The sequence below is a fragment of the uncultured Thioclava sp. genome (genome assembly GCF_913064665.1).
GTDB classification, from domain to species: Bacteria; Pseudomonadota; Alphaproteobacteria; order Rhodobacterales; family Rhodobacteraceae; genus Thioclava; species Thioclava arctica.
The window spans coordinates 1-54,174 of sequence record NZ_CAJYBT010000022.1 but is presented as its reverse complement, the minus strand read 5'-3'; the positions used below and the strand labels follow the sequence as shown (position 1 = coordinate 54,174).

Here is a 54,174-nt window from a genome sequence, read left to right as displayed (position 1 = left end):
ACCAACCATCGTGCATACAGCTAAGGGAGGCACCCGACGGCACTAGGCAGCGCAAAACATTGAAGGAGCGCGACATAAGGTACGGCGCGAGGGCTTGAGAGGAAGGGGGGGGGGTGGGCGCGGTGAAGCCGTGCTGCCCATACGAGTAGTAGGCGAAACGCACAAGGACCACCTTGGCTGTCGGTTGGACATGGATAGACTGGCGGCGAAGGCGCCGTGGTCATTGCGAAAGACCCACCATTGGCTCGTTTAGCTGCCGTTCGGGATCGTCGGGAAGCCACTGAATTTCGCGGGATCACCGCCCTTGCGAATGTGCTCCACCACCGAAGCGGATAGAACCGTTTGCCGTCGAACTCGCCCAGGTCGAGCATGATCTGTCCGAGCCGGCCAAATTCGCGCAGGCTCGCCAAGATGCCAACCTGCACGAAGGACACACCTTGGCGTCAATCGTCTGATAGGCGTCCTGTTCCGCGCCCATGAGCTGCCAGAGCCATTCCGAGGCAGGCTCCTCCGTAGCCGACGTGTTCAGCAGTTCATCGCAACCTCAATTCTGAGCTCGCATCAAAGACAAAAGCGTCTGCAGGATTGAACTCCACGATCACCTGTTCGCCCGCTGGCTTGATATCCAGACCATCCGTTTCAACAACAATACGTTCACCCGTCGACGTGTGCAGATAGTCGTATGCGACACCACCGAGCTGCTCGGAAATATCGACAGTAATCGGCGAAGACGCGCTACGCAGGGATAAGTGTTCAGGCCTCAACCCAACGATGACCTCGGCACCAGAAGGAGGAAGTGCGAAATTGCAGGGGATCGTTGCATCCCCGAGACCAGGAATCCGAACCTCTGCCCCCTCCGTGATACCTTTCATGAAATTCATCGCAGGCGAGCCGATGAAACCCGCTACGAAAACGTTGTCGGGGTCGCGGTAGAGCTCCATCGGGCTACCAACCTGTTCGACCTGGCCAGCCCTAAAGACAACGATACGGTCTGCTAATGTCATGGCCTCCACTTGATCGTGCGTTACATAAATCATTGTGACGTCCTGCAAACTTTTATGCAGGCGCGCAATTTCAAGGCGCATTTGGACACGCAGCGCAGCGTCCAAGTTCGACAAGGGTTCATCGAACAAGAATACCCGCGGATTTCGAATGATTGAGCGCCCGATCGCGACACGCTGGCGTTGACCACCCGACAACTGCCGAGGCGTTCGATCGAGCAAGCTCTCAAGTTGAAGCGTCGCTGCGACCTCGGAGACACGCCGCTGAATCTCGCCTTTCGGGGTTTTCGCGAGCTTCAAGCCAAAGCCGATGTTCTCGGCTACCGTCAGATGCGGAAACAGAGCATAGGATTGGAATACCATGGCGAGGTCGCGCTTCGACGGTGCAAGATGGGTGACATCGCGGCCTCCAATCGAAATCGTACCGTCGGTAACGTCTTCCAGCCCGGAAATCATGCGGAGCATCGTCGATTTTCCGCAGCCAGAAGGACCAACGAAGACAACGAACTCGCCCTTGTCGATCTCGAGATCCACGCCTTGGATAACGTCTACCGCGCCAAACGATTTGCGGATTTCTTTTAGGTGTACTTGTGCCATGTGTTAGCCCTTTACCGCGCCCATAGTCATGCCTTTGATGAAATAGCGCTGGAAAAACAGAAAGATGAGGATGGTCGGAAGGCTGGCCACGAGCGACAACGCCCCTTGAACGCCCCATGCGACGGTGTATTGCCCACGCAAGTTCACGATGCCGAGCATGATCGTGCGCATCTCGTCCGACTGCGTGAAAATCAGTGGCCAGAGGAAATCATTCCAGATCCAGGTGAATTGTAGCGTCGCCAGAACGGCAAGCGCTGGAAGGCTGAGTGGCAGAGCCACGCGAGTCAGCACCTTCCACTCATTCGCCCCTTCGAGGATCGCAGCTTCACGTAGAGCATTCGGTACCGTCGCAAAGAAATTGCGCATTAGCAGGGTGCAAATCGGAATACCCAGTGCGGTATGGACGAAGAAGATCGGCCAAAGCGTATCAATCATGCCCAGCGCATTAAACAGCCGGAAGAGTGGCACGAGGATGACCTGCGGCGGGAAGAACATGCCCGCAATCACGACAAGGAACAGAAGGTTGCTTCCCCGGAACGGAAGTTTAGCGAATACGTAGCCTGCCAGCACGCCCAGCCCGGTCGAAGCGATGGTCGCGGGGACTGTCACGATCAACGTATTGAGGAAGTAACGATGCACCGATGGATTGCTGAGAACCTCGATATAATTGCCCAGATACAGGCTATCGGGCAGCGACCACAGATCACCCAAGGCGATTGAGCGCGTCGTCTTTATCGAAGAGAGCAGGACGCCAAGTGTCGGCGTCAGAAAAAGCGCGGCGAGGATGACCAGCACCACGAAGATCGTGACCGGCCAGGGGTTGAACCGTTTGGTATGAATGGTCGCGACATCAGCCATAGATCTCATCCACCTTCTTGAGTTGCCGGAAGTAGACACCGATGATGGTGAGTGCGATCAGAAACAGCACAACGGAAATGGCACTGCCATATCCCATCAGGTATTTCTTAAAGCTCTCATTATACATGAACATCGCGAGGGTATCGGATGAGTTGAATGGCCCACCACCCGTCATGATGTAGAGAATATCAAACCCTTTCAGAGAATTAATCATCGACAGCGCGATAACGACCACGGTTGACGGGGTAAGAAGCGGCAAGATCACGCGCCGGATCCGCTGCCAGGTCGAGGCGCCCTCAATAGCGCAAACCTCAAGCAAGTCACTCGGAACGGACGTAAGCCCAGCGAGGTAGACGACCATGGCAAGGCCTGTTTGCTGCCAGGACCATGCGATGATTACCGAGTAGAGTGCGGAGTTGGGCCGCGCGAGCCATGCGAAATTGAACTTCTCGCCGCTTACACTCTCGATCATGGTATTCAGCAATCCCCAGTCGGGCTGGTAGATCCAGATCCAAATCTGCCCCACAACGATCGAGGATAGGCATATCGGTAGATAGAAGATCGTCTTGAATATCTTTGCGCCACGGATGTTCGTGTCGAGCAGCAACGCTAGCGTCAAGCCAAGCACCGTCGGGCCGAAGATGGCCGCAACCATCCAGATCGCCGTATTCACGATGGCGCCGTAGAAGAGGTGATCTGTCCATATTTTTCGGAAATTATCGAAACCTACATAGTCGTAGCTCTCGTTGAAACCGTTCCAGTTCGTGAAACTATAGTAGAACGATGTAAAGAGTGGCCAGACCACCAATACGCCGAACACCGTCAACGGTAACGCCAATAACACGATGCGCCAGAAGCGGTTCGTGCGGTCCATGTCTTTCTCCTAAGTAACGAGGGCGAGCTGCCCGTTATGCAGAGGCGGCTCGCCAATTCAGGTTATTGAGCGAATGCAGCTTTCGCGTCGCTCGCAACCTGCGGCAGGATCGTCTCGACCTGCGAAGGGTCGTCCATAAACCTGGCGAACATCGACAACCCAACTTCGGCGACCGGCGGCGCGGTTGCGAGATCGTAGTTGAAGGCGAAGGCCTGTGAATCCGCGACCGTTTGGAAGGCTTTGTACATCACGGGACTATAATTCGAGGGGTCAACATTCACGTTGGCCGACAGTGCGCCCTGAGCCTTGCTCCAGTCCGCTTGCACCTCGACGTTCGAGACCATGAATTCAAGGAATGCTTCCGCACCCGGGACATTCTTCGCGTTCGCGGAGATCACAAGCCCGTCGACTGGACCGACCGACGTGTTCGGAACATTGGCATCAATGGTCGGGAAAGCGAAGAAGTCGTAGTCCCCGCCCGGCTCGAGGCCGAGTCCATCCCAGTAGCCGGTGATCCAAGTCCCCATAAGGGTCATCGCAGCATCGCCACGTGCGACCTTATCAGCCGCATCAGTCCAAGTATCGGCATTCGCGTTTTCAACGAAATAGCCGGCATCGATCAGGCTCTTCCACATCTCGATGGCCTTGCGGACCTCTGGGTCGTCATAGGAGGCGTCCCCGGCCATGAGACGTGCGCGATAATCCGGGCCCGCCGTCCGAAGAAGCAGATAGTCGAACCAGAACTGCGCCGGCCAGCGGTTCTTGGACCCCAGCGCGATCGGCGTCACTCCCTTGTCCTTAAGGGTCTTGCATAGCGCCAAGAAGCCATCCCAATCGGTAGGCATTTCTGTCACGCCAGCATCCGCCAATACGCTCGTGTTATAGAACACCCCCGCATAGTGATAGTTCAGCGGAACAAGGTAGCGTTTATCATTGTAGATCGTTGCGCTCTCGGCAATTGAGCGCGCAATGGTCTTGTCGAGACCAGCAGCCTTCCAGACGTCGTCGATCGGGCGAAGACTGTTCGAGTCGACGATGAACTGGACCCTTGCGCCAGCCCAGTAGCTGAATACATCCGGCAGACTGTTGCCGGCGGCACGCACCAGAATGTCTGTCTTGTAGTCCTCATGGCCGACAGGACTGTCCTTCATAGAATAGCCGGTAGCTGCCTCGAAGCGCGCGATCTGCGCATCGAACGCCTTGAGCCCGAGCTCGCCGGTGAAATAGTGACTGATCGTCACCTCCCCACCAGCAGCGAACGCTGATGAAAAGACGCTAGCCGCCGGGACACAGACAGCTGACGCCAAAAGTCCGCGCCGAGTAAGGTTTGCCATTTCTTTCTCCTCCCATGTTTAACATTGTTAAACTTATTTAATTCCTACTGATCCCTTCCATCATAATATTATTCATAGGTCAACAAAACTCATTGCATTTTGTCAGTCACCCCCCTATTCCCGGAAATGAACCTAAAAACGGGTGCAAATGTTTTCTTATGCTGTACTGATTGTTTAATATATGCAAACATTCGAAGTCAAACTGATGCATCCGTGGAGAATAATGTATGCGCCTTCTTCAATCTCTCAGCCGCGGCCTGATCGCTCTGGACATCCTTCGAGACGCGCAAGGACCGATGCGCTTGACCGAAATCGCGGCGCAGCTTGGCGTGGAAAAACCCAATGCCTCGCACATAATGAAGACACTCGTGGCGGCCGGCTACGCGAGCCAAGACGAGTCCCGCCGATATCTACTGACACCCAGAGAGAATCCCGCCCCTTCAGGGCATAGCCTTTCGGAAATCATCAGTTGCAAGGAAAAGGTGCGCCCTGCCCTTGAAGCGCTTGTAAGGACCACCGGAGAATGCGCCCATCTGGCCGTTCTGGTGGAAGACCGCGTCTGGTATATTGATAAGGTCAATTCGGAACTTCCGCTCAAAGTCGACCATCCCGTCGGCTCACTCTCCCCACTGCACTGCACGGCACTCGGGAAGGCGTTTCTCGCCTTCGGCGATGCCGTGGTGCCGAATGAGATGCCGCCATATACCAGCAAAACGATTACCGACCGCGCGCAACTGGACGCCGAGATCTCGGCAACCCGCGAGCGCGGCTACGCAATCGACGATGAGGAATTCTCACAGGGGATCCGTTGCGCCGCGTGTCCGGTCTTCGATCAGAACGGACGAATGATCGCGGCGCTCGGCGTGTCCGGCCCCTCTGTTCGCGTCGACGAGGCACGCCTCAAAGAAATCGGGGATCAGGTCCTTGCGACCGTCTCCCCACCAATCAAGGACAGGACTGAAATATGACATCCAAGCCCATCCGAGTTGGCATCGTCGGGACGGGACGCATCTCCGATCTTCACGCCATCGAATACCTGAACAATCCTGCCGCACAAATCACGGCACTGTGCGACCGGGATGCAAGCATTGCTCAAGGCCGCGCGCAGGCATGGGGCTGCACCGATGCCGCAATCGAGACAGATCTCGACGCGCTTCTTGCCCGCGACGACGTGGATCTGGTGGAACTTCTGCTACCGCACCACCTGCACCTCGAAGCCGCTTTGAAGGCGATGGACGCGGGCAAGATCGTGTCCCTGCAAAAGCCGATGTGCATGAACATGGATGAGGCAAATCAGCTGGTCGAGGCCTCAGAGGCCTATTCTCGCCCGTTCAAGATCTTCGAGAACTTCATCTTTCACCCCCCCGTCATGAAAGCGAAGGCGCTGATTGAAGACGGCGCGATCGGCACACCGCTTTCGATCCGCCTCAAGTCGAACCCCGGCACCAGCAAGACAGCCTGGGAAGTCCCCGGCGCCGCCGATGCCTGGCGCCAGTCGATTGAAGCCGCCGGCGGCGGGCCGCTTGTCTTTGACGACGGGCACCACAAATTCGCGCTCGCATGGCACTTCATGGGCAACCCCGAAGAGGTCCATTCCTTCATTCACCAGACCGAACGCCCCACCGGCGGTTTCTTCGACGCGCCTTCGATCGTGTCTTTCCGCTTCCCCGGCCAGCGGATCGGCAATCTCGAGGTCGTCTACTCCCCCGATCTGGAAATCGCTTCGCAGTATTACGCGCAAGACGACCGGGTCGAGATCACCGGCACGTCGGGCATCTTGTGGATCAACTGCGGCCACGGCCAGATCGGTGACCCGGCCCCGCTGGTCCTGTATCGCGACGGTGACGTCACCGAATATCGCGACATTGCCAAGGGTTGGGAACAAAGCTTTGTTCAATCGACCCGGCATTTCCTCGCCGTTCTGCGGCATGGCGGCGACCCCAAACTGACCGCACGCGAAGGGCGTGATGTGCTGCGCTTTGCACTGGCTGCGGAGCAATCGGCGCGCGAAGGGCGCGCCATCGAAATCGTGGAGGCCAAGTGATGCCCAGCACGATTGCTCAAGCGACCACGCGCGAAGACCGCGCCGCATGGATCGCTGCGGCGGGCGGGCTCAAGGCGGCAATCGCCGCCGGGGCCTTCTCCAAGCCAGTTGACCTGCCGCTGACCGAGGCACTTGTTCTCGGGCTAATGCGCCAAGGCGTCCGCAAATACCTGATGATCCTCGGCCATGGCTCGACCGAGCTGGGCGAGACGCTGCGCATCTATGAGGAAGCGGGCCTGATCCGCGGCTACCAGTTCCGAAATGAGGTCGAGATGGCCCATGCCGGGACCGCGCTGCGCTGGATCTATGATGAGCCCTGCGCTGTCGTGACCTCGATCGGCCCCGGTGCGTTGCAGGCCCTGGCTGGATCTTTGGCCGCGGCCTCCAACGGTGTGGGTCTTTACCATATCTACGGTGACGAGACGACCTACGGCGAAGGCTACAACATGCAGCAGGTCCCCAAGCCGCAGCAGGGCCTGTTCGCTCAGATGACATCGACGATAGGCGAGAGCTATACGCTGCACACGCCCCAGGCGCTGCGCGACGCTCTCCGTCGAGGGGCAGCGACGGTCTTCCATCCTTGGAAGTCGGGCCCGTTCTTCTTGAACCTGCCGCTGAACACTCAGCCGGAATCCTGCCGGATCAGGATCGACGCGCTGCCGACGCGCCCGAATTGGCCCGCGGTGAACACCACAGACGACGCAACGCTGCAGGCAGCTGCTGACGAGATCCGCTCTAACGCCAAGATTGCGATCAAGGCAGGAGGAGGCTCGCGTTCGGCTTCGGCCGCGCTGACCCGCTTTGCCGAAACAGCAGGTGCCGCCGTTGTGCTTAGCCCCGGCTCGACCGGCGTCTTGCCTGATGCCCATCTGCAGAACATGCATGTTGGCGGCTCCAAGGGGTCGATCTCCGGAAATTTCGCGATGGAAAACGCAGAGCTCGCGATCTTTATCGGTAGCCGCGCGGTCTGTCAGAGCGATTGCTCGGGCATTGGCTGGCCGAACGCGCGCAAGGTGATCAACATCAATCCCGATCCGCGTGACGTTCAGCACTACAACAACACGATTGCCTTGTGCGGTGATGCGACAGTGATCCTCGAACGACTGACCGGCCTCCTCAAGGACACCGAGAGCGTCGACAAGTCCGACTGGCTGGCCCAGTGCGCCGCGCAGAAGGCAGACTGGGTGCGGTTCAAGGCAGAACGTTTCGCGACGCCGGTGATCGACGATCCAATGTGGCGGCGCCCGGCGCTGACGCAGCCTTTCGTTCTGCATGCGGCAGATCAGTTCGCGCGGAAAGTCGGCGCGGTGAAGCTGTTCGACGCGGGCGATGTTCAGGCGAACGGCTTCCAGATCGTCGAAGACAACGCGCCCGGCGAAACCTTCACCGAGACCGGGGCGTCGTATATGGGCTTTGCTGCGTCAGGCCTGATCGCGGGCGGGCTTGCCGACGAGGGCCGCTACGGGATCGCCTTCACTGGCGACGGCTCTTTCATGATGAACCCGCAGGTTCTGATCGACGGGGTCGAGCATGGCGTTCACGGAACGATCCTGCTGCTCGACAACCGTCGCATGGCCGCGATCAGCCAGCTTCAAAACGCGCAATATCAGATCGACTACCGCACCAATGACGGCGTCGCAGTCGATTACCTCTCGATGGCCGCGTCGGTATCCGGCGTTCTGGCCCTGTCGGGTGGCGACACAGCCGAAAGCCTTAACGACGCTCTCACCAAGGCCCATGCCTATCCCGGTCTCAGTCTGGTCTACGTGCCCGTCTACTACGGTCACGATCCGCTTGGAGGCATGGGTACCTACGGAAGCTGGAATGTCGGCAATTGGTGCGCGGAAGTTCAGGAAAAATACGCCCAGTCCGAAATCTGAGCGACAGGAGGAACAGAAATGTACGAGAATTACGGTCTTCTTCTCGAAGGCGAGTGGCGCCCGGGAGCATCTGGTGAGACGATCGAGGTGCGCAGCCCGGCCACCGAAAAGGTCATCGGAACAATTCCCGCCGCCGGTCAGGTGGAGATCGAGGCTGCGCTCGCGGCTGCATCCGAGGGCTTCATCGCTTGGTCGCAGGTGCCCGCCTGGTCGCGTGCCACGATCCTGCGGCGCACCGCAGAGCTCTTGCGCGAGCGCAACGAAGCCTATGCCCGCCTGATGTCAACCGAAACTGGCAAACCTCTCGCCGAAGCACGCGCCGAGGTAAATGCGAGCGCTGATCAATTCGAATGGTATGGCGAAGAGGCCAAGCGCATCTACGGTCAGACCATCCCGGGACGGAACCCAGATGAACGGCTAATGGTCAACTATCAGCCTATTGGCCCCTGTCTCGCGCTGTCTGCATGGAACTTTCCGATGCTTCTACCAGCGCGGAAGATCGCCGCGGCGCTGGCAGCAGGCTGCTCGGTCATCTCCCGGCCGGCCTCCGAAGCGCCCGGTTCGGCATTTGCAGTCGGACAGGCACTGCTCGATGCGGGTCTTCCCGCAGGCGTGCTCTCGATCCTGACCGGAAAGCCGGCACCGATGGTCGCTCAGCTCATCGCTTCACCCGTGATCCGCAAGGTTTCGCTGACCGGGTCTGTCCCCGTCGGCAAGGAAATCCTGCGCCAATGTGCAGGTTCTGTGAAGAAGGTGACGATGGAGCTTGGCGGTCACGCACCGGTCATCGTCTATCCCGATGCCGATCCGGTCGCCACGGCGCAAAAGCTCGCCGCGACCAAATTCCGCAACTGCGGCCAGGTCTGCATTTCGCCCTCGCGCTTTTATGTCCACGAAGAGATCCTGGAGCCGTTCAGCAAGGCGTTTGCCGAATATGCGGCTGGGCTGAAGGTCGGGGACGGTCTCGACGAGACGGTGACCACGGGACCGATGATCCGTGGGCGCGCGATGGAAGGAGCGATCGACCTGATCGAAGACGCGAAGGAAAGAGGAGCCGATATTCTCACGGGTGGCAAACGCTCCGCCGAGCATGAGAACGGACACTTCCTAGAACCAACCGTTCTGGGGAATGTTCCCGCAACGGCGCGGATCATGAGCGAAGAACCCTTCGCCCCAGTGGCGCCGATTGCGTCATTCAAGACCTTCGACGAGGTCATCGCACTCGCGAACTCGACCCAGTTTGGCCTTGCCGCTTATGTCTTCACCAATGACAGCGATCTCGCGGCGCGCACGTCCGACGCCCTCGAAGCTGGCATGGTCGGGATTAACGAAACCCTCTTGGCAACAGCCGAAGCGCCGTTTGGCGGCATCAAGGAGAGCGGCTTCGGGCGAGAAGGGGGGAGCCTCGGAATCATGGACTACCTCGTACCGAAATATGTTCGCCATCGCCTCGTGAAAGGAGCGCTCAATGTCTGAACACGCCAAGGGCCTCATGGGTGGCCTCACCAATTACGGCGACCCTGAATTCGCGCGCTACCTGCGTCGTTCCTTCGCAAAATCGATGGGTTACACGGGTGAGTCACTGGACAAGCCAATCGTCGGCATCTGCACAACAGAAAGCGGGTTCAACAATTGCCACCGTCACTTCCCGGAGCTTATCGAGGCGGTCAAGCGTGGCGTTCTCGCGGCAGGAGCACTGCCCGTCACCTTCCCGGTCATCTCGCTGGGTGAAGTTTTCCTAAGTCCAACTTCGCTGGTCTATCGCAATCTGATGGCCATGGCGGTCGAAGAGATGATTAGAGCTCAGCCGATGGATTCTGTCGTCCTTCTCGGCGGTTGCGACAAGACAGTGCCGGGCCTTTTGATGGGTGCTCTGTCGGCTGGCAAGCCCGCTTCACTGGTTGCTGCCGGCCCGATGATGACCGGACGCCACAAGGGAGAACGTCTCGGTGCGTGTACCGATTGCCGTCGCTTCTGGGGGCAATTCCGAGCAGGTAGCGTCGATCAAGAAGAAATTGATCGAATTGAAGGGCGTCTTGCGACGACCGCGGGCACCTGTGCCGTTATGGGCACCGCCTCTACCATGGCGCTGGTCGCCGAAACTTTGGGCATGATGTTGCCCGGGACCTCTGCCATTCCTGCCGTCCATGCCGACCGGCTTCGCGCGGCTGAGGAAACGGGCGCACTGGCCGCAAAAATGGCCGTCACCGGGGGCCCAACCCCAGACAAATTGGTCACACGCGAGTCCGTCGAAAATGCGCTGCGCGTTCTGATGGCGGTATCTGGCTCTACAAATGCGGTGATCCATCTGGCGGCTGTTGCCGGACGCCTCGGGATCGACATTGAACTAGATCGATTGAACGAGATTTCTGACGAAACGCCTGTTCTCGTGGATCTGAAACCGGTCGGGAATGGATATATGGAAGATTTCCATCATGCGGGCGGACTGGATGGAGTCTTGCAGGGCATCAAAGACCGACTTGTTCGTGACTGTCAGGATTTGACCGGGCTGACGATGGGCGAGCGATTGGATCGCGAGCTGATTGATCCAATAGATCCGACCTTCATCCGTCCGGCGTCGGATCCGATCGATGCACAAGGTGGCCTCATTGCACTGAAGGGTTCGCTCGCCCCTGGCGGCGCGATCTTGAAGCGGGCCGCGGCCACTCCCGAGTTACTTGAACATGAAGGGCGCGCGGTCGTGTTCACCTCGCTTGATGATCTGTCGGCACGTATTGACGACCCGGATCTGGATGTCACAGCTGACGATGTTCTCGTGCTTCAGAACGCTGGCCCTCGAAGCCCTTCAGGTATGCCGGAGGCAGGGTATCTACCGATCCCGAAGAAACTTGGGCGCGCGGGCGTTAAAGATATGGTGCGGATCTCAGATGCACGCATGTCGGGAACGGCATTTGGCACGATTGTGCTGCATGTGACGCCAGAGGCAGACCTTGGCGGGCCGCTTGCGTTGGTCCGCGATGGAGACCGTATCCGGCTTTCGGCAACGCACAAATCAATCGATCTGCTTGTTTCCGAAGAAGAGCTTGAGCGCCGCCGAGCGGAACTTGTTGAACCCAAGGGTGAATGGGATAGAGGCTATCGCATGCTCTATCGTGATCATGTCCTGCCAGCCACCGAAGGGTGTGACTTTGATTTCCTCCGCAAGCAGGGATAAAGGCAGCCCAAATAACCGCTTCGACCGATGAAATCTCGTAGCAGATTTCGGCAGCCCGACAGAGATCGGGCTGCCGTTACGCAGAACCTCAGGCAATAGACATTCAGATCCTGTAGATAATTTGAGCTCAGTTCAGGCCGGTCATCGCGTGGCGTCGCGAACAATTACTTTGCGGCGCAGCAGTCTACGGTCACACGGTTTCCCCTCCGCCCGCAACAATCATCCGTCGCTTTCTTGACTTGGTCACCAACATCTCAGCCTCTGCCCGCTCCACGCGATCCGAGTTGAGAAATACTTAGGATATGCGTTCGTTTTTCTTTCCCTCAAAACGGAAAAAAGCTAAGCTCAACCCAGAAAGTCATTATCCAATATAACACTGATAAGACACGCAAAGATTCAGGAAAACTTCGCAAAGTTATGCGCAAATGCTCCGCAACTCTCTGAGTCAAATCAGGCAGATTTTTTCAACGTTTTCAAAGCCCAGTCTGCAACATTATGCGCCGCCCTACACTACGAAGATCGTGATTTTGAAAGCGCACGCGCAGTAAACCGAGAATGGCTGAATTGGCGTTAGAACGCCTTGGAACGATGCCAAAACCCAGCTGCTGACAAGGCGCCAGACAGAGCAAGAATACGAGAGCATAGCTCGTTTCAGCCAAGCGACTCTTCGAAAAAGCTCAGCAGACGTTTCCAGTGTCGCTCAGATCCCTCGGGGTCGTAAACGCCATGATCCGACACTGCCCAGCCATGCGCCATACCGATGTAATTCTCGATAATATGGTCCACTTCGGCTTCGCGCAGGGCTTGTGCCAGCCGGGCGGATTGCTCGGGCGGGAAACTTTTATCGACCCCGGCAGACCCCACATAGACCCGCGCCCGGATATCGGCGGCGCGGCGATGCGGGCTGTCGGGGGCGTCGCTGGCCAGCCCGCCGCCATGAAAGCTCGCGGCGGCTCCCACCCGCTCGGGATAGGCGGCCGCAGCGTTCAACGCGCGCGCGCCGCCCATGCAATAGCCGACCGTGCCCACCGGGCCCGTCACCCCTTCGGCTGCCAGCGCATCGAGAAATCCCGCACTGTCGCGGATCGTCATGTCTTGCGTGGTATTGCCCAACATTTCCATAAGCACGTCGCGGGACTCCGCGTTTGAAAAGGCAGTGGCCGTGTCAAAGGGCCCATAGGCGCCGTAGCGATAAAACAGATCCGGCAAAAGCACGGTGTAGCCAGCCGCGGCCAACCGCTCGGCCATCCCATCCAATGCAGGGCGCGGGCCAAACGCATCCATGTAAAGAATGACGCCGGGGCGCGACTGAGCGCCTGCGTGCCCCTCAGCCGTAAAGATTGCCGCGGGCGCCGTCCCATCCAGCGTCTCGATCTTGATTGCGCGTTTTGTCATGCCTGTCTCCATTTCCGACGTGCCTGTTTCCTGAGAATTAGGCTGGCACACACGCTCGTCCAACATCACTTTTTGCAGACCTTAGCGTGAGCTTGTCGCGGCAACGGCCCCAAACCGTGTTCCCGAGCGCCAGCACATGAAACGAGTGGCGAAGCCGTATACAACATTTTGCGCGATCTCGGCGCGGATATTCCCGGAATATGCAGCTAAGGCTTGCTCTTGCCAGCCTGTCCCTTATCTCAGGAATGAGGCAAGGAGTGAGTATGAGTGAAAGCGACGATATCGAGGCGGCCATGACGCGAGCCGAGATTTCTGGGTTGGGACATGCGCCCGACCCAAGGGATATGCGGCGGCTGCGCGATGCGCTGGGGCAATTTGCGACTGGCGTGACGGTCGTCACCGCCTGTGAATGCACCGATGCAGCCACCCCGGTGGGCATGACGGTGAACAGCTTTGCCTCGGTCTCGCTTTCGCCTGCGTTGATCTTGTGGTCAGCCGCGCGCAGTTCGATGCGCCATGCCCATTTCACGCAAGCCCCCGCCTTTGCCGTGCATGTGCTGCGCGACGATCAAGAGGCAATCGCGCGCCGTTTCACCCAGCGTGGCGATGGGTTTGACGGGCTGAGCTATGCGCCCAATGCCGATGGCGTGCCGTTACTGGCGGGCGCGCTGGCGCGGTTCGAATGCGTCACAGAGGCGCGCCATGACGGTGGCGATCACACCATCATCATTGGCCGCGTCACGCGCTTCACCCAGTCAGACGTTGGCGCACCCCTCGTTTTCGCCAAGGGCGAATTCGGCCGCTTCGTCAGCACGTCTTAATTCAGCGCTGCGATCCGTTTCGCTAGCTCTGACACCGCGGCCCCTTGTGCTGCCACGATGGCGCTGGGTTCGCCCGTTGCGATGGGCACGCTAAAGTCAAAGCGGCGCACCACATCTCCCCCGCCATTCAACCCGGCAGGCGAGACGAAATACACACCCGAAACATGCAAGGCCCCATCGGCGCCCGGCAGGATTTGTTCGATGCGCACCTCTATGCGGCGGCGCGGCGGGTCTGAGAGCGGCCAGGGATCAGACAACACGGTCGCCCCCGAGATCGCCGAGATTTGGCGCGCTAGGGCCAACGTAATGGAGCGCGCCGGGTCATCTGCCCACAGATTGTCGGGGTTCGAGCGCAGCGCCCCATCGGGCGTCTGATAGGCGATCTCTTGCGCGGTGGCATATTGCGGCAAGGACACCTCGCGCAGTTCAGCGGTGCCAATCCGGTTTGGCAGGCTCTTTTTTACCGCAGGCGGTTCGATGGGATAGCGTGCGACCTTTTCAGGGTTGGAACACGCGGCGAGGGCCAGCAAGCATAGCGGAATGAGGCGCAGCATCGTCATCGGCATCTCCAATCAGCGGCCAAGAATAAAGGCGCGCGGGTTGCGTTCGATCATCCGCGCCACCGCGCCAATATTGGCAATCGAGCGGCGCAGTTCGCGCAGCATATTACTCGTCTCGTTCGAGAAGTTCGAACCCTGTCCATACGTCGCCACCAATGCGCGCGCTTGGCCGACAAGATCCTGCAACTGTTGCGTCAACTCGGGCAAGCGATCTGCCGCCTTCGAGATGGACCCCGCCGCCTGTTGCGTCGCATCCAACGTCTCGTTCAACTTCTCCGCCGCGCCAGCCTTGCGCAGCTGTTCCAGAATCGCCGCCGTCTGTTCGAGCGTGTTGTTGAGCGATTGCGGCAGATCCTGCGTGCCCGGCTTGTTCAACAGGCCGTTGATATCGGCAAGGATCGTATCAAGCTTATTGCCAATATCGCCCAGCGGCATATCCGCGATCGCCGTCGCGGCCTTATCCGCAGAGGCAAGCGTTTTATCGAGGCCAGAAATCTCCTCGAGCACCGAGGACGCCGCCTCGGTCACACGATCCAACGCCGCCACCGTCTTATCCGCCGCGCCCTGTTTGTTCAGATCGGCGGTGAAGGTGCGCAATTGTTCCAGCAGACCCGACAATTCCCCGGGCACTTTGCGCGTGTTCTCATTCTCGGCAACTGCCGAGATCGAATCCATCGTGCGAATGGCCGAGTTCATCAAATCTTCGATCGGCAGACCCTCAATGCGCTTGAACACCCCTTTGGCAGATTTCGTAATATCGTTCTCTGATGTCGGCGCAGTCGGGATGGTTGGATAGGGTTTCGCATCAAGATTCATCGTCTCTTTGGGTTGATCGGCGACATCGGTCAACTCGACCACCATCGTCCCGCCCAACAATCCGGTTGAGGCAATGCGCGCGCGCAGGCCATTTTCAATCTGACCTTCGAGGAATTGCGACACCTGTTCGGCATCAGTGTCACGCGCCAGCCCCAAACGATCAGGCGAAAGCGCAATCGTCACCTGTTGCTGGGCAAACCGCTGGCCCGCCGAGTCCTCATGCACCTTGATGGCAAGGCCAGTCACTTCGCCCGCCTCAACACCGCGGAATTGCACCTTGGAGCCAACCGAAAGCCCCTGCACCGGGTCGTCAAACAACAAGGAATAGCGCGGCGGATCAATCTGATCGGATTGGAAGATCGAGTTCTCAGCCGAGCCTTTACTATCAAACAGACGGAAAGATTGCCCGTTATCGACAATGCCCCCGCCGCTGGTAAAGGTATCAAATTCAACCCCGCCCTGCACCAAGGTCGCAAGCGAGCGCACATCAAGGCTCAGCCCTGACGTGTCAAATTTCACCGAAAACCCTGACGTGTTCCAAAACCGCGTCTGCGTTGATAGCAGATCGCTATAGGGCTTTTCGATAAAAGCATCGACGATCACGCCCGAGCCATCTTTATCAAGGCGCAGGTTTTGCAAATGCCCCACCGTGATCCCACGATACAAGATCGGCGCTCCATCAACGATCCCACCCGCATCCTTTGAGCTAAGCTCAATGCTGATGCCCTTGCTTGGATCGGGGGAAATCGGCGGTGCCTCCAGCCCCTTGAACTGATCTTGATAGCCGTTCGGCGTGTTATTCCAGAACCCCTCGATATAGGTGCCTGACAGCACGGTCCCGAGATTCGAGATCCCGCGAGCCGACACTTCGGGGCGCACCAGCCAGAACTTTGTCTGATTGTCGATGAAGGGCGAAACATCCTTATCGACGCGCACCCCAAGACGCACCTGCGTCAAATCAGAGGTAAACCCAACGGATTCTACCTTGCCCACCTCGACTTCGCGGAACTTCAAGGGTGTGCCGATCTCGACCCCGGTGGCATCCTTGAAGTCGATATGTATCAGCGCGCCACGATCGGAATAGCTTTTCCACGCGACCCCAAGTGTAATGGCCAGCGCCAGCAGGGGCACGATCCAAACCACCGAAAGCCGGGTCCAGATCGGACGCGGGGCTTTGGAGATATCAAGCTTGGCCGGGCCGGGTTCGGGCGTGTCGGTCATTTTCTCTCTCTGTCAGGGCCGCGCCAAATCAGACGCGGGTCGAAGCTTTGGGCGGAAAGCATTGTGAATGCAACAGACAGCGCAAAAGACGCGGCCGCCGGGCCGGGATGAATTGAGGCGACAAAGCCAAGCTGCACCAGTGCCGAGAGGATCGCCACGACGAACACGTCGATCATCGACCAGCGCCCGATGAATTCCACCACTTCAAGCATATGCAAATGGGGTTTCCCGCCCTGCCGGCTTTCATTGCCAACCGAAACCGCGAGATAGGCCACCGCAATGAACTTACCAACCGGGATCATGATCGACGCGCCAAAGATGATCATCGCAACGCCGTAATTATGGTGTTTCCATAGCTCGATCGCGCCCCCCACAATCGTATTCTTCTGCGCATTTCCCAGCGTCGTCGTGACCAGCATCGGCAAAAGATTGGCCGGGATGTAGAAAATCATTCCCGCGATCCACCACGCCCACACGGCCTGCAGCCTGTGTCGGTCCACTGCCTGCAAATGCGCCCCGCAGCGCGCGCAATGCCCCTCGTCCTTGGGCCAGACACGACCGCAACGGGTGCAGCCCACCAACCCGGCATCGGTTGCCGTCAATGCGTTCATTTGCGTCCTATCGCGTTCCATATCGTCCAATCGCTGACAAAACTGTTCTTCAGCGCGATCACGATGATCAAAACGCAAAACGCCCAAAAAGCCGGACCCAAAGACACGGTTGCAAGCCCGCCGATCTTTACCAGAGCCACCGCCGTTCCAATAATAAAGATCTCGGCCATCGCCCAGGGCTGGAGCTCCTGGACCAACCTGAAAGTCGTCGCGGCATGGCGATAAGCAGGGCGACCGTTGGCCAGTGGCCACAAGGTATAGATCAAGGCGACAAAACGAAAGATCGGCAAGGCCACGATCATCGTCAGAACGGCAAAGGCCAGCGGCGCAAGAAACCCATCCGAAAACGCCATCGCCACTCCGAAAATCGAACTTTCATGCGACAAGCCGCGCGTCGATATTTCCAGAAACGGGAAAAAGATCGCCCCAATCATCAGGATCATCCCGGTGAACGACAGCGAAACGACGTGGAGGAATGCGTTTTTACGCGGCCACATCAGCACGGTGCCACAGCGCGTGCATTTCGCCCTTTGGCCATCGGCCAGTTCCTCACTGCGATGCAAGACATCACAGCGCGGACAGGCAATCAGCCCGCTCAGGTCATGGTCATGTGGATAAAAGGGTGCCGTCATGTGCTAAATCTAACGATTGCCCACGCCACGACAAGGGCTCGCCAAGATAGCGCGCATTTTATCTGTAAACCGAGCGTTAAACCCGCTCTGCTAAATCTTCCCTCGGGTGAATATGAGGTGGTGTGATGGGCGCGCGCGATACAGCGGCTCCAGTCATCATCAAACGCAAGAAGGTCGTTAGCGGCGGTGGGCACCACGGTGGGGCGTGGAAAGTGGCCTATGCTGATTTCGTGACCGCCATGATGGCCTTCTTTCTGTTGATGTGGCTTTTGAACGCAACGACTGAAAAACAACGCAAAGGGATTGCGGATTACTTTAATCCAACGATTCCAATCAACCGGATTTCCGGTGGTGGCGACGGTGCCTTTGGCGGCGAGTCGGTCTTTTCCGAGGATCAGATCGCGCAAACCGGCAGTGGAGCGATGCAACAAAAACCAACGGCGGAGCATCAGGCCAAAGGTCAGAACTCTGCCGAAGACAAAGCTGACGCCGATAAGGCAAAGTTCGATCAGGCTGCTAAAAACATCGAAAAGGCCCTAATGGGCGTTGGCGGTGAATCGATGGTTTCTGAACAACTCGCGCGCCATATCGTCACCAAGGTGACCGATGAGGGCCTGATTGTAGAATTCTTCGACCTGCCCGGTGAGCCGCTCTTTATCGGCGATAGCGCCACGCCCGAACCACTGACACGTGACCTCGCCAAGATGATAACGCGTGTCTTTGGGCTGGTGAAAAACCACATTGCGATAAACGGGTATACGCGGTCCTATCCGCAAATGCTCAAGCTTGACCCCGTCTGGGAGCTGTCATCTGCGCGCGCTCAATCGATGCGCGAACTGCTGGAAGCGGCGGATTTCGACAAAACACGTATTCAACGCGTCACCGGATATGCTGATCGCAAGCCAAGCGTCAAAAAACCGATGGATCTACGCAATAACCGGCTTGAGATCATCTTGCTCCGCAACCGACTCTGAGGAGAAAAGAGAAAAATTTGAGATGTTAGGACGATCTTAAACCAAAGCGCGCCAATCTAGCTGCAATTCGGACACCGCAGCAGAAAGGCGCCCTAAATGTCCATTTCCTCTTCGTTGAACGCTGGCGTAGCCGGGCTGGCAGCCAATGCCACCCGGCTTGCTACCATCTCAGACAACATCGCGAACTCTGGCACGTACGGATACAAGCGGGCCGTCGCAGAGTTTGAAAGCATGGTGATAAACGAATCGCGTGGCGCAGGATCCTATTCTGCGGGCGGCGTTCGCGCGTCCACCAATCGCCTGATCGAAGAGCATGGCGCCCTCGTGGGCACTTCGAACGCGCTAGATATCGCGGTTTCGGGGCGCGGCATGTTGCCGGTTGCAACCTCGGTCGCGATCGAAGCCTTCTCTGGTGAGCCGCCACTGCTTTTGACGACAACCGGGGCGTTTCGCACCGATGCCGAAGGCACGCTCAAGACGGAATCTGGCCTTGTTCTCCTGGGCTGGCCCGCCAATGCGGATGGCACCATTCCAGTCCTGCCACGCGATACCACCTCAGGTCTGGAACCTGTCGTCGTCAATGCCAACCAGACCGCAGGCGACCCGACCACCAAGATGAATCTGGGTGTGAACCTGCCAGCCGTCGATACCGAGGCTGGCGCTGCGGGCGAAACCTTGCCCCTCTCGGTTGAGTATTTCGGCAACCTCGGCACATCAGAGACGCTTGATATCAGCTTCACACCAAGCATCCCCGCAACCGGCGTTTCAAATGAATGGACGATGGTGATCCGAGATTCGGCAACGGTCGATGATATCGCGACTGCCATCGATGAAAGCATTATCGGCGAATATACCCTGACCTTCGATGACAGCCGCGGGTCGGGCGGCACGCTGGCCACGGTCACACCCGTGTCCGGGGGGGCGTATGACGCCGCAACGGGTAAACTTGCCCTTACAGTCGCGGGCGGCCCGATGGAAATGACCATTGGCAAGATCGGGGACACCAACGGGCTGACCCAACTCTCCGACAGCTTCGCACCGACCGCGATCAACAAAGACGGCTCACCCGTGGGCAATCTGACCGCCGTTGAGATCGACGAGAATGGCTATCTCAAGGCGACCTATGACACAGGCTTCATTCGCACCGTCTATCAAATTCCGCTGGTCGATGTTCCCAATCAGAATGGTTTGACCTCGCTCGACAATCAGACGTTCAAAGTCTCCCCCACCTCTGGCTCGTTTTTCCTATGGGACGCAGGTGATGGCCCGACCGGCTCGATCGAGGGTTACGCACGCGAGGGCTCGGCAGTCGATGTCGCGCAAGAGCTTACCAACCTCATTCAGACGCAGCGCGCCTATTCTTCGAACGCAAAGGTCATCCAGACCGTGGATGAAATGCTGCAAGAGACGACGAACATCAAACGCTGATCCGGATCGGATTACAAATAGGAGGCCATGATGAGTATTACGCTCGCTCTATCCAACGCTTTGTCCGGGCTCACTGCAGCATCGCGGATGGCAGAGGTCGTGGCCTCCAATACCGCCAATGCAATGACCGAAGGCTATGCCCGGCGCGAGGTGCAATTAACCTCGCAAATTCTCGGCACCCGCGGTGCGGGCGTCGCGGTGACCGGCATCAATCGCGCGGTCAATGAAACGGTGCTGCAAGACCGTCGATTGGCCGATGCCAGCGCCCAGAATGCCAGTATGCGAACAGATTTCTTCTCGCAGATGGAAGGTTGGCTGGGGAACCCCGAAGAGGCAGGCTCGCTCTCCACGCAGATGTCTAACCTTGAGGCAACTCTGGTCGCGGCCGCGAGCCGTCCTGACAGCGAACCGCGTTTGACAGCCGTCCTGGATGCCGCAAAAGCGATAACAACCCATCTCAACGAGACCAGCGACAACATCCAGCGCGCGCGCATGACGGCCGATCAGTCGATCGCCTCTCAAGTTGACCGTCTGAATGAAACGCTGGGGCAGATTGACACGCTCAACGCCTCTATCCTCTCCGATCGCACTTCGGGTCACGATATCAGCGCCTTGCTGGATCAGCGTCAGGTCTTGGTAGATCAAGTCTCCACGATCGTGCCCGTGCGCCAAGTGGCGCGCGACAATCAACAGATCAGCCTCGTCACGACGGGTGGCGCGGTTTTACTTGAAGGCAATCCGGCCAAAATCGGGTTTGAGCCCGTGGGCGTGATTACCCCGGACATGACGCAGGGCTCCGGAGCCCTTTCTGGCCTGACGATCAACGGCACGCAGATCGCTACGGGTGAGGATCGGCTGATGGGTGGCGGCTCACTTGGCGCGTTGTTCGTGATCCGAGATGAGCTGGCCCCACAGGCGCAAATCCAACTTGACGCCTATGCTCGCAACTTGATCGAACGGTTTTCCGACCCCGCGATCGACCCAACATTGAACGCTGGAGATCCGGGGCTGTTCACCGATGCTGGTGGGGCGCTTGATATCACCGATGAACTTGGGCTGTCAGGCCGCATTTCCATCAACGCGATCGCCGACCCCGATCAAGGCGGAGCGCTTTGGCATTTGCGTGACGGTCTTGGCGCGACCAGCGCGGGCTCGGTCGGAAATTCGCAGACTCTGTCGGCACTTACCGATGCGCTGACAGCGCAAACGACACCCGCCTCTGGTGACTTCGGTGCCTCAAAACACAGCGCGTCCAGCCTTGCGGCCAATCTGATATCAGAGTTTTCAACCAAGCGGCAAAATGCAGAAACAACGGAAAGCTTCGCGTCAGCGCGTCATCAAACGCTCAATGACCTGGTGCTCGCCGATGGAGTGGATACCGATCAAGAACTGCAGACCCTTTTGCAAGTGGAACGCAGTTATGCGGCCAATGCGAAAGTGATGCAGACTGTCGACACCCTCATTCAAACCCTTCTGGAGATGTAACATGAACTACGTTTCCATCGGCGACATGGCCCAAAGCTTTCAACTGCGCCAACACAACACGCAACTCAAGACCACTCTGTCACAGCTCACGCATGAGGTCGTCAGCGGCGTCAAACAAGATATCGGTGCCGCTGTCGCCGGTGATTTCACGTCGCTGTCCGGCCTCAACCGCAGCTTGTCGATGATGGACAGCTACAAGGTTGTCTCGACCGAAGCGGCCCTTACGACGGATACGATGCAACAGACGCTGGGTGTGATCCAATCCCTGTCAGATGATGTCGGCACCACATTGATGTCTGCCGCAACAAATTTCAGCCCGACGTTGCTTGATGTTTCCGTTACCGACGCTGCGCAGAAATTTAGCACCATCATTTCTGCGCTCAATACCAACGTGGCAGGCCGCTATGTATTTTCGGGCGCGGCGACAGATACCGCGCCTTTGGCCGACCCCGCAGATATCCTGGCAGCTTTGAAAACCGAGATTGCAGGGGCGATATCAGCCGATGATGCGCTCACCATAATTGACGATTGGTTCGCTGCCCCTGCGGGCGGGGGCGGTTTTGTCGACACGGCCTATCGCGGCGACGATAGCCTTGGCCTGACCTTTCGCATTGCGGATGGTGAAACAACGTCGATCGATAGCTCTGCCTCTGATCCGCGCATTCGCGACGCGCTCAAGGGATTTGCGATCGCTTCGCTGATGGCAGATGGGTTGTTCGCTGGGGATCAACAGGCCCGCTCAACCTTGGCGACTGCGTCGGGCGAACGAATTCTTTCGGGCAATTCCCGCCTGACAGCGCTGGCGGCTGACATCGGCGCAAAACAAGGCAAAATCGCCGATACCCAGACCCGCAACCAAGCCGAAAGCACGGCCCTAAAGCTAGCGCGAAACGATTTGATTTCAGCGGATCCCTACGAAAGCGCGACCGCCCTTGAGGCCGTCAACACTCAGCTTGAAACTCTTTATACGTTGACGTCGCGACTGTCGCGGCTGTCTCTGGCGGATTACCTGTAATGCTGAAGCTCCTCTTCGCGCTGTGCCTAGCCCTCTTGCCAACGCTGTCCGCAGCCACACCGATCCGGATCAAGGATCTTGTCGAATTTGACGGAGTGCGCGGCAACGATCTGGTCGGCTATGGCCTAGTTGTAGGCCTCAATGGCACGGGCGATGGGTTGCGTAACGCGCCTTTCACCGAAGAGATCATGTCAAACATGCTTGAACGGCTGGGCGTTAACGTTACCGGCGAACAGTTTCGGCCGAAAAACGTCGCCGCCGTCTTGGTCACCGCGACAATGCCCCCCTTTTCGCGCGCAGGCAGCCAAATCGATGTCACAGTCTCAGCCATCGGTGACGCTAAAAGTCTGTTGGGCGGGACCTTAGTGATGACTCCCCTCAAGGCAGCCGATGGCGAAATCTACGTTGTCTCGCAAGGGACGATTATTGCGGGCGGTACGGTGGCTGAAGGTGCTGGCGCAAAGGTGACCCAAGGTGTTCCGACCTCTGGAAACATCCCAGCCGGCGGCCGCGTAGAGCGTGAAATCGATTTTGCGATCAATGATTTGAGCGTCGTACGTTTGGCTCTGCGCGCCCCTGACTTCACCACGGCGAGCCGGATTGAAGCCGTCATCAATCTTGAATTCGGGCGGCGCGTGGCCGAGATGCTTGATGGTGGGACAGTCGCACTTGATATCAAATCCACCCGCGCGCGCTCGGTTGCGCACGCTATTGGCCAAATCGAGAATCTTGGAGTCGAGCCAGAACAACGCGCCCGCGTGGTCGTTGATCAACGCTCTGGCACCATTGTTATGGGCCAAGATGTACGTATTTCGCGCGTCGCGGTCAGCCAAGGAAACCTGACACTTAAGGTCGAAGAAAGCCCGATCGTCGTTCAACCAAACCCCTTTTCAGAAGGGGAAACCGTGGTTGTGCCGCGCTCAAAAGCTACGATCACCGAAGAACCCGGCATCCGCATGGCTGAAGTGACCGAAGGTAGCACATTGTCGCAAGTGGTAGCCGGACTGAATGCGCTTGGGGTCAGTCCGCGCGATATGATCGACATTCTCAAAAGCATCAACGCTGCAGGTGCCTTGCACGCCGAATTCGTGGTGAATTGAGCAGGCCAAGTGAAATCAACATTGGCAAAGCGCGCTAGCAACCTCTTTCGCAGCAAGTGCGGCCTCGTCTTGGCGGGGCAAGGCACCCGCAGGCCCCATACCGACCGCTGATACGCGTTTCGCTACTGGCAATCTTGTTCATTCTAGACCATTTTGCCCCCATCCGATCTGGCGCAACGAGAGGCCCGCGTGCTTATAGAACAAACTCCCCTCGCGGGCGTCCTTGTCTTAACCCCCAAGCGTTTTGGCGACGCTCGCGGGTTTTTCTGCGAAACCTTTAGTGCAAGGTCTTTTGCGCAAAACCAGCTCAATTTCGATTTCGTGCAAGACAATCATTCGCTATCGCAAGCCGTGGGCACAATCCGCGGTCTGCATTTTCAAGCGCCGCCTCACGCGCAGGATAAACTGGTGCGATGTGGGCGCGGGCGGTTGTGGGATGTGGCGGTTGATATCCGCAAGGGCAGCCCGACTTACGGTCAGTGGTTTGGGACTGAACTCAGCTTTGAGAATGGGCGGCAATTGCTGATCCCCGCCGGATTTGCGCATGGGTTCATCACCCGCGAACCAAGCACCGAGATCATTTATAAATGCACCGACTATTACGCGCCCCAAAGCGAAGGGACGATCCGCTGGAACGATCCTGACGTCGCCATTGACTGGGCGCTCGCTGAGGGCGTGGAACCCGTATTGTCGCAAAAAGATGCCGAGGCAGGCCGGTTCGCTGATCTCGACAGCCCGTTCATTTGGGATGGTGGATCATGAAGCTTTTGGTCACCGGCGGGGCAGGATTTATCGGATCCGCGGTTGTGCGGCTTGCAGTGGCGCGCGGTCATCATGTCATCAATCTTGACGCGCTGACCTATGCGGCCTGCCTTGAGAACGTCGCCAACGTTTCGGGCAGCGACCGCTACGCCTTTGAGCACGTCGATATCCGCGACCGCGCGTCCCTGGATCGGGTGTTTTCCCAGCACCGCCCCGATGCGGTGATGCATTTGGCCGCCGAGAGCCATGTTGATCGTTCCATCGACGGGCCGGGCGATTTCATCGAGACCAATATCACCGGCACGTTCAACATGCTCGAGGCCGCGCGCCGCTACTGGTCCGATCAAGGCAAGCCCGCCACTTTCCGCTTTCATCACATCTCGACGGATGAGGTGTTTGGCTCTTTGCCCAATGATCCGAGTGTCAAATTCACCGAGACAACCCCCTATGATCCGCGCTCGCCCTATTCGGCCTCAAAGGCAAGCTCGGATCATCTGGTGCGCGCCTGGCACGAAACCTATGGCCTGCCCGTCGTGCTCAGCAATTGCTCAAACAATTATGGCCCGTTCCATTTCCCCGAAAAGCTGATCCCGGTGATCATCCTCAACGCCTTGGCGGGGGCCAAACTGCCGATCTATGGCGATGGCTCTAATATCCGCGACTGGCTTTATGTCGAGGATCACGCCGATGCTTTGTTGCTGGTGCTCGAAAAGGGCGTTTCGGGGCGCAGCTACAATATCGGCGGCGAAAACGAGTGTTCAAACCTCGACTTGGTCAAAACGCTGTGCGCCATTCTCGATCAGAAAAAACCAAAGCCCAGCGGTTCCTATGCAGATCAGATCACCTTTGTCACCGACCGCCCCGGGCATGATGCGCGCTATGCGATTGATCCCACGCGTATTCGCACGGAACTGGGTTGGCGGCCCAGTGTGAGCGTTCAACAGGGGCTTGAGAAGACCGTGCAGTGGTATCTCGATCACGAAGATTGGTGGCGCGCACTGCAAACCCGCACGGGCGTGGGCCAGCGGCTTGGGGTCAAGGCATGATCCTTGTGTTTGGCAAAACCGGTCAGGTCGCATGCGAATTGCAGCGCCAAGCCGAGGTTGTCGCATTGGGCCGCGACGCCGCTGATCTCAGCGATCCGGCAGCCTGCGCCCAAGCGATCCGCGACAGCGACGCCACTTGCGTGATCAATGCCGCCGCCTACACCGCTGTTGATCGCGCCGAAGACGAAGAGGCCTTGGCCACCGTGATCAACGCTGCTTCCCCCAGCGCGATGGCGCAGGCCTGCGCCGCCAAAGGCATCCCGTTTCTGCATATCTCAACCGATTACGTTTTTGATGGCTCGGGCGATGCGCCCTGGCAGGTCGATGATCGCGTGGCCCCGCTGAACGCCTATGGCCGCTCGAAGTTGGCAGGCGAGCAGGGCATTGCCCAAGCGGGCGGACGCTACGCAATTTTGCGCACCAGCTGGGTTGTGTCGTCTCATGGCAATAACTTCGTCAAGACGATGCTGCGCCTGTCGCAGACCCGCGACGCGCTTACCATTGTGGATGACCAAATTGGCGGGCCAACCCCGGCAGCCGATATCGCCGCAACATTGCTGCGCATCGCGGCGCCGATTGGCGCGGGTCAAGGGGGCGGGCTGTATCATTACGGCGGCGCGCCTTGGGTCAGTTGGAAAGACTTTGCGTGTGAGATTTTCGCGCAGGCCCATCGCGACGTGACCGTCACCGGCATTGCCAGCCAAGACTACCCGACCCCCGCCGCACGCCCACGCAATTCGCGGCTCGATTGCACGCGGCTACGGCAGGATTTCGGGATCGAAGCCCCCGATTGGCGCGCCGGGTTGGCACGTATTCTCAGCGATCTGGAGGCGGCGCGATGACCCAACGCAAAGGCATAATTCTGGCGGGTGGCACGGGCACGCGGCTATATCCGATCACCATCGGCGTATCCAAACAACTGCTCCCGATCTATGACAAACCGATGATTTATTACCCGCTGACCACGTTGATGCTGTCGGGCATCCGTGAGATCGCGATCATCACAACCCCCGTCGATCAAGACCAATTTCGCCGCACGCTGGGAGATGGCAGCCAGTGGGGCATCTCGCTGGACTACATCACGCAACCCACCCCGGATGGCCTTGCGCAGGCCTATATTCTCGCCGAGGATTTTCTGGGTGGCGCGCCTTCGGCAATGGTGCTGGGCGACAATATCTTTTTCGGCCATGGTCTGCCGATCTTGCTACAAGAGGCCGATCGCGCGGCGGTTGGCGGCACCGTTTTTGGCTATCACGTCTCCGACCCAGAGCGCTACGGCGTGGTGGATTTCGACGCGAGCGGTCAAGTGCGCGCGATTGTCGAGAAACCCGCTATGCCGCCATCAAACTACGCGGTCACGGGGCTTTATTTCTTAGATGAAACCGCATCACGGCGCGCCCGAGACGTGACCCCATCGGCGCGCGGTGAACTCGAAATCGCCTCGCTTCTTGAGATGTATCTTGCCGACGGCGCTTTGTCCGTCAAACAAATGGGGCGCGGCTATGCTTGGCTCGATACCGGCACCCATGCCAGCCTGCTGGATGCAGGGAATTTCGTGCGCACGCTTGAGCAGCGCCAGGGTTTGCAAAGCGGCAGCCCCGATGAGATTGCCTTTTCGAATGGCTGGATCAGCGCTGACGACCTCATAAAACGTGCCAATCAATTTGGCAAAAACAGCTATGGTACCTATCTGAAACGCCTGATCTCTGAGACTTAGGGGCAGAAATGCCTTTTGGGACGGCCAAGCGAAGGAATGGCTATTTGGACACAAGCGGCAACGCAAGCGACAGCCAAGGTCGCCCGGCGAGCCGTTTGGTGGCCGTGGTCGTGACCTACAATCGGCTGCCTCAGCTCAAGGTGACCCTGTCGCGCCTGCTGCACAGCGCGGCCGAGGATTTGCAGGCCGTCATCGTCTTTGACAACGCCTCAAATGATGGCAGCGCGGCTTGGCTGGCATCGCAACACGACCCGCGACTTGTGGTGTCGCGCAGCGAAACCAATCTTGGCGGTGCCGGAGGATTTGCGGGCGGCATGGCCTTGGCGCGGGATCGTTTTGATCCCGATTGGATGGTCGTGATGGACGATGATGCCCGCCCGGAGCCGGGCGCGTTGAGTGCGTTTCACACCCGCGATTTGTCGCAATGGGATGCGCTCGCCGCAGCGGTCTATTTTCCCGATGGCCGGATTTGTGAAATGAACCGCCCCTCGCGCAATCCGTTCTCAAACGGGCGCGCATTCTGGCGCACGCTGCTGCAGGGGCGCGACGGGTTTCATGTAACGCCCGAGGCTTACGAAGGCACGGATTCCCTTAACATCGACGTCACGTCTTTTGTGGGCTTCTTTATCTCGCGCAAGGGTCTTGCCCTGGCCGGGCTGCCCGATCCCGGGCTGTTTCTATATGGCGATGACGGGCTGTATACGCTTGGGTTGTCGATGAAGGGCGGCCGGATCGCCTTTGCGCCTGACCTGCGTTTTGAGCATGATTGTTCAACATTTGCGAGCTCCCAACGCGGCCGTTTTCACCCGCTCTGGAAGGCCTATTATTACCATCGCAACCTGTTGCTGCTGTATCGGATGGCGGCGGGTTGGCTATTTTGGCCAGTGCTTTTGGTCATTGTGCCGAAATGGCTGACCAAGGCACGCCACCACCAAGGCGAGCGATTGCTGTTTCTGGCTTTGATTGGGCGCGCACTGCGCGACGGTCTTTTGCGACGCACCAATGTTGCACATAAAACGATTTTAGCTTGGGCTGAGAAGCGATAAACAGGCTCGCAAATCCGTCAGGTTGCGCCTTATCTACGGGCACCAAAGGAGTTACGCCATGGCCAGCTGGTCAGTCTGTTCCACCGTCGCAGAACCGCCTGAACTGCTATGTGCCTTTGCCGCGCACTACCTCGCTTTGGGCGCTCAGGAGGTGCATCTGTTTCTCGATGCCCCTGATGACACGACCGTCGAGATGCTGTCAAAGATTGATGGTGTGCGGCTGACTCTTTGCACCGAAAAATATTGGCTTGAGACAAACGGCAAGCGCCCGCCAGGACATCTCATGCGCCAAATCAAAAATGCCAATCGCGGCTATGCGCAATGCACCACCGATTGGTTCTTTTTCTGCGATGCCGATGAATTTCTTGTCTCAAAAACGGAGGTCGCGCACGCGCTGTCCGAGGTGCCCGCAGAGATCGCGTTTTGCCGACCACAAATGGCCGAGCGGATCTTTGAGGCCGATCAGCCGCAGGTCGGTTTGTTTGATGGGCGGATCCGCAAAATGTTGCCGCCCCATCCAGCTTTGATCCGCGAAATCTATGGGGACCTTGCTGAGATGACCACGCGCGGCTTGACCGGCCATGTCATCGGCAAGTCCTTCGTTCGCACTGGGCAGGCTGATCTGCGCATCCGTATCCACTTTCCCGTGCCGCGCGATGGTGCACAAGAAGAGGCGATGAGACGCGAGGGCTCGCTAAAGCCGGGGCCGTTTCTGCCTGAAAGCTGGTTGGTCCATTTCGACGGCATGACGTCGCTACACTGGCAGCTCAAACTGCTGCGCTTTTATCTCGATTATGCCCCGCTTCTTGAGGCGGACAAGAAAGGCGTATTCACCAAACGCACAGCGGCACGGTCGCGCCAACTCAACGCGCTGTATGAAAGTCGCGGCGACAAGGCGGCGCTGAATCGGCTGATTGGGCTCATCAAACTTGAGCCGGCCGTTCTTGCAAAATTGGCTGCGGCAGATGGGCTACTCGACTTGGACTGTGATCCCGCCACAGAAGCGCGCGCGCTCTTTGGGTCTGCGCTGACGCTCAGCGTCGCTGATTTCGACGCAACTTTGCGTGTCCGCTATGGGAATCTGATCAAGGACTACGAGCTTCTCACCTGACGCCAAATCGTCTGGTGCGATCCGTCACGATGCCAAGATTTGACGATGATAGCGGCCAAGCAGCATGACGCCCAAAAACAGCAACACCAAGCTAACGCCAATCACATAGGGAACCGACACATAGTCGGCGTCATAGCCGGGATAAAACCCCATACGCATGATCCCCAGGATGTGCATCAGCGGATTATACCACAAGATATTTTGTGCAATTGCCGGCAGCGATTCATAGAGAAATATCACACCAGAGGCGAGGAAAAGTGGCCGGGATATGATCGACCAGACCTGATCCCACACCTGTATCAACCCCATCAGCGCACAATTCAAAGTGCCGATCGCCAAACCGAAAAACAGCGACAACGCCATAGCTTCCACGATCGGTCTAAAGTCGAGCGTGATTGGGTCAGATTGCATGAACAGGATGACGCCCATGATCAGATAGGACACGAGAATCTGCGTCAAACTGTTGAGCAACAAGCGCGCCACAATCGCATCAACCCAAGTGACGACGGGGTAAGACAAAAGCGCCCCTGAGAACCGAAATGCGCGCGCGATCGCGTTCGAGATCGTCTGATAAAAGACAAATGGGACAAAGCCCGTGGCAAAGAACAAGATGAAGCTATTGCCAATCGGTGGCGAGCGCACCAGCAAAGAAAAGCCGAGGCTCATCAAGAAAATAGACCCCAAAGGCTCAATAACTGCCCAGACGTAGCCACCGGGCGAACGCCCGTAGCGCGTTGACATTTCCCGCAGAATTAGGGCTGCAACGGTGCGCGACATGCGAAACCGTTGCGACAATCCACGTCCGGGCAAAGCGGGCGGTCGGATAGGGGAAGAGGACAAAGAGAGTCGCCTTTGCATTGGTGGTCTCGAAACGTATTATGTTAGTCTTGGTAACAATTGCAAACTACGTTCTTGGGGTAAAAAATTTGACAGGCGACAACAATATCGGCGCAACGCCCGAGCACGAAGCGCCAGCGCCCGGTCCTCAAGGTCAGAAGCAGGCAGCCCGCGGACCACAAGGAAAGCCCGGCGGAAAACCCGCGGAAAAGGTCGTTAAGACTCGCCCTCTGGCAAAGGCGGCGCGGATGCGCAAACGCCACTGGGGCGTGCTGGCCAGCTTTGTCGCCATTGTTGTCATGCCGCTTTTCCTCGTGGGATTCTATCTGTGGATCGTGGCGGATGATCGCTACGGCTCAACGACGGGGTTTTCGGTGCGCCAAGCCTCCGAACAAAGCTCTTCGGATATTCTGGGTGGATTGGCGAAATTTACCGGTGTCTCGTCCTCGCCCGATTCCGATGTGCTGTATCAGTTCATCCGTAGCCAGAACCTCGCCCTTGAGGTCGACAAAAAGCTCCATCTTCGGCAGTATTTTTCGGCCCATTGGAAAAGCGACCCGGTCTATGCGCTGTGGCCCAACGCTACCGCCGAAGATCTGCATTGGTATTGGGGGCGGGTCGTGCGCGTGACCTACAGTCAAGGCAGCGGCTTGCTGCAAGTTGATGTGCACACGTTTACCCCCGACATGGCGCAGAAAATCGCACAGCAAATTGTCGCTGAAAGCACGAAAATGGTGAACGGGCTGAACGATGTCGCCCGTGATGACGCCATTCGCTATGCTGACAACGACCTCGTGAAAGCGCAAAAACAGCTACGCGAAGCCCGCGAAAAATTGACGGAATTCCGCACGCGCACCCAGATTGTCGACCTGCAGGCCGACATTCAGGGCCGGATGGGCGTGACCAACAACCTTCAGCAACAGCTCGCCCAAGAGCTCGTCGCCCTCGATCAACTGGCCGCATCGACAAGCGAGGACGACCCGCGCGTCACCCAAGCCAAGCGCCGCATCCAAGCCATCCGCGAGCGCATCGCAACGGAACGCAAGAACCTCGCCACCACGGTCGTCCCGGGCACAGGCAAAGACTATCCAGCACTCATGTCCGAATTCGAAGGGCTGACGGTTGATCGGGAATTCGCAGAGCAAGTTTACCGTGCGGCCTTGACCGCGCGCGATTCCGCCTATGACAGCGCCCAACGACAGACTCGATATCTGGCAACCTTCATCACACCAACCCTTGCGGATTCTCCCGAATACCCACAACGCAGCATGATTTTTGGCCTGGCTGCGCTGTTTTTGCTGCTCAGCTGGGGGATCGTCGTCTTGATCTATTATTCGATCCGCGACCGAGGTTGAGTTGGCATGATCCGGTTTGAGAACCTCTCAAAGGGCTTCTGGGTTGCTGGTGAATACAAGACAGTGATCGACAAACTCGACCTGACCTTGCCCACCGGAAAATCACTTGGGCTGCTGGGGCGCAATGGTGCGGGAAAATCGACGCTGATCCAGATCATCGCGGGTATTTTGCCCCCTGATTCCGGGCGCGTCGTCTCGGACGGATCGATTTCCTGGCCGGTGGCCTTTGGTGGCTCCTTTCATCCAGCCCTGACAGGCGCGCAGAATGTGCGCTTTGTGGCGCGGATTTACGGTGTGGATACCGATAGCCTGATCGCGTTCGTCGAAGATTTTGCCGAACTGGGCAAACATTTCTACATGCCGGTGCGCACCTATTCCTCGGGGATGAAGTCGCGTTTGACCTTTGGCACTTCGATGGGCATCCGGTTTGACACCTATCTGGTCGATGAAGTGACCGCCGTCGGGGATTCGCGCTTTCGCAATAAAAGCCGCCTCGTTTTCCGTGATCGGATGCAAGAAAGCAGCGCCATCATGGTGACACATAACATGCGTGAATTGCGGGATTTCTGCGATGCGGGAATCCTGCTTGATCGCGGCAAACTTCTCTATTTCGACGATCTCGACGAAGCCATCGAACAGCACGAAGCCCTCATGCGCGAGAGGTAACACCGTGAAACTTAGCATCTTTATCGCAATTTCCGCTCAAATTTGGAGCGTTATCCACAGTTTCGCCTGATTGCCCTCCCCAAAACCTCCCCAAACGAAGCCTAAACCTGTCTCGGGGTAAGAAACTGGGGTGAACGGGGATGTTGAGTCTCGAATTCCGATCACAAATCGGCGCGTCTTGGGGCGATTTGGCAGTTGATATCCGGTCCATGCTAGTTCTCGACACGACGCTTGGGCCGGTAGTTCTGGCGGTGAACGGTCCGGCTGGCGGGGTGCTAAGCTTTCGCTTGAACGAGGGGCTTGCGGAAGCGGATCTGATCGACAGCGTCACCTACAACACCTCGATGTCATATAGCGTCACGGGCGGTTCGCTCCTGCTGGAACCAGAGGGCGGCACGATGGTTGCGGTTCTGGGCTGCACCGCGCAGGACGGCACATTTGGCTTTTCGGTCAGCTCCGATGGTCAAATCGGAGCGTCGACGACGATTGGCTTGCCCGACTCCGCTAGTCTGACAGGCCCCGTTATGGCCGTCGCGCAGGATGGGTTCGTCTATACGATGAACGCGTCGGCGATGTTGCAATGTTTCGCGCCAACCGCGCAGAATGGGTATGTCGCAGGCACCTCGTATGCCGACACCGACAGTCTTTATCTGCAAAGCCCGGTTGCGATGACGACGGTGCGTGTTTCAGGGCAGGAATATCTGCTGACCCTTTCGGGCACCGAACAGGGAGTCAGCGCATTCTGCATCGAAAATGATACCGGCGCGCTAAGCGCTGGCGGCTCTCTCGGCACGGCTTCAGGTCTGGGCTTGCTTGCAAATCCGACAGGCATGACCACGGTCGAGGTCGGCGGGCATTGCTACATCCTTGTCGCAAGCTCTGCCGATAATGGCGCGGGCGGCGCCTTGAGCGCGCTTGAGTTGCATGAGGACGGGTCGCTGAGTGTGACGGATCACCTGATCGACACGCTGGACACCCGATTTGGCCGCACGCATAGCCTGACCAGCACACAGGTCGGGGATTGGACCTATGTGCTGGCTGGCGGCGGCGATGCTGGTCTCAGCCTGTTCACGCTTACCCCGCAAGGCCAACTGATCCATCTCGACAGCTTGGCCGACAGCCTGCAATCCGGGCTCGAAAATATTACGGCGCTCACAACGCTCGTTCGCGACGACGAACTGGATATCCTTGTCAGTTCGGACAAGTCGGCAGGGCTCAGCCGCCTTGCCGTCTCGCTCGCCGATCAAGGCGCAGTGCTTAGCACCGAAAGCGGGCTACTGAACGGGACCACCAAGGATGACATGCTGATCGCTGGCGCTGGCAATAGCGACCTTCGTGGAGGGGCTGGCGCCGACATTCTGCTCGACGGCGAAGGGCAAGATACGCTTAGCGGGGGCAGTGGAGCCGATCTGTTCGTGCTGCGCGCTGACGAAAAACGCGATGTCATCACCGATTTCGATGCGGCGGTCGATCGCCTAGACCTTACCGCAATTCCAATGCTTTATGAGGCAAGCCGCCTGAGCGTTACAGAGAAATCCTGGGGCGCGGTCTTGTCCTTCCGCGGCGGAGAAGAGACCGAATTGCACAGCGCCAACGGCAAGACCTTGACCGCCGATCAGATTTTTGGCGCCATCAGCTGGAATGCCAACCGCCCCCCGATGGTCGCGGCGAGTGTGAGCCCTGACGACCCTGCCCCCGACGAACCCGCGCAAGACAACAGCCACACGTTCATTGGCGGCCCGGGCGGCGACAGCCTGTTTGGCACAGAAAGCAACGATACGCTTCGGGGGAATGACGGCAATGATATCCTGCATGGCAATGCCGGCGCGGACCTGATCGAAGGCAACGCCGGGGCCGATTTTATCGATGGCAGCGATGACAATGACTGGCTTGATGGCGGGATGCACAACGACACGCTGCTCGGTGGGCACGGCGCGGATACTCTTTACGGGTCGGATGGCGATGATCGCCTTGAAGGCCAAGATGGTGTTGACCTGCTCTATGGAGGTCTCGGCAATGATTGGATGCATGGCGGATCGCAAAACGACCTTTTGATGGGCGGCGACGGCAATGACTCTCTCTATGGCGCGTATGGCAATGATCGCCTTGAAGGTGAGGACGGGCGAGATGTTCTGGAGGGCGGCCAGAACAACGATTGGCTCGATGGCGGCGCAGATGATGATTGGCTGCTGGGCGGGAATATGCGCGACACGCTGTTCGGGGGGCTCGGAAACGACTCGCTCGAAGGTCAATACGGCAGCGACTATATCGACGGCGGCCTGGGCGATGATTGGATCCACGGTGGCGCTATGGGCGATACGATATTCGGCGGCGCTGGCAATGATACCGTCAATGGCGGTTCTGGGCCTGATCTTGTATGGCTGGAAGACGGTGACGACCTGTTTCGCGGCTTTTCTCAAGGCGGCTGGCTAGGCCGCGACACGATTTGGGGCGGCGAGGGACAAGATACGATCTGGGCGAACTCGGGCAGCGATTTAGCCCATGGCGAGGGCGGCGATGATCTGATTTCGGGCGGTTTTGGCGGAGATTTTCTGTACGGCGACGCGGGGAATGACACGCTGTTTGGCGGGTTCAACAATGACGTCCTTTTCGGCGGCACCGGCGCAGATTGGCTTGAGGGAGGGCGGGGATTTGACCTTTTGACCGGGGGCGCTGATGCCGACATTTTTGCATTTGACTCCCTGTCCGGGCGCAATGAGATCACCGATTTTGAGCCGGGCGTAGATCATCTTCTGTTCGATACCATCGAAAAGAATTTCGCCGCACTCTCGGTCACCAATGCACCTCGGGGTGTTTGGCTGGAATGGGACGGAGGCGAAGTCCTTCTGCAGGGCGTCTGGGCCAATGGCATCAACGCAAGTGATGTCTACTTCAGCTAGAAATTGATCTGCGGGGCCGCCAAAGTGACTTGGATATCAGACCTTACCTGTGTCTCGACAATGACCGCCCGCTGACAGGCGGCGCTGCCCCGTCTCCTGCACAGCCTCCCTCGGGATATTTATGCAAATGCAAAGGGGGCTTTCGTTTTCCTCTGCACGCGCTAGCTTGGCGGCATGTTGCGAATAAACGATCAAATCACCATCGAGGATTGGGAGCTTGTCGAGAGCTTTACCCGCGCCCAAGGGCCGGGTGGGCAGAATGTGAACAAGGTCTCAACCGCCGTCGAATTGCGCTTTGAGGCCGAGCGGTCGCCCAATCTTCCCCCCGCCGTCAAATCGCGCCTCAAACGTCTTGCGGGGCGCAAATGGACGCTGGAGGGCGCGCTGCTGTTGCAGGTTCAAGACACGCGATCTCAGGCCCGCAACCGCGAGATCGCGCGTGAGCGGCTGGCCGAGTTGATCCGCAAAGCTTGCGAGCGGCCCAAGCGCCGGATCGCCACCAAGCCCACCAAAGGCAGTCAACGCCGCCGTCTCAAGGCGAAAACCATCCGCGGTGAGGTCAAGGCGATGCGCGGGAAGGTAGATGATGGAGAATGACCTGATCGCCCGGCGCGCGCGCTTGCTAGGCCCCAATGTGCCGACCTTCTATGAGCAGCCCGTGCATATCACGCGCGGCGCGGGCGCCTATCTGTGGGACGCAAACGGGCAGCGCTATCTCGACGCCTATAACAACGTCGCCCATGTCGGGCATTGCCACCCGCGCGTGGTGCGCGCAATTGCCGATCAGGCCGCGACGCTCAACACCCACACGCGCTATCTCCACGAGGGAATTCTCGATTACGGCGAAGCCTTGGTGGCGCGGCTGGATCACGGGTTGGATCAGCTGTTGATGACCTGCACCGGATCGGAGGCCAATGACGTGGCGCTGCGCATGGCCCAAGCGGCGACCGGCAAGCGCGGCTTTATCGCCACCGACAACACCTATCACGGCAACACCACGGCGGTCGCGCATCTCTCCACCCGGCGTCCGCCAATCGGGGGCTGGCCCGATCACATCCGCCGGGTGCCTGCACCCGACAGCCTTGCGCCGCTCGGGGGCAGTCCGGACGCGCAGCCGCAAGCCTTCGCCGCCAATGTCGCGCAAGCCATCGCCGAGCTAGAAGCCTCAGGGCATGGCTTCGCCGGATTCATGCTCTGTCCGATTTTCGCCAATGAGGGGATGCCCGGCGTCGCCCCCGGTTTCCTCGATCCAACCGTCGCGGTGATCCGCGCGGCGGGTGGCTTGATCATCTCCGATGAGGTCCAGCCCGGTTTCGGACGCATCGGCAGCCATTTCTGGGGCCATGACTGGCTGGGGTTTGCGCCCGATGTGGCCACCTTGGGCAAGCCGATGGGCAATGGTCACCCGGTGGCTGGCGTGGTCGCGCGACCCGAAGTGATGGCCGCCTTCCGCGAGGCCTTTGGCTATTTCAACACCTTTGGCGGCAATCCGGTGTCCTGTGCTGCGGCAATGGCGGTGCTGCAGGTGATCGACGATGAAGGGCTACAACAAAACGCCGCCGAAATCGGGGGCTATCTGCTGCAGGGACTGCAAAGCCTTGATCACCCGCTGATTGCGGACACGCGCGGTCTTGGTCTGTTCGCCGCGATTGAACTGGCGCGCGAGGGGCAACCCGCCAGCCATGAGGCCGGGCAGATCGTCGAGGCAATGCGCAACCGCCATGTCCTGATGGGCCGTGTCGGGCGCGCCCAGCACATCCTGAAAATCCGCCCACCCTTGGTTTTTTCGCGCCAAGATGTCGATTTTCTGATCGACCAACTGAACGCCAGTTTCGCCGTGATCCCCGCATGATGTCCGAACGCAAAGCGATGGCGATGGCGCAAACCGCGCTGTTCACTTGGGGCCAAACGGCGACCCCACCCCGCCTTGTGAATATCCGCGAAAACATCGTCTTTGAGGCGCATTTGAAGGATGGCCGACACGTCGCGTTGCGCCTGCACCGCCCCGGGTATCAAGGCCGCGCGGGCATCGAGGCCGAGCTGCGCTGGTGCGAAGCGCTCAGCGCGCAGGGGCTGGCCGTGCCGCGCCCAATACGTGGTATCAACGGCCGGCTGACGGGCGGCGCGGGCAATCGCGTGGCCTCTTGCGTGCAGTGGCTTGACGGGGGGCCGATTGGTTCGGGGGATCAACCGCTTGGGCCTGCCGCGGCGCAGGTCCACATGCAGGCCGAGGCGCTGGGCGCACTGATCGCACAGCTCCACAATGCCAGCGACGCCGCGCCGCCGAAAGACTTTGCGCGCCACGCTTGGGATGGCGAGGGTTTGCTGGGCGATCATCCGCAATGGGGCCGCTTTTGGGAGCATCCCGCCCTGAGCCCCACACAAGCGACACTGCTGCAAAAGGCGCGCGCGCAGGCCCGCGACCAACTAGCTACGGCGCTTGATTTTGGCCCGATCCATGCCGATATCCTACGAGAGAACGTGCTGGCCACACATCACGGACTTGCGCTGATAGACTTTGACGATTGCGGGCCGGGATATCGCCTTTACGACTTGGCAACTGCCTTGGTTCAGGGGTGGGGCGACCCGCTTTGGGCCGCACAAGCCGAGGGGTTGGTGGCCGGATATCGCAGTCAGCGCGCATTGGCCGATGATCAAGCAGGTTTACTGCCGCTTTTTGTGGCATTGCGGGCGTTCGCATCAGCTGGCTGGATCGTGAGCCGCGCAGCAGGTGACGACCCGCGACAAATCGCCTATATAGAGCGTGCATGCGTTCTCGCACAACATATGCTCGATGGAACACCACCTTGGCAATACAAAGTATAAAATGGGCCAAACAAATGGCCAAAGAGATCTTGGGCCACCGCCCCGCCTCCTTGCAGGTGGGCGCGCTGTGTACGCGGCTGCGCGATGGCAAAGTGCAGGTGATGCTGATCACCTCGCGCGATACCGGGCGCTGGGTCATGCCCAAGGGCTGGCCGATGCGGGGTCGCTCGCTTTCAGGGGCGGCGCGTCAAGAGGCCTGGGAGGAAGCGGGCGTAAAAGGGCACATCTCGTCTGACCCGATCGGCAGTTTTCGCTATGACAAACGCCTTGATGGCGGGCTGAGCGTGCCGACCGATGTTCTGGTCTATCACCTCCGGGTCGACAACACCTCCAAGACCTTTCCCGAACAACATCAGCGCAAGCGGCAATGGTTTTCGCTCAATCAGGCTGCCAAACGTGTCGATGAGGACGGCTTGCAGGATATTTTGCGCGCTCTGATCCGCTAAAGGCGGGCTTTCTCTTGTTTGGATGGGTCTAAACCGATAGGGCCTGCGCTGGATATGACACCAGCATGACAGGTTTGCGACAGTGAGCGACGAAGACAGAACGCCCCCCGTCAATCAGTGGAAAACGCTCGACAAAGATCTCAAACGGATCAGTCGGATCGAGGTAGGCGCGCAGACCGTTTCTCGCGGCTTGGTCGCGCCGGGCGTGGCGCTGGCCTTCATCGTGCTGGCCGGGCTTGCAGCGGCGCTGCTGATGGGCGGCCAATCCGGCCAGATTCTGGTCGTCGCAGCGGCGGCGATCGGGGCCTATATGGCGCTCAATATCGGGGCCAATGACGTGGCCAACAATATGGGGCCGGCCGTTGGCTCCAAGGCGATGACGCTGGGCATGGCCCTGATTTTGGCGGCGGTGTTTGAATCGCTGGGTGCGCTGGTTGCGGGCGGCGATGTCGTGAATACCGTGGCCAAAGGCATCATCGAGCCCAGCGCCCTGCCCGATTCCACGCATTTCGTCTGGGCGATGATGGCGGCACTTCTGGCAGCGGCCCTTTGGCTCAACCTTGCGACATGGTTTGGCGCGCCGGTCTCGACCACCCATTCCATCGTCGGCGGCGTTGTCGGCGCGGGCATCGTGGCGGCAGGCTTTGGCGCGGTCGACTGGGGCACGATGGGCATGATCGCGGCAAGCTGGGTGATTTCGCCGGTGATGGGCGGGGTGATTGCGGCCCTGTTCCTTGCGATTATCAAATCCAAGGTCGTCTACGTCGATGACAAGATCGCCGCCGCGCGCAAATGGGTGCCCATCCTGATCGGCATCATGGCCGGGGCCTTTGCCGCCTATCTGGCGCTCAAAGGGCTGAAGCACCTGTTCAAGATCTCCCTGCTGGAGGCCGTCCTGATTGGCCTCGCAACGGGCATCGCGTGCTGGCTGCTCACGATCCCGATGATCCGCCGCCAGTCTGAAGGCATGGAGAATCGCAAGAAATCGCTTAAATCGCTGTTCTCACTGCCCCTGATCGTGTCGGCGGCCTTGCTCAGCTTTGCCCATGGCGCCAATGACGTCGCCAATGCGGTGGGGCCGCTGGCGGCCATCGTGCACACGGTCGAGCAAGGCGATATCGCGTCGCAAGTCGGCATCCCGTTCTGGGTGATGGCCGTGGGGGCACTGGGAATTTCGGTCGGTCTGTTGCTTTTCGGGCCGAAACTGATCCGTCTGGTGGGCAATGAAATCACCAAACTCAACCCGATGCGCGCCTATTGCGTCGCCCTGTCCGCCGCGATCACGGTCATCGTGGCCTCGTGGCTGGGCTTGCCGGTCAGCTCGACCCATATCGCAGTCGGTGGCATCTTTGGCGTCGGCTTTTATCGCGAATGGCATTCCGAGAAACGCGCCCGCGATCTTGGCATCAACAAAGGCAAACCCGTCCCTATCGAAGAGCGCAAACGCCGCCTTTTGGTGCGCCGCTCGCATATGCTGACGGTGGCGGCAGCCTGGATCATCACAGTGCCGGTCAGCGCAGGCCTATCGGCCCTGATCTATATCTTGCTGAACTGGCTGATCGCCTAAACGATCACATCCATCGCCTGCTGCGCACCAACTCCGAACACCCGTTTGTACCGCGCGATCTCATCGGCGGGCCCCATGGCCTTTTCGGGATTGTCCGACAGTTTGACCGTCGGGCGCCCATTGGCCGACACTGCCTTGCACACAAGGCTGAACGGCGCGAGCCCATCATCGGGCACAAGGCCGCGAAAATCATTGGTCAGCAGCGTGCCCCAGCCAAAGCTGACCTTTACGCGGCCCAAGAACTGCGCGTGCAATTCGCGGATCTTGTTCACGTTCAGACCATCCGAAAAAATCACCAGCTTGTCGCGCGGATCTTCGCCACGCGATTTCCACCACTCGATCGCAACCTCTGCACCCGCTGCCGGATCGCCTGAATCGATGCGAATCCCCGTCCAGCCCGCCAACCAGTCGGGCGCGCGATCAAGGAAGCCCTTGGTGCCATAGGTATCGGGCAGGATGATGCGCAGATTACCGTCATGCTCTTCGTGCCAATCCGCCAGCACCCGGTACGGAGCCTGCGCCAAGGCCGCATCGGTATCGGCGAGCGCGGCATAGACCATCGGCAGTTCATGCGCGTTGGTGCCCACCGCCTCGATGTCGCGCCGCATCGCAATCAGGCAATTCGAGGTGCCGGTAAACGCGCCTCCTTTGCCGCTATCGCCCAGCCCCTCAAGCATCGCGCGCACGCACCAATCCTGCCACAGGAACGAGTGCCGCCGTCGCGTGCCGAAATCCGCGATCTTGAGGCCCGGCAAATCGCGCAACGCCTCGATCTTCTCCCAAACCTTCGTCATCGCGCGCGCATAGAGCACCTGCAACTCAAACCGACCCATCCGGTTCAGCACCGCACGCCCGCGCAGCTCCATCAAGATCGCCAGCGCCGGAATTTCCCACAGCATGACCTCATGCCATTTGCCTTCAAAGGTCAGCTCATACTGGCCGTCACGCTTTTCCAGATGATAGGGCGGCAGTTGGAACCCCTCGAACCACTCCATGAAATCGGGGCGGAACATCTGCCGCTTGCCGTAAAACGTGTTGCCGCGCAGCCATGTGCTTTCGCCCCGCGCCAGTGTCAACGAGCGCGCATAATCCAACTGCTCGCGCAACTCGCCCTCATCGACCAGATCGGCCAGACGCACCGATTTGCTGCGATTGATCAGCGAAAAGGTGACCTGTGTATCCGGATGGTTGCGAAAAATAGACTGGCACATCAATAGCTTGTAGAAATCCGTATCGATCAGCGAGCGCACGATCGGGTCGATTTTCCATTTGTGATTGTAAACGCGGGTGGCGATATCGGCCATGTTCAGTGCTCCAGTGTCACGCCAGCCGCGCGCATTGCATCGCGCGCCGCAGCCAGCGATCCGTCTAAATCAATCGCGCGACATGCGCCTTCCAGCACCGTTACCTTGAACCCCAGGTTTGCCGCGTCCAGCGCCGACCACGCGACGCAGAAATCGGTCGCGAGCCCGACGAAGGTTAGCTCCTCCACGCCCCGGTCGCGCAGATACCCGGCCAGCCCCGTGGTGGTTTTGTGGTCGTTTTCAAAGAACGCCGAATAACTGTCGACCGCCGCGCGGAACCCTTTGCGGATCACCATCTGCGCGCGATCAACGGCCAGATCCGCGTGAAACTCTGCGCCCTTGCTGCCTTGCACGCAATGATCGGGCCAGAGCGTCTGCACCCCATACTCCATATGGATCTGGGTGAACGCCGCTGCCCCCTCATGGCTTGAGGCAAAAGACGAATGCCCCGCCGGGTGCCAGTCCTGCGTCAGCACGACCACCTCGAACTCCGACATCAGCGCGTTGATCCGCGCGATAATCTCATCACCGCCTTCAACCGCCAGTTTGCCGCCGGGGCAAAAGTCATTTTGCACATCGATCACGATCAAGGCTTTGGTCATGGTTTTCCTCATGGCTTTCACAATGGGTAGGGCGGCGGGCCTGCGCGGTCAATCCGGCCCTTGCCAGAATACCCCCTGCGGCGCTAAGCCCCCTCTCATGATTACTGTTGCAGCGCTTTACCATTTCACCAAGTTCCCCGATCCTGCCGCGCTTCAGGCGCCGCTGGCCGATCTGGCACGCGCGCAGGGCGTCAAAGGCTCGCTTTTGCTGGCACGCGAGGGGATCAACGGCACCATTGCGGGCTCGCGTGCGGGCATTGACGCGATGCTGTCCCATATCCGCGCCCTGCCCGGTTGCGCTGATCTTGAGTGGAAAGAAAGCGGCGCGCCGAAGATGCCCTTTGGCAAAATGAAGGTGCGGCTCAAGCGCGAAATTGTCACGATGGGGATTGCCGATGTCGATCCGCGCGCCCGCGTTGGCCACTATGTCGAGCCCGCCGCCTGGAACGATCTGATCGCTTCGCCCGACACGGTGGTGATCGACACGCGCAACGATTACGAGGTCGAGATCGGCACGTTTGAGGGCGCGATTGACCCTCAAACCAAGTCATTCCGCGAATTTCCCGACTGGTGGCGTGAAAACGCACCGCGCTTTCACAACAAGCGTGTCGCGATGTTCTGCACCGGGGGTATTCGCTGCGAAAAGGCGACGAATTTCTTGATTTCCGAGGGTGTTACAGATGTTTACCATCTCAAAGGCGGCATCCTAAAATACCTTGAGGAAATGCCCGCAGAGGGGTCCCTCTGGAACGGCGATTGCTTTGTTTTCGACAATCGGGTGAGCCTGCGCCACGGGTTGGAGGTTGGCGATTACGAAAGCTGCCACGCCTGTCGCCGCCCCGTTTCCGCCCAAGACAAGCAGCATCCCGATTTTGAACAAGGCGTGTCATGTCCCCGCTGTATTGGCGAATTTTCTGACGCCGATCGCGCGCGCTTTCGGGAACGTGAGCACCAGATGCGCCTCGCAGCCAAGCGCGGAGAGGCGCATCTGGGGCGCGATTAATCCTGCGCACATGCCTGCGTCAGGGGGTTGCACGCCTGCGTCACATCGCCGCCCGTTGTCGGGAATTCGAGTCGTGGCAACGAGAAATCTCCGACCCCCGCCGAGGCGGTGCCTGTCGTCATCATCGTCAAAGCCAAAGCGATTATCATACGTTTCATTTCATCTCTCCAAATCTGAACTGCTTCGTTCAGATTCCAATATGAACCGAGTCGTTCGCTTTTCAAGATGTTCTGAACTAATTGGTTCAAAATACTGCATTGCAATCGCCGCAACCCTTGCTAGTTTAGAAGCGTTCTAAAAAAGGATTCCACATGTTCGCTGGGTTTACCTCTCGTCGCCGTTTCGCCGATTTGTCTGAACAAGAAGTGCTCGCGCTTGCGATCTCTTCTGAAGAGGATGATGCGCAGATTTACCGCCAATATGGCGAAAAACTGCGCAAGGAATATCCCGCTTCGGCACAAATCTTTGACGGGATGGCGCTGGAAGAGGATGAACATCGTCGCCGCCTGATCGAGGCTCATAAGGCGCGCTTTGGCGATGTCATCCCGCTTATTCGGCGCGAACATGTGGCAGGATTCTATGCCCGCAAACCGATCTGGCTGGCCAAGAACCTGTCGCTCGAAACGATCCGCGGCGAGGCCGAGGCGATGGAGCGCGATGCCGGGAAGTTCTACACCCTCGCCGCCCAGCGCAGTTCAGACGCTGATACCCGCAAGCTGCTGGGCGATCTGGCCGCTGCAGAATTGGGCCATGAGAAAACGGCCGTCGAACTCAGCGCGACCCATCTCACCGAAGACGCCAAGGACGAGGAAGACCGCAAGGCTCATCGCCAGTTCATTCTGACATGGGTGCAGCCGGGTTTGGCCGGGCTGATGGACGGCTCGGTGTCCACACTGGCCCCGATTTTCGCCACCGCTTTCGCCACGCATGACCCGCACACCACGTTGCTCGTGGGTCTGGCCGCATCGGTTGGTGCGGGGATCTCAATGGGCTTCACCGAGGCCGCCCATGATGACGGCGTAATCTCGGGGCGCGGCTCGCCCATGAAGCGTGGTGTCGCCTCGGGCGTGATGACAACGCTTGGCGGCTTGGGGCACGCGCTGCCCTATCTGATCCCCGATTTCTGGACCGCAACCACGATCGCCATGATCGTCGTGTTCCTCGAGCTTTGGGCGATCACCTGGATTCAGAACCGCTTTATGGAAACCCCGTTTCTGCGCGCAGCCTTTCAGGTTGTGCTGGGCGGCGCGCTGGTCTTTGCAGCCGGTGTGTTGATCGGCGCGGGCTGAATTGGCGCCAGCGCGGGTCCGACCCACAGGAGCCTCCGGCGGGAGTATTTCGGGCTAGATGAAAGACGGCGCGCCTGCATTCAACCCGAAAACCGTGTTGCAATGCAGGTGGCGCGCGCGACAGCACCTACAGCGCGCATTCGGTCTCTGGCACTCGGCGCAAACGCATGCTAGCGCTTGTTCATGCTGGAGATTTTCCTCAAGACACTGCCGTTTTTCGCCCTGGTCGGGCTGGGCTGGTTTGCCGGTAGAATCCGGTTTTTCACCGCCGAAGCGACCGCGTGGCTGACGAAATTCGTCTTTTATTTCGCGCTTTCTGCGATGCTGTTCAAATTTTCGGCCAATCTGAAACTGGCCGAGCTGTTTGATCCGCAATTCGTGCTGGCCTATCTCAGCGGCTCGGGTGCGGTCTGGATTCTCACATTCCTTGTGGCCAAGGCGCGCAAGCTGCCCACGACCTTGGCCGCAATGGAAAGCCACACCGCGATGACCGGCAATACCGGCTTTCTCGGCGTGCCGATGCTGGTGGTGTTGCTTGGCCCGCAAGCGGTTGGCCCGGTACTGATGGTCTTGTCCTGTGATTTGATTGTGTTTTCCTCAATCATCACGATCATCATCACGGCCGCGCGCCACGGGAAGGTTTCGGTTGCGCCCATCGCACTGGGCCTGCTGAAAAACCCGATGATTGTGTCGATGGGGGCCGGGCTGATCTGGGCGGGGCTGAAATGGCCGATTCCGGCGCCGATTGAGGAGTTCATGACGCTTCTTGGCGCCGCCGCGACACCGGGCGCGCTTTTCGCCATCGGGGCTTCGCTTGCGTTCAAATCCGCCGAGAAACCCGCGCCCGCGATCTGGCTGTCCTTTGGCAAGCTTTTCCTGCATCCCGTTGCGATTGCCATCACCTCGCTGATGATCTTTGATGTTGATCCCTACGCGGCGGCGGTGATGATTGCAGCGGCGGCCCTTCCCGTGGCGGGCAATGTCTATATTCTGGCGCAGCATTACGGGGTCGCGCCGCAGCGCGTGTCTGCGGCGATCCTCGTTTCCACCGCCGTTTCGATTCTGACGGTTCCGGCGGTCATTCACTGGGTACAAATGTAGGAGAGCGCAATGCGTACGATCTCGGAAAATCGCTGTTTTGGGGGCGTTCAAGGCGTCTATTCGCATGATTCAAAGGTCACGAATTGCGAAATGACCTTTGGCCTGTTCCTGCCCGCCGAGGCCGAATTCGGCCCCGTTCCGGTGCTGTGGTATCTCTCCGGGCTGACCTGCACCCATGACAACGCGATGACCAAAGCCGGCGCGCAGGCCTTTGCCGCCGAGCACGGTATTGCGCTGGTGTTCCCCGACACAAGCCCGCGTGGTGAAGGCGTGGCCGATCACGAGGATTACGATCTGGGTCAAGGCGCGGGGTTTTACGTCAACGCCACGCAAGACCCTTGGGCGGCGCATTTCCAGATGTGGGATTACATCGCCGAAGAATTGCCCCGTGTCGTGACCGCGGCTTTCGCCATTGATGGCGAGCGTCAATCAATCACTGGCCATTCGATGGGCGGGCATGGCGCGCTGACGCTGGCGATGGGTTTGCCGGGGCGGTTCCGCTCGGTCTCGGCCTTTGCGCCGATTGCCAATCCGCTGATGTCAGATTGGGGGCGCAAGCAGTTGGGCGCCTATCTGGGCAGCGATGAAACGGCTTGGGCGCAGCATGATGCCTCGCATCTGATGCGCGATATCGGATTTGATGGTGAAGTGTTGATTGATCAGGGCACGTCGGATCAGTTCCTCGAATTGTTGCGTCCCGAGGCTTTGGCGGGCGCGATGGCAACACGCCGTCAACCCGGCACATTCCGCATGCAACAGGGCTATGATCACAGCTATTTCTTTGTGCAAAGCTTCATGCCCGATCACATCGATTTCCATGCCGAGGCGCTTTGGCAGTGATCTGGATTGATGCCGATGCCTGCCCGGTCAAAGCCGAGGCTGAGACCGTCGCGACCCGACTGAAGGTGAAGCTGATCTTGGTCAGCAATGGCGGGTTGCGGCCCTCGCCCAACCCGTTGGTTGAGATGGTCTATGTCGACCAAGGCCCTGATATTGCTGACATGTATATCGCCGAACGCGCGACGGTCGGCGATGTCGTGGTGACCAATGACATTCCGCTGGCGGCGAAATGCGTTGACGCGGGCGCGCGCGTTTTGCGCCCCGATGGCGAGGCGCTGACACCGGCCAATATCGGCAATGTGCTGGCGACACGCGATTTGATGACAGATTTGCGCAGCGCCGACCCGTTTCGCCAAGGCGGGGGCAAGCCGTTTTCCAAGGCAGACAGATCTCGCTTTGCGGATGCGCTTGATCGCATCACGCGGGCCGCGATGAGAGAGGCAAACAATGGTTGAAGCCGTGATTTTCGACATCGGCAATGTGCTGATCGAATGGCAACCCGAGCGCTATTACGACGCGATCATGCCCGTCTCCGAGCGCGAGGAAATGTTTGCACAGGTCGATCTGCACGCGATGAATGACGATATCGACCGCGGCGCGCCATTTCGCGAGACAATCTATGCGATGGCCGATCAACACCCGAAATGGCGTGACAAGATCCTGCTGTGGCACGATGACTGGATCAAGATGGCGACGCCCGAGATTCCGCATTCGCTGCGCTTGATGAAGGCGCTTCAGGCCAAGGGGATGCCGGTATTTTCGCTGACGAATTTTGGCATTGGCAGCTATGATTTCGCCGCGACCCATTACCCATTCCTGCGCGCGTTCGATCGCGATTTTATCTCAGGGCATATGGGCGTGACCAAGCCCGATCCGAAAATCTATGAGATGGTCGAGGCAGCGAGCGGGTTGAGCGGGCATCAGTTTTTGTTCACCGATGATCGCAACGACAATATCGCGACGGCGCACACGTTTGGCTGGAAAACGCATCTGTTTGAGGGGCCCGAAGGCTGGGCGCAACGGTTGGTTGATGAGGGATTGCTAAGTGCGACCGAGGCCGCATAAGCCACGCTTATTTGTGCCTGCCGGAATTAAGCGCCGCTTATCTCAGGCGCGCTTGGCCACGGCCACCCCGAGCACCTCCAGCACCTTGGCCTCGATCTGAGACGCCTCCATCCCCGCCGAGCGATACATATCCTCGGGCGAGGCATGGTCGATGAACGTGTCGGGCAACACCATCGAGCGGAACTTGAAGCCACGATCAAACACGCCCTGATCGGCTAGGTACTGCGCGACATGGCTGCCAAAGCCGCCAATCGCGCCCTCTTCGATGCAGATCAGCGCCTCGTGATTGGCGACGAGCTGGTCGATCAGATCGGTGTCGAGCGGCTTGGCGAAACGCGCATCCGCAACAGTCGGCGCAAGACCGCGCGCCTGCAACGCTTCGCGCGCCTTGAGGACTTCGGCCAGACGGGTGCCGTAGCTGAGAATCGCGACGCGGCCCCCTTCGGCGATCATCCGGCCTTTGCCGATTTCCAGCGGCACGCCAGTTTCGGGCATCTCCACGCCCATCCCCTCGCCGCGCGGATAGCGGAACGCGATGGGGCCCGCGTCATAGGCGGCGGCGGTGGCGACCATATGCACCAGATCGGCCTCATCGGCGGCGGCCATCACCACCATGCCCGGCAGGCTGGCCATGAAGCCCACATCGAAGCTGCCCGCATGGGTCGCGCCATCGGCGCCCACAAGCCCGGCGCGGTCGATGGCAAAGCGCACGGGAAGGCGTTGAATCGCCACGTCATGCACGATCTGATCGTAGCCGCGTTGCAGGAAGGTCGAGTAGATCGCGCAGAACGGTTTCATCCCCGAGGCCGCAAGCCCGGCCGAGAAGGTCACCGCGTGCTGTTCGGCAATACCCACATCAAAGCAGCGGCGCGGATAGAGTTGGGCAAACATATTCAGCCCGGTGCCATCAGGCATCGCCGCCGTGATCGCCACGATTTTTTCGTCCTTCGCGGCTTCCTTGATCAGGCTTTCGGCGAAGACCTTGGTATAGCTGGGCGCATTCGAGATCGCCTTGACCTGCGTGCCGGTCGCGACGTCGAATTTGGCGGTCGCATGGCCGCCATCGGGGCGGCTTTCGGCATGGGTATAGCCTTTGCCCTTTTTCGTCAGCGCATGGATTAGCACAGGCCCCTTGGCGCGGGTCTTGAGCATGCGCAGCACCGGCAAAAGCTGATCAAGATCATGACCATCGACCGGCCCGACATAGGTAAAACCAAGCTCTTCGAACAGGGTGCCGCCCATCGCCATGCCCTTGAGCATTTCCTTGGCACGGCGCGCGCCTTCGTGGAACGCCTCGGGGAGGAAAGCCCGCGCAGCGCCCTTGGCGACTTCCTTGAGGTCTTGCACCGGTCCCTCAGCGTAAAGCCGGGTCAGATAAGACGACAGGGCGCCAACCGGCGGGGCAATCGACATTTCATTATCGTTGAGCACGACAAACATCCGCTTGCCCAAGTGGCCTGCGTGGTTCATCGCCTCAAACGCCATGCCGCCCGACATCGCGCCATCACCGATCACCGCAATCGCGTCGCCGGTCTCCGCGCCCAACTCGCGCCCCATCGTGAATCCGACAGCCGCCGAGATCGAGGTCGAGCTATGCCCCGCGCCGAACGCGTCATAGGGGCTTTCCGAGCGTTTCGTGAAACCCGACAGCCCGTCTTTCATGCGCAGGGTCCGGATGCGGTCGCGCCGCCCGGTCAGGATTTTATGCGGGTAGCATTGATGGCCGACATCCCAGATGATCTTGTCGCGCGGCGCGTCAAACACGGCATGCAGCGCCACAGTCAACTCGACCACGCCCAGCCCTGCCCCAAGATGCCCGCCGGTTTGTGACACTGCGGAAATGGTTTCGCTGCGCAATTCTTCGGCCAGCTTTTTCAGCTCAAGATCCGACAGCCCTTTCATGTCCGCAGGCAAACGCACCCGATCAAGGATCGGGGTTGCAGTCAGGGGGGAGGCGCTATCGCTCATTTGGGTGCTTTCGGATGGCTCAAGTTCTACGGGAGATAACGAAACGCGCGGCCTCTCGCAAGTTTTCCGCCTTGTCGCCATAGGCAGAGAGCACATCTGTCGCGGTTTCGATCAACTCAGCGGCACGGGTCTGCGCGCCGCTCAGGCCCAGCAAAGACACAAAGGTCGCCTTGCCCGCCAGCGCATCCTTGCCAACACGCTTGCCGGTTGCGGCCTCATCGCCGGTCACATCGAGAATGTCATCCGCGATCTGAAAGGCGAGACCCACCGCATCAGAATAGATCCGCAGCGCGGTTTGATCGGCCCCAGCCAAAATTGCCCCAGCGCGCGCCGAAAAGGAAATCAGCGCGCCAGTCTTGCCCGCTTGCAAGGCGATAATCTGCTCAAGGGTCAGCGGTGTGCTTGCGGTTTCAGCGGCAATATCCAGCGCTTGGCCATGACACATCCCAGCCGCCCCAGTCGATTTGGCCAAAGCCTCGACCAGCGCGATCCGGCGTTCAGGCGCGCCCAAAATCGGATCACAACACAGCTCAAACGCCAGCGTTTGCAGCGCATCGCCCGTCAGAACGGCGGTGGCCTCATCCCATTTGACGTGAACAGTGGGCTGGCCGCGGCGCAGATCATCGTCATCCATGCAGGGCATATCATCATGCACGAGACTGAAAGCATGCAGCGCCTCGACGGCAGCGGCGGCGGGCATGGCTTGGGCTTGCGGGAGATCGAATAAGGCCGCACTTTCGAGCACGAGAAACGCCCGCAAGCGTTTGCCGCCTTGCAGCGCGTAATGCATCGGCGCGCGCAGAGGGCCTTCGGGCTGGCGCGCCACGGCCTCATCAAGCGCCGTTTGCACCGCAGCTTGGACCTCTGACAGACGCGCGTTGAACATTTACAGCCCGTCGACCGGGGTCGTGCCCTGCGGCGCGCCATCGGCGCCAAGGGTGATTTTTTCGACCCGTTCCTCAGCCTCTTTGAGCAGCTTGGCACAGCGCGCTTTCAGCTCGGCACCGCGTTCATACAGCGCAATCGAGCGATCCAGCGCCACATCGCCATGTTCCAACTGGCTGACAACGTCTTCGAGGGCCTTCATCGCCTGCTCGAAGCTGAGGGTTTTTACGTCGGGCTGTTCATCGCTCATTCGCTCGCTCCTTGCTTGGTCTTCGGGATGCCACCAAATGGCCTCAACGTCCAGCCCTGCAAGGCAGGACGCGCGGTCTGTCGCCTGATATCTGGACGCGATCACAATACGGAAAGGGCCGTCTCGATGTGAGACGGCCCTCCGAGATCTACGGAGATGGTCCGGTTAGGGTCCGAAGGATCCAGCCGTCCCAGTCAGGGTTCTTTTGCCCCAGGGTTTGCCCTCAGGCCACGGCCCCCCTCACTGTCCCGACACCTCTCTCCACTATCACTCTAGACACTGGACCACCTCCTTTCATGCGTTGCCGTTATCCACAGCCTGCCACATATTTTGTGTGTGACAAGTTTTTTTACGCAATCCGTGGAGAAAGTTTTGTGACAAGTGCCTTGAAAGGCAGCAGTGCGATTAAAGTCAGGGCAAGTTTTACAAGCCAATCGGCGCAAGCGAGCGACACCCAAAGCGGCACTTCCGGGCCAAGCCCCAGAAGCGGCAGATGCGCCCCCGCCCAAGACACGTCATTGGACGGCTCGATGAAGGTCAGCGTGGCCGAAAACGCGATCGAGAAGAAGATCATCGTATCGAGCGAGGCCCCGATTAGCGTGGACACCGCAGGCGCGCGCCACCACACCCCGTTGCGCAGTTTGTCAAAGATGAACACGTCGGTCAGTTGCGCCACAAGGAAGGCCGCGCCCGAGCCCAGCGCGATGCGCAAGGTCACTGCGGGGTAGGTGTAGCCATCGCCTTGCAGCATGATCTGAGAGCCGATGAGCGAGCAGGCCACGCCGGCGACGAAACCGGCAAACACCACACGGCGCGCGGCGGCGGGCCCGTAGACGCGGTTCATCACGTCATTGACGAGAAAGGCGAAGGGATAAGTGAACGCGCCCCAGGTCAGCCAATCGCCGACGAGGAATTGCACGAGAATATTGGAGGCCACAACGATAATGGCCATGGCAAGAATGCCAGGTAGGAAGCGGGTCATCATTTCATCCGTTTTTACATGGTAGCGGGGACATGGCTTGGTCGATCCAAGCAAGGGCGCGCGATACGCCGATGATGCGCGTGCGTCAATCCCCTTCGGGGTTCGGCGGCAGGCGGTATTCGACAATTTCGGTGCGCTGGAAGATGCGGAAATTGTCATCCGAGATCATCGTCAGACGGATCGCTCCGGTGCTATCGCGCCAAGCGGAAATGCCTTCGAGGTTGTCATGCTTGCCCGGTCCGGTCTGGATCAGCACGTCGCCGCCACTTAGCGTGTCACCGGTGATGTCAAACACCTGCACGCGGGTGAGAAAGCCCAACAACCCCCAAAAGTCGCGCTCCAGCACGTAAAGCCGCCCGTCGGGGCCGAAATCTGCGCCCACTGGCAGCCAATCGCCCGCGCGCGGGATGTCGAAAGGTTGGCTCCATTCGCCGTTGCGATAGCGCCAGATCGGGAAAGGGGCATCCAGCGAGCCAGAGCGTTCGGGCATCGTGTAAAGCGTGCCATCGGGTGCAATTGCCAGCGATTCAAACGAGGAGTTGCGCTGCATATTTTTGAACGCCTCGGGACGCGGTAGATCGCGTGCCGGGCCGCCATCGGTTGCGAAATGGGCCACGCGGGCGACGCCTTCGAACGACAGATAGACCGATCCGTCAGGCGCAAGCGCCAAGCCTTCGGAATCGGCAAAGCGACGCGTCATCAGCGCGCCCTTGGCGTCATGCAGCTTGGTTGGCCCCGACGTCAGGGCAATCCCGATGATCTCGCCCTGCGCATCGCGCTGAATTTGACCGCGCCACAGCGTCGCGCGATCTGATTGGGTGACGAAATCGCGCCCCTGCGGGCCGATCTCAAACCCCGAGAAGCCACCGAAAAGGGGCTGATCCGGGATCTGCCAGCGATAGGATTGCAGGAATTGCGCACGCACAGGGTCGGCGGCGGCTGACAGCCCCGCAAACCCCAGCGCCAGCACCCCTGCAATCAGCGTGCGGACAAAACGGCGCGGCATTGGCTGGGCAGATCCGCCATGACATAGGTCTTGGCGTTTTTCTTGCGCGGGCCTTTCTTCTTGGGCGGCGCAGTGGTTTTCGGCGGGTTGAGATAATCGGTCACCCACCAGTTCAGCGTCTCATCACAGCCATCTCCCCCTTTGGAGAGCGTCGCCACCGTGGGCTTTTGCGCCTGACAATAGCGCGCACCGGGCGGGCATTTGAGGCGCACATGAAAATGCGTGTTATGGCCGTAAATCGGGCGGATTTTTTGCAACCAGGCGCGATCATTGCGCGGCGCCGCGTTGCACATCGCGATCTTGGCGGCGGCCGTGACGAAGACGCGTTCTACACGCGGATCAGAAGCAGCATGGCGCAGCAGTGCCATATGTTGCGGCGTCCAGTTGCCATTGGTACGGCGCTGATCGGCGGAGCGCACCGAGATCGACGAGATTTTCTCGCGCTGCGCCCGGCTCAGATCAAGACGTTGCGGCGGCAGCATCCAGACATCGGCATCCAGCCCGATCTGGTGGCTGGCATGCCCCCCCGTCATCGGCCCGCCGCGCGGCTGCGAAATATCGCCGATATAGAGACCTTTCCAGCCCGGCAGGCTGGCCGCGTAGCGCGATAGATCCTGCAAATAGGCGATCATCTCGGGCTGGCCCCAGTTGCGATTGCGCGACAGCCGCATCGCCTGCCATGTCGGCCCGGTCTGCGGCATCGCCTGCAATCCCGCCGCACAGCCGCGTGAGTAGAACCCGATCGCTTGCGGCGCTTGTTGCGAGGGCGCCGATTTCGCGCCGAAGAGTTGGCGGGCCAAGGGCTCGGACAGGGCCGGAGAGAGCGAGGTGACTAAGGAAACACTGGCGATAATCAAAAAACGAAACATGGGTTACCCTTCGGGCTGCGGATCTCCGTTGGTCTTGACGAAACCTAGCAGGATAAGGCCCAAAATCAAAAGCACGATAATCGGGGTGATGCCGGTGGACTGATTGTCACTGATCTGCGTGGTGATCCCAATCGCGAGCGGTGCGATAAAGGCGGTGGCCTTGCCCGACAAGGCGTAGAGGCCGAAATGTTCAGTGATTTTCTCGGGGTCAGCCTGACGCACCATCATTGTGCGGCTCGCCGATTGCAGCGCGCCCCCGCAGGCCCCGATCAGCCCACCCAGAACGTAAAAGGCGATATCGGGCAGCGAGCTGCCAGGCGGCACGGCGATACCAAAGACATGGTCGCGCGAGATGAACACGACGCCGATCACCACCGCCGTCAGGATCACCACATTGGCCACGATCACCGATTTCGGACCAAAGCGATCATCGGCCTTGCCGCCAAGCCACGCAAAGATCGCCCCGGTAATGATCGCGAGAATGCCGAAAATGCCGATCATCGTGATCGACCAGCCCAGCACGCCCGCCGCATAGAGCCCGCCGAATGTGTAAATGCCATTCAGCGCGTCACGGTAAAACATCGAAGAAACGAGGAACGAGGTGAGCGAGCGGCGCTTGGGCAGGGCGCGCAAGGTGGCGCGCAATTCCGGCCATGCGGCGCGCAACGCCGTGGCGACGGGCAGGGCATCGGCTTTGCGCGGTTCGCGCACCCAATAGAAAAACGGGATCATGAAGACGGCATACCAGATCGCCACCACAGGCCCGACCACACGGGTATCTCCGCGCGTCGCCCGGTTAATGCCGAACAGCGGTGCCATCCCCAGCATCCTCCTGCCCGTGGGTCGGCCGGCTTGCAGCCACAACAGCATCAGCAAAAGCCGACTCGACCCCCCAACCTCGCCACAGCCC

At 59.2% G+C, this 54,174-nt stretch carries 51 protein-coding genes; 31 read left to right on the top strand and 20 right to left on the bottom strand.

The genetic code is table 11. The annotated features are described in order from the left end of the window. Positions 1–533 precede the first annotated feature (533 nt). From QZ571_RS10990 to QZ571_RS10975, 4 genes are all read right to left on the bottom strand, one after another. Entirely contained in the window at positions 534–1,598 is a 1,065-nt protein-coding gene (locus tag QZ571_RS10990; protein WP_295534466.1) for an ABC transporter ATP-binding protein, read from the bottom strand. 3 nt (positions 1,599–1,601) lie between these two features. After that, on the bottom strand, positions 1,602–2,456 hold the full coding sequence (locus tag QZ571_RS10985) for a carbohydrate ABC transporter permease (protein WP_295534463.1): 855 nt from the start codon (positions 2,454–2,456) through the stop codon (positions 1,602–1,604). After that, positions 2,449–3,330 (bottom strand): carbohydrate ABC transporter permease, encoded by an 882-nt coding sequence (locus QZ571_RS10980; protein ID WP_295534460.1) that lies wholly within the window; start codon positions 3,328–3,330, stop codon positions 2,449–2,451. Before QZ571_RS10980 ends, QZ571_RS10985 begins: the two co-directional genes overlap by 8 nt. 62 nt (positions 3,331–3,392) lie before the next feature. Then, a complete protein-coding gene (locus tag QZ571_RS10975) occupies positions 3,393–4,664 on the bottom strand; it encodes an extracellular solute-binding protein (RefSeq protein ID WP_295534457.1) in 1,272 nt (423 codons plus the stop codon). Between the two features lie 227 nt (positions 4,665–4,891). On the opposite strand from QZ571_RS10975, the gene QZ571_RS10970 reads away from it, so the two are divergent. Genes QZ571_RS10970 through QZ571_RS10950 form a run of 5 tightly spaced genes read left to right on the top strand, consistent with a single transcriptional unit; the run spans position 4,892 to position 11,763 of the window. Continuing rightward, positions 4,892–5,632, top strand: a complete 741-nt coding sequence (locus QZ571_RS10970; RefSeq protein WP_295534455.1) for an IclR family transcriptional regulator — start codon at positions 4,892–4,894, stop codon at positions 5,630–5,632. After that, a complete protein-coding gene (locus QZ571_RS10965; RefSeq protein WP_295534452.1) occupies positions 5,629–6,708 on the top strand; it encodes a Gfo/Idh/MocA family oxidoreductase in 1,080 nt (359 codons plus the stop codon). The genes QZ571_RS10970 and QZ571_RS10965 overlap by 4 nt, the downstream gene beginning before the upstream one ends. After that, positions 6,708–8,588 carry a thiamine pyrophosphate-dependent enzyme gene (locus QZ571_RS10960; RefSeq protein ID WP_295534449.1) on the top strand — a complete coding sequence of 627 codons (1,881 nt, stop codon included), beginning with the start codon at positions 6,708–6,710 and terminating at the stop codon, positions 8,586–8,588. The genes QZ571_RS10965 and QZ571_RS10960 overlap by 1 nt, the downstream gene beginning before the upstream one ends. Before the next feature lie 18 nt (positions 8,589–8,606). Then, entirely contained in the window at positions 8,607–10,064 is a 1,458-nt protein-coding gene (locus QZ571_RS10955; RefSeq protein ID WP_295534446.1) for an NAD-dependent succinate-semialdehyde dehydrogenase, read from the top strand. After that, positions 10,057–11,763 carry a dihydroxy-acid dehydratase gene (locus QZ571_RS10950; protein WP_295534444.1) on the top strand — a complete coding sequence of 569 codons (1,707 nt, stop codon included), beginning with the start codon at positions 10,057–10,059 and terminating at the stop codon, positions 11,761–11,763. The genes QZ571_RS10955 and QZ571_RS10950 overlap by 8 nt, the downstream gene beginning before the upstream one ends. 651 nt (positions 11,764–12,414) lie before the next feature. Here the strand turns inward: QZ571_RS10950 and QZ571_RS10945 are convergent. Beyond that, a complete protein-coding gene (locus QZ571_RS10945; RefSeq protein WP_295534441.1) occupies positions 12,415–13,158 on the bottom strand; it encodes a dienelactone hydrolase family protein in 744 nt (247 codons plus the stop codon). Positions 13,159–13,502: 344 nt separating this feature from the next. Here QZ571_RS10945 and QZ571_RS10940 point away from each other — a divergent pair, with 344 nt between their 5' ends. Next, a complete protein-coding gene (locus tag QZ571_RS10940) occupies positions 13,503–13,979 on the top strand; it encodes a flavin reductase family protein (RefSeq protein ID WP_295534473.1) in 477 nt (158 codons plus the stop codon). Here the strand turns inward: QZ571_RS10940 and QZ571_RS10935 are convergent. The 4 genes from QZ571_RS10935 to QZ571_RS10920 are packed head-to-tail and all read right to left on the bottom strand — an operon-like array spanning position 13,976 to position 17,819. Further along, positions 13,976–14,539 carry a membrane integrity-associated transporter subunit PqiC gene (locus QZ571_RS10935; protein ID WP_295534438.1) on the bottom strand — a complete coding sequence of 188 codons (564 nt, stop codon included), beginning with the start codon at positions 14,537–14,539 and terminating at the stop codon, positions 13,976–13,978. The genes QZ571_RS10940 and QZ571_RS10935 overlap by 4 nt on opposite strands. 12 nt (positions 14,540–14,551) lie before the next feature. Then, positions 14,552–16,576 (bottom strand): MlaD family protein, encoded by a 2,025-nt coding sequence (locus tag QZ571_RS10930; protein WP_295534435.1) that lies wholly within the window; start codon positions 16,574–16,576, stop codon positions 14,552–14,554. Further along, positions 16,573–17,187, bottom strand: coding sequence for a paraquat-inducible protein A (locus tag QZ571_RS10925; RefSeq protein WP_295534432.1), 615 nt, complete (start codon positions 17,185–17,187; stop codon positions 16,573–16,575). Before QZ571_RS10925 ends, QZ571_RS10930 begins: the two co-directional genes overlap by 4 nt. After that, entirely contained in the window at positions 17,184–17,819 is a 636-nt protein-coding gene (locus tag QZ571_RS10920; protein WP_295534428.1) for a paraquat-inducible protein A, read from the bottom strand. Before QZ571_RS10920 ends, QZ571_RS10925 begins: the two co-directional genes overlap by 4 nt. Before the next feature lie 125 nt (positions 17,820–17,944). Between QZ571_RS10920 and QZ571_RS10915 the strand changes: the two genes are divergently transcribed. The 11 genes from QZ571_RS10915 (at position 17,945) to QZ571_RS10865 (ending at position 29,503) form a co-directional block, all read left to right on the top strand. Next, on the top strand, positions 17,945–18,793 hold the full coding sequence (locus tag QZ571_RS10915) for a flagellar motor protein MotB (protein ID WP_295534425.1): 849 nt from the start codon (positions 17,945–17,947) through the stop codon (positions 18,791–18,793). 96 nt (positions 18,794–18,889) lie between these two features. Beyond that, positions 18,890–20,221: a flagellar hook protein FlgE gene (locus QZ571_RS10910; RefSeq protein ID WP_295534422.1), complete on the top strand. Its 1,332-nt coding sequence runs from the start codon at positions 18,890–18,892 to the stop codon at positions 20,219–20,221. A gap of 30 nt (positions 20,222–20,251) precedes the next feature. Then, complete coding sequence (flgK, locus tag QZ571_RS10905; RefSeq protein ID WP_295534419.1) at positions 20,252–21,706, top strand: flagellar hook-associated protein FlgK; 1,455 nt, start codon at positions 20,252–20,254, stop codon at positions 21,704–21,706. A gap of 1 nt (position 21,707) precedes the next feature. Beyond that, the gene (locus tag QZ571_RS10900) at positions 21,708–22,721 is read left to right on the top strand and encodes a flagellin (RefSeq protein ID WP_295534416.1); all 1,014 of its coding nucleotides are present in this window, start codon (positions 21,708–21,710) and stop codon (positions 22,719–22,721) included. Then, positions 22,721–23,821 (top strand): flagellar basal body P-ring protein FlgI, encoded by a 1,101-nt coding sequence (locus tag QZ571_RS10895; protein ID WP_295534413.1) that lies wholly within the window; start codon positions 22,721–22,723, stop codon positions 23,819–23,821. The genes QZ571_RS10900 and QZ571_RS10895 overlap by 1 nt, the downstream gene beginning before the upstream one ends. 189 nt (positions 23,822–24,010) lie before the next feature. Next, the gene (gene rfbC, locus QZ571_RS10890) at positions 24,011–24,583 is read left to right on the top strand and encodes a dTDP-4-dehydrorhamnose 3,5-epimerase (protein WP_295534411.1); all 573 of its coding nucleotides are present in this window, start codon (positions 24,011–24,013) and stop codon (positions 24,581–24,583) included. Then, positions 24,580–25,629, top strand: coding sequence for a dTDP-glucose 4,6-dehydratase (gene rfbB / locus QZ571_RS10885; protein ID WP_295534409.1), 1,050 nt, complete (start codon positions 24,580–24,582; stop codon positions 25,627–25,629). The genes rfbC and rfbB overlap by 4 nt, the downstream gene beginning before the upstream one ends. Beyond that, positions 25,626–26,471: a dTDP-4-dehydrorhamnose reductase gene (rfbD, locus tag QZ571_RS10880; protein ID WP_295534407.1), complete on the top strand. Its 846-nt coding sequence runs from the start codon at positions 25,626–25,628 to the stop codon at positions 26,469–26,471. The genes rfbB and rfbD overlap by 4 nt, the downstream gene beginning before the upstream one ends. Continuing rightward, positions 26,468–27,346, top strand: coding sequence for a glucose-1-phosphate thymidylyltransferase RfbA (gene rfbA / locus QZ571_RS10875; protein ID WP_295534405.1), 879 nt, complete (start codon positions 26,468–26,470; stop codon positions 27,344–27,346). Before rfbD ends, rfbA begins: the two co-directional genes overlap by 4 nt. Before the next feature lie 8 nt (positions 27,347–27,354). Beyond that, positions 27,355–28,392, top strand: coding sequence for a glycosyltransferase (locus QZ571_RS10870; protein WP_295534404.1), 1,038 nt, complete (start codon positions 27,355–27,357; stop codon positions 28,390–28,392). Positions 28,393–28,450: 58 nt separating this feature from the next. Next, positions 28,451–29,503, top strand: coding sequence for a glycosyltransferase family 2 protein (locus tag QZ571_RS10865; RefSeq protein ID WP_295534401.1), 1,053 nt, complete (start codon positions 28,451–28,453; stop codon positions 29,501–29,503). Positions 29,504–29,527: 24 nt separating this feature from the next. On the opposite strand, the gene QZ571_RS10860 is transcribed toward QZ571_RS10865, so the two are convergent. Then, positions 29,528–30,280 carry an ABC transporter permease gene (locus QZ571_RS10860; protein WP_295534399.1) on the bottom strand — a complete coding sequence of 251 codons (753 nt, stop codon included), beginning with the start codon at positions 30,278–30,280 and terminating at the stop codon, positions 29,528–29,530. Between the two features lie 308 nt (positions 30,281–30,588). Here QZ571_RS10860 and QZ571_RS10855 point away from each other — a divergent pair, with 308 nt between their 5' ends. The 8 genes from QZ571_RS10855 to QZ571_RS10820 all read left to right on the top strand — a co-directional run bounded on the left by QZ571_RS10855 (position 30,589) and on the right by QZ571_RS10820 (position 40,100). Further along, complete coding sequence (locus QZ571_RS10855; RefSeq protein ID WP_295534397.1) at positions 30,589–31,695, top strand: sugar transporter; 1,107 nt, start codon at positions 30,589–30,591, stop codon at positions 31,693–31,695. Between the two features lie 6 nt (positions 31,696–31,701). Then, entirely contained in the window at positions 31,702–32,361 is a 660-nt protein-coding gene (locus QZ571_RS10850; protein WP_295534394.1) for an ABC transporter ATP-binding protein, read from the top strand. A gap of 140 nt (positions 32,362–32,501) precedes the next feature. Next, positions 32,502–35,261: a hypothetical protein gene (locus QZ571_RS10845; protein WP_295534391.1), complete on the top strand. Its 2,760-nt coding sequence runs from the start codon at positions 32,502–32,504 to the stop codon at positions 35,259–35,261. 174 nt (positions 35,262–35,435) lie between these two features. Then, positions 35,436–35,858 (top strand): alternative ribosome rescue aminoacyl-tRNA hydrolase ArfB, encoded by a 423-nt coding sequence (gene arfB, locus QZ571_RS10840; protein WP_295534388.1) that lies wholly within the window; start codon positions 35,436–35,438, stop codon positions 35,856–35,858. After that, positions 35,845–37,113 carry an aminotransferase class III-fold pyridoxal phosphate-dependent enzyme gene (locus QZ571_RS10835; protein WP_366929952.1) on the top strand — a complete coding sequence of 423 codons (1,269 nt, stop codon included), beginning with the start codon at positions 35,845–35,847 and terminating at the stop codon, positions 37,111–37,113. The genes arfB and QZ571_RS10835 overlap by 14 nt, the downstream gene beginning before the upstream one ends. Beyond that, a complete protein-coding gene (locus tag QZ571_RS10830) occupies positions 37,110–38,087 on the top strand; it encodes a phosphotransferase (protein ID WP_295534384.1) in 978 nt (325 codons plus the stop codon). The genes QZ571_RS10835 and QZ571_RS10830 overlap by 4 nt, the downstream gene beginning before the upstream one ends. Positions 38,088–38,101: 14 nt before the next feature. Then, positions 38,102–38,533 (top strand): NUDIX hydrolase, encoded by a 432-nt coding sequence (locus QZ571_RS10825; protein WP_295534381.1) that lies wholly within the window; start codon positions 38,102–38,104, stop codon positions 38,531–38,533. 82 nt (positions 38,534–38,615) lie between these two features. Continuing rightward, the gene (locus QZ571_RS10820; RefSeq protein ID WP_295534379.1) at positions 38,616–40,100 is read left to right on the top strand and encodes an inorganic phosphate transporter; all 1,485 of its coding nucleotides are present in this window, start codon (positions 38,616–38,618) and stop codon (positions 40,098–40,100) included. On the opposite strand, the gene pncB is transcribed toward QZ571_RS10820, so the two are convergent. After that, a complete protein-coding gene (gene pncB, locus QZ571_RS10815) occupies positions 40,097–41,404 on the bottom strand; it encodes a nicotinate phosphoribosyltransferase (RefSeq protein ID WP_295534376.1) in 1,308 nt (435 codons plus the stop codon). The two genes, QZ571_RS10820 and pncB, sit on opposite strands and share 4 nt — an antisense overlap. 2 nt (positions 41,405–41,406) lie before the next feature. After that, positions 41,407–42,006 carry a bifunctional nicotinamidase/pyrazinamidase gene (gene pncA / locus QZ571_RS10810; protein ID WP_295534373.1) on the bottom strand — a complete coding sequence of 200 codons (600 nt, stop codon included), beginning with the start codon at positions 42,004–42,006 and terminating at the stop codon, positions 41,407–41,409. A 97-nt stretch (positions 42,007–42,103) separates the two neighbouring features. Between pncA and QZ571_RS10805 the strand changes: the two genes are divergently transcribed. Next, positions 42,104–43,009 carry a rhodanese-related sulfurtransferase gene (locus QZ571_RS10805; protein WP_295534370.1) on the top strand — a complete coding sequence of 302 codons (906 nt, stop codon included), beginning with the start codon at positions 42,104–42,106 and terminating at the stop codon, positions 43,007–43,009. Here the strand turns inward: QZ571_RS10805 and QZ571_RS10800 are convergent. Continuing rightward, complete coding sequence (locus QZ571_RS10800; protein ID WP_295534367.1) at positions 43,006–43,167, bottom strand: hypothetical protein; 162 nt, start codon at positions 43,165–43,167, stop codon at positions 43,006–43,008. The two genes, QZ571_RS10805 and QZ571_RS10800, sit on opposite strands and share 4 nt — an antisense overlap. 153 nt (positions 43,168–43,320) lie before the next feature. Between QZ571_RS10800 and mbfA the strand changes: the two genes are divergently transcribed. The 5 genes from mbfA (at position 43,321) to QZ571_RS10775 (ending at position 47,304) form a co-directional block, all read left to right on the top strand. Next, a complete protein-coding gene (gene mbfA / locus QZ571_RS10795) occupies positions 43,321–44,298 on the top strand; it encodes an iron exporter MbfA (RefSeq protein WP_295534364.1) in 978 nt (325 codons plus the stop codon). Between the two features lie 183 nt (positions 44,299–44,481). After that, on the top strand, positions 44,482–45,399 hold the full coding sequence (locus tag QZ571_RS10790) for an AEC family transporter (protein ID WP_295534361.1): 918 nt from the start codon (positions 44,482–44,484) through the stop codon (positions 45,397–45,399). A 9-nt stretch (positions 45,400–45,408) separates the two neighbouring features. Next, positions 45,409–46,239, top strand: a complete 831-nt coding sequence (fghA, locus tag QZ571_RS10785) for an S-formylglutathione hydrolase (RefSeq protein WP_295534358.1) — start codon at positions 45,409–45,411, stop codon at positions 46,237–46,239. Beyond that, positions 46,230–46,694: a YaiI/YqxD family protein gene (locus QZ571_RS10780; RefSeq protein WP_295534355.1), complete on the top strand. Its 465-nt coding sequence runs from the start codon at positions 46,230–46,232 to the stop codon at positions 46,692–46,694. Before fghA ends, QZ571_RS10780 begins: the two co-directional genes overlap by 10 nt. Beyond that, positions 46,687–47,304, top strand: a complete 618-nt coding sequence (locus QZ571_RS10775; protein WP_295534352.1) for an HAD-IA family hydrolase — start codon at positions 46,687–46,689, stop codon at positions 47,302–47,304. Before QZ571_RS10780 ends, QZ571_RS10775 begins: the two co-directional genes overlap by 8 nt. 42 nt (positions 47,305–47,346) lie before the next feature. Here QZ571_RS10775 and dxs read toward each other — a convergent pair whose 3' ends face one another. The 7 genes from dxs to QZ571_RS10740 all read right to left on the bottom strand — a co-directional run. After that, positions 47,347–49,272 (bottom strand): 1-deoxy-D-xylulose-5-phosphate synthase, encoded by a 1,926-nt coding sequence (gene dxs / locus QZ571_RS10770; protein WP_295534349.1) that lies wholly within the window; start codon positions 49,270–49,272, stop codon positions 47,347–47,349. A 19-nt stretch (positions 49,273–49,291) separates the two neighbouring features. Next, positions 49,292–50,158, bottom strand: a complete 867-nt coding sequence (locus tag QZ571_RS10765) for a farnesyl diphosphate synthase (protein ID WP_295534346.1) — start codon at positions 50,156–50,158, stop codon at positions 49,292–49,294. Further along, positions 50,159–50,407, bottom strand: coding sequence for an exodeoxyribonuclease VII small subunit (locus QZ571_RS10760; protein ID WP_295534343.1), 249 nt, complete (start codon positions 50,405–50,407; stop codon positions 50,159–50,161). It lies immediately after the preceding gene. 349 nt (positions 50,408–50,756) lie between these two features. After that, on the bottom strand, positions 50,757–51,389 hold the full coding sequence (locus QZ571_RS10755; RefSeq protein ID WP_295534341.1) for a queuosine precursor transporter: 633 nt from the start codon (positions 51,387–51,389) through the stop codon (positions 50,757–50,759). A gap of 85 nt (positions 51,390–51,474) precedes the next feature. Next, complete coding sequence (locus tag QZ571_RS10750; protein ID WP_295534339.1) at positions 51,475–52,395, bottom strand: esterase-like activity of phytase family protein; 921 nt, start codon at positions 52,393–52,395, stop codon at positions 51,475–51,477. Continuing rightward, positions 52,368–53,264 carry a penicillin-insensitive murein endopeptidase gene (mepA, locus tag QZ571_RS10745; RefSeq protein ID WP_295534336.1) on the bottom strand — a complete coding sequence of 299 codons (897 nt, stop codon included), beginning with the start codon at positions 53,262–53,264 and terminating at the stop codon, positions 52,368–52,370. The genes QZ571_RS10750 and mepA overlap by 28 nt, the downstream gene beginning before the upstream one ends. Positions 53,265–53,267: 3 nt before the next feature. Then, positions 53,268–54,174 (bottom strand): MFS transporter (locus QZ571_RS10740; RefSeq protein ID WP_295534333.1); only part of this gene is annotated, 907 nt, incomplete at its 5' end.

Bases quoted from the DNA above. Each gene is read 5' to 3' on its own strand.
- pncA (WP_295534373.1), bottom strand. From the start codon at position 42,006: ATGACCAAAGCCTTGATCGTGATCGATGTGCAAAATGACTTTTGCCCC.
- QZ571_RS10945 (WP_295534441.1), bottom strand. From the start codon at position 13,158: ATGACAAAACGCGCAATCAAGATCGAGACGCTGGATGGGACGGCGCCC.
- rfbD (WP_295534407.1), top strand. From the start codon at position 25,626: ATGATCCTTGTGTTTGGCAAAACCGGTCAGGTCGCATGCGAATTGCAG.
- QZ571_RS10825 (WP_295534381.1), top strand. From the start codon at position 38,102: ATGGCCAAAGAGATCTTGGGCCACCGCCCCGCCTCCTTGCAGGTGGGC.
- fghA (WP_295534358.1), top strand. From the start codon at position 45,409: ATGCGTACGATCTCGGAAAATCGCTGTTTTGGGGGCGTTCAAGGCGTC.
- QZ571_RS10790 (WP_295534361.1), top strand. From the start codon at position 44,482: ATGCTGGAGATTTTCCTCAAGACACTGCCGTTTTTCGCCCTGGTCGGG.
- QZ571_RS10870 (WP_295534404.1), top strand. From the start codon at position 27,355: ATGCCTTTTGGGACGGCCAAGCGAAGGAATGGCTATTTGGACACAAGC.
- rfbA (WP_295534405.1), top strand. From the start codon at position 26,468: ATGACCCAACGCAAAGGCATAATTCTGGCGGGTGGCACGGGCACGCGG.
- QZ571_RS10760 (WP_295534343.1), bottom strand. From the start codon at position 50,407: ATGAGCGATGAACAGCCCGACGTAAAAACCCTCAGCTTCGAGCAGGCG.
- QZ571_RS10975 (WP_295534457.1), bottom strand. From the start codon at position 4,664: ATGGCAAACCTTACTCGGCGCGGACTTTTGGCGTCAGCTGTCTGTGTC.
- QZ571_RS10990 (WP_295534466.1), bottom strand. From the start codon at position 1,598: ATGGCACAAGTACACCTAAAAGAAATCCGCAAATCGTTTGGCGCGGTA.
- QZ571_RS10830 (WP_295534384.1), top strand. From the start codon at position 37,110: ATGATGTCCGAACGCAAAGCGATGGCGATGGCGCAAACCGCGCTGTTC.
- QZ571_RS10930 (WP_295534435.1), bottom strand. From the start codon at position 16,576: ATGACCGACACGCCCGAACCCGGCCCGGCCAAGCTTGATATCTCCAAA.
- QZ571_RS10800 (WP_295534367.1), bottom strand. From the start codon at position 43,167: ATGAAACGTATGATAATCGCTTTGGCTTTGACGATGATGACGACAGGC.
- QZ571_RS10845 (WP_295534391.1), top strand. From the start codon at position 32,502: ATGTTGAGTCTCGAATTCCGATCACAAATCGGCGCGTCTTGGGGCGAT.
- QZ571_RS10855 (WP_295534397.1), top strand. From the start codon at position 30,589: ATGCGCAAACGCCACTGGGGCGTGCTGGCCAGCTTTGTCGCCATTGTT.
- QZ571_RS10965 (WP_295534452.1), top strand. From the start codon at position 5,629: ATGACATCCAAGCCCATCCGAGTTGGCATCGTCGGGACGGGACGCATC.
- flgK (WP_295534419.1), top strand. From the start codon at position 20,252: ATGAGTATTACGCTCGCTCTATCCAACGCTTTGTCCGGGCTCACTGCA.
- dxs (WP_295534349.1), bottom strand. From the start codon at position 49,272: ATGAGCGATAGCGCCTCCCCCCTGACTGCAACCCCGATCCTTGATCGG.
- mbfA (WP_295534364.1), top strand. From the start codon at position 43,321: ATGTTCGCTGGGTTTACCTCTCGTCGCCGTTTCGCCGATTTGTCTGAA.
- QZ571_RS10955 (WP_295534446.1), top strand. From the start codon at position 8,607: ATGTACGAGAATTACGGTCTTCTTCTCGAAGGCGAGTGGCGCCCGGGA.
- QZ571_RS10775 (WP_295534352.1), top strand. From the start codon at position 46,687: ATGGTTGAAGCCGTGATTTTCGACATCGGCAATGTGCTGATCGAATGG.
- QZ571_RS10910 (WP_295534422.1), top strand. From the start codon at position 18,890: ATGTCCATTTCCTCTTCGTTGAACGCTGGCGTAGCCGGGCTGGCAGCC.
- QZ571_RS10925 (WP_295534432.1), bottom strand. From the start codon at position 17,187: ATGAACGCATTGACGGCAACCGATGCCGGGTTGGTGGGCTGCACCCGT.
- QZ571_RS10895 (WP_295534413.1), top strand. From the start codon at position 22,721: ATGCTGAAGCTCCTCTTCGCGCTGTGCCTAGCCCTCTTGCCAACGCTG.
- QZ571_RS10915 (WP_295534425.1), top strand. From the start codon at position 17,945: ATGGGCGCGCGCGATACAGCGGCTCCAGTCATCATCAAACGCAAGAAG.
- arfB (WP_295534388.1), top strand. From the start codon at position 35,436: ATGTTGCGAATAAACGATCAAATCACCATCGAGGATTGGGAGCTTGTC.
- QZ571_RS10850 (WP_295534394.1), top strand. From the start codon at position 31,702: ATGATCCGGTTTGAGAACCTCTCAAAGGGCTTCTGGGTTGCTGGTGAA.
- QZ571_RS10920 (WP_295534428.1), bottom strand. From the start codon at position 17,819: ATGACGGCACCCTTTTATCCACATGACCATGACCTGAGCGGGCTGATT.
- QZ571_RS10960 (WP_295534449.1), top strand. From the start codon at position 6,708: ATGCCCAGCACGATTGCTCAAGCGACCACGCGCGAAGACCGCGCCGCA.
- QZ571_RS10970 (WP_295534455.1), top strand. From the start codon at position 4,892: ATGCGCCTTCTTCAATCTCTCAGCCGCGGCCTGATCGCTCTGGACATC.
- QZ571_RS10755 (WP_295534341.1), bottom strand. From the start codon at position 51,389: ATGACCCGCTTCCTACCTGGCATTCTTGCCATGGCCATTATCGTTGTG.
- QZ571_RS10805 (WP_295534370.1), top strand. From the start codon at position 42,104: ATGATTACTGTTGCAGCGCTTTACCATTTCACCAAGTTCCCCGATCCT.
- QZ571_RS10900 (WP_295534416.1), top strand. From the start codon at position 21,708: ATGAACTACGTTTCCATCGGCGACATGGCCCAAAGCTTTCAACTGCGC.
- QZ571_RS10940 (WP_295534473.1), top strand. From the start codon at position 13,503: ATGCGGCGGCTGCGCGATGCGCTGGGGCAATTTGCGACTGGCGTGACG.
- mepA (WP_295534336.1), bottom strand. From the start codon at position 53,264: ATGTTTCGTTTTTTGATTATCGCCAGTGTTTCCTTAGTCACCTCGCTC.
- QZ571_RS10835 (WP_366929952.1), top strand. From the start codon at position 35,845: ATGATGGAGAATGACCTGATCGCCCGGCGCGCGCGCTTGCTAGGCCCC.
- QZ571_RS10980 (WP_295534460.1), bottom strand. From the start codon at position 3,330: ATGGACCGCACGAACCGCTTCTGGCGCATCGTGTTATTGGCGTTACCG.
- QZ571_RS10860 (WP_295534399.1), bottom strand. From the start codon at position 30,280: ATGTCGCGCACCGTTGCAGCCCTAATTCTGCGGGAAATGTCAACGCGC.
- QZ571_RS10950 (WP_295534444.1), top strand. From the start codon at position 10,057: ATGTCTGAACACGCCAAGGGCCTCATGGGTGGCCTCACCAATTACGGC.
- QZ571_RS10765 (WP_295534346.1), bottom strand. From the start codon at position 50,158: ATGTTCAACGCGCGTCTGTCAGAGGTCCAAGCTGCGGTGCAAACGGCG.
- QZ571_RS10750 (WP_295534339.1), bottom strand. From the start codon at position 52,395: ATGCCGCGCCGTTTTGTCCGCACGCTGATTGCAGGGGTGCTGGCGCTG.
- rfbB (WP_295534409.1), top strand. From the start codon at position 24,580: ATGAAGCTTTTGGTCACCGGCGGGGCAGGATTTATCGGATCCGCGGTT.
- QZ571_RS10985 (WP_295534463.1), bottom strand. From the start codon at position 2,456: ATGGCTGATGTCGCGACCATTCATACCAAACGGTTCAACCCCTGGCCG.
- QZ571_RS10865 (WP_295534401.1), top strand. From the start codon at position 28,451: ATGGCCAGCTGGTCAGTCTGTTCCACCGTCGCAGAACCGCCTGAACTG.
- pncB (WP_295534376.1), bottom strand. From the start codon at position 41,404: ATGGCCGATATCGCCACCCGCGTTTACAATCACAAATGGAAAATCGAC.
- QZ571_RS10935 (WP_295534438.1), bottom strand. From the start codon at position 14,539: ATGACGATGCTGCGCCTCATTCCGCTATGCTTGCTGGCCCTCGCCGCG.